This window comes from Komagataeibacter xylinus (assembly GCF_009834365.1).
GTDB lineage: Bacteria > Pseudomonadota > Alphaproteobacteria > Acetobacterales > Acetobacteraceae > Komagataeibacter > Komagataeibacter xylinus_D.
Window position 1 is genome coordinate 2794702 of record NZ_CP041348.1, and the last position, 57410, is coordinate 2852111.

50 protein-coding genes and 3 pseudogenes (2 of these 53 only partly in view) are annotated in these 57410 nt (G+C 59.8%); 17 read left to right on the forward strand and 36 right to left on the reverse strand.

Features of this window, described 5'->3' with window-relative positions; translation table 11 throughout:
* The 4 genes and pseudogenes from FMA36_RS13385 to FMA36_RS13400 all read right to left on the reverse strand — a co-directional run.
* Positions 1 to 351 (reverse strand): annotated as a pseudogene (locus FMA36_RS13385) (IS5 family transposase); its annotated part reaches 21 nt to the left of the window's first position; the annotation flags it as partial.
* Positions 328 to 456: a hypothetical protein gene (locus FMA36_RS19900; RefSeq protein ID WP_408885663.1), complete on the reverse strand. Its 129-nt coding sequence runs from the start codon at positions 454 to 456 to the stop codon at positions 328 to 330. The gene FMA36_RS19900 and the pseudogene FMA36_RS13385, both read right to left, overlap by 24 nt.
* Positions 457 to 810: 354 nt before the next feature.
* Complete coding sequence (locus FMA36_RS13395) at positions 811 to 1926, reverse strand: metallophosphoesterase (protein WP_159262833.1); 1116 nt, start codon at positions 1924 to 1926, stop codon at positions 811 to 813.
* Between the two features lie 127 nt (positions 1927 to 2053).
* The gene (locus FMA36_RS13400) at positions 2054 to 3034 is read right to left on the reverse strand and encodes an SDR family NAD(P)-dependent oxidoreductase (RefSeq protein ID WP_159262834.1); all 981 of its coding nucleotides are present in this window, start codon (positions 3032 to 3034) and stop codon (positions 2054 to 2056) included.
* Between the two features lie 121 nt (positions 3035 to 3155).
* On the opposite strand from FMA36_RS13400, the gene FMA36_RS13405 reads away from it, so the two are divergent.
* Together FMA36_RS13405 and FMA36_RS13410 are read left to right on the forward strand one after the other, a co-directional pair.
* Positions 3156 to 3737 carry a TetR/AcrR family transcriptional regulator gene (locus FMA36_RS13405; protein ID WP_159262835.1) on the forward strand — a complete coding sequence of 194 codons (582 nt, stop codon included), beginning with the start codon at positions 3156 to 3158 and terminating at the stop codon, positions 3735 to 3737.
* A gap of 233 nt (positions 3738 to 3970) precedes the next feature.
* Positions 3971 to 5086, forward strand: coding sequence for an FAD-dependent oxidoreductase (locus FMA36_RS13410; RefSeq protein ID WP_159262836.1), 1116 nt, complete (start codon positions 3971 to 3973; stop codon positions 5084 to 5086).
* Between the two features lie 83 nt (positions 5087 to 5169).
* On the opposite strand, the gene FMA36_RS13415 is transcribed toward FMA36_RS13410, so the two are convergent.
* Both FMA36_RS13415 and FMA36_RS13420 read right to left on the reverse strand, forming a co-directional pair.
* On the reverse strand, positions 5170 to 5388 hold the full coding sequence (locus FMA36_RS13415) for a ChaB family protein (protein WP_159263961.1): 219 nt from the start codon (positions 5386 to 5388) through the stop codon (positions 5170 to 5172).
* A 231-nt stretch (positions 5389 to 5619) separates the two neighbouring features.
* The gene (locus tag FMA36_RS13420; protein ID WP_159262837.1) at positions 5620 to 6177 is read right to left on the reverse strand and encodes a TetR/AcrR family transcriptional regulator; all 558 of its coding nucleotides are present in this window, start codon (positions 6175 to 6177) and stop codon (positions 5620 to 5622) included.
* 118 nt (positions 6178 to 6295) lie between these two features.
* On the opposite strand from FMA36_RS13420, the gene FMA36_RS13425 reads away from it, so the two are divergent.
* The 4 genes from FMA36_RS13425 (at position 6296) to FMA36_RS13445 (ending at position 9620) form a co-directional block, all read left to right on the forward strand.
* Positions 6296 to 6985, forward strand: a complete 690-nt coding sequence (locus FMA36_RS13425) for a glutathione S-transferase (RefSeq protein WP_240906363.1) — start codon at positions 6296 to 6298, stop codon at positions 6983 to 6985.
* Between the two features lie 312 nt (positions 6986 to 7297).
* The gene (locus tag FMA36_RS13435) at positions 7298 to 8041 is read left to right on the forward strand and encodes a DeoR/GlpR family DNA-binding transcription regulator (RefSeq protein ID WP_159262838.1); all 744 of its coding nucleotides are present in this window, start codon (positions 7298 to 7300) and stop codon (positions 8039 to 8041) included.
* Positions 8042 to 8055: 14 nt separating this feature from the next.
* Positions 8056 to 9126 carry an oxidoreductase gene (locus tag FMA36_RS13440; RefSeq protein WP_159262839.1) on the forward strand — a complete coding sequence of 357 codons (1071 nt, stop codon included), beginning with the start codon at positions 8056 to 8058 and terminating at the stop codon, positions 9124 to 9126.
* A complete protein-coding gene (locus FMA36_RS13445; protein WP_159262840.1) occupies positions 9117 to 9620 on the forward strand; it encodes a heme-degrading domain-containing protein in 504 nt (167 codons plus the stop codon). Before FMA36_RS13440 ends, FMA36_RS13445 begins: the two co-directional genes overlap by 10 nt.
* Positions 9621 to 9741: 121 nt before the next feature.
* On the opposite strand, the gene FMA36_RS13450 is transcribed toward FMA36_RS13445, so the two are convergent.
* Positions 9742 to 11085: a PQQ-dependent sugar dehydrogenase gene (locus tag FMA36_RS13450; protein WP_159262841.1), complete on the reverse strand. Its 1344-nt coding sequence runs from the start codon at positions 11083 to 11085 to the stop codon at positions 9742 to 9744.
* Positions 11086 to 11132: 47 nt separating this feature from the next.
* Entirely contained in the window at positions 11133 to 11744 is a 612-nt protein-coding gene (gene mdaB / locus FMA36_RS13455; RefSeq protein ID WP_159262842.1) for an NADPH:quinone oxidoreductase MdaB, read from the reverse strand.
* Between the two features lie 200 nt (positions 11745 to 11944).
* Here mdaB and FMA36_RS13460 point away from each other — a divergent pair, with 200 nt between their 5' ends.
* Complete coding sequence (locus tag FMA36_RS13460) at positions 11945 to 12847, forward strand: LysR family transcriptional regulator (RefSeq protein WP_159262843.1); 903 nt, start codon at positions 11945 to 11947, stop codon at positions 12845 to 12847.
* 197 nt (positions 12848 to 13044) lie between these two features.
* Positions 13045 to 13380 carry a hypothetical protein gene (locus tag FMA36_RS13465; RefSeq protein ID WP_159262844.1) on the forward strand — a complete coding sequence of 112 codons (336 nt, stop codon included), beginning with the start codon at positions 13045 to 13047 and terminating at the stop codon, positions 13378 to 13380.
* A 59-nt stretch (positions 13381 to 13439) separates the two neighbouring features.
* Here the strand turns inward: FMA36_RS13465 and FMA36_RS13470 are convergent, their stop codons facing one another.
* Positions 13440 to 14345 (reverse strand): LysR substrate-binding domain-containing protein, encoded by a 906-nt coding sequence (locus FMA36_RS13470; protein WP_206065325.1) that lies wholly within the window; start codon positions 14343 to 14345, stop codon positions 13440 to 13442.
* A gap of 81 nt (positions 14346 to 14426) precedes the next feature.
* Here FMA36_RS13470 and FMA36_RS13475 point away from each other — a divergent pair, with 81 nt between their 5' ends.
* Positions 14427 to 15368, forward strand: coding sequence for an AEC family transporter (locus FMA36_RS13475; RefSeq protein ID WP_159262845.1), 942 nt, complete (start codon positions 14427 to 14429; stop codon positions 15366 to 15368).
* On the opposite strand, the gene FMA36_RS13480 is transcribed toward FMA36_RS13475, so the two are convergent.
* A complete protein-coding gene (locus FMA36_RS13480) occupies positions 15344 to 16276 on the reverse strand; it encodes a LysR family transcriptional regulator (RefSeq protein ID WP_159262846.1) in 933 nt (310 codons plus the stop codon). The genes FMA36_RS13475 and FMA36_RS13480 overlap by 25 nt on opposite strands.
* Positions 16277 to 16377: 101 nt before the next feature.
* Here FMA36_RS13480 and FMA36_RS13485 point away from each other — a divergent pair, with 101 nt between their 5' ends.
* A complete protein-coding gene (locus FMA36_RS13485; RefSeq protein WP_159262847.1) occupies positions 16378 to 17139 on the forward strand; it encodes an SDR family NAD(P)-dependent oxidoreductase in 762 nt (253 codons plus the stop codon).
* A 38-nt stretch (positions 17140 to 17177) separates the two neighbouring features.
* On the opposite strand, the gene FMA36_RS13490 is transcribed toward FMA36_RS13485, so the two are convergent.
* The 15 genes and pseudogenes from FMA36_RS13490 to FMA36_RS13560 form a co-directional block, all read right to left on the reverse strand.
* A complete protein-coding gene (locus tag FMA36_RS13490; RefSeq protein ID WP_159262848.1) occupies positions 17178 to 18950 on the reverse strand; it encodes an AMP-binding protein in 1773 nt (590 codons plus the stop codon).
* A 15-nt stretch (positions 18951 to 18965) separates the two neighbouring features.
* A complete protein-coding gene (locus tag FMA36_RS13495; protein WP_159262849.1) occupies positions 18966 to 20213 on the reverse strand; it encodes an MSMEG_0569 family flavin-dependent oxidoreductase in 1248 nt (415 codons plus the stop codon).
* Between the two features lie 16 nt (positions 20214 to 20229).
* Positions 20230 to 20517 carry an MSMEG_0570 family nitrogen starvation response protein gene (locus FMA36_RS13500; RefSeq protein ID WP_159262850.1) on the reverse strand — a complete coding sequence of 96 codons (288 nt, stop codon included), beginning with the start codon at positions 20515 to 20517 and terminating at the stop codon, positions 20230 to 20232.
* The gene (locus FMA36_RS13505; RefSeq protein WP_159262851.1) at positions 20505 to 21683 is read right to left on the reverse strand and encodes an MSMEG_0565 family glycosyltransferase; all 1179 of its coding nucleotides are present in this window, start codon (positions 21681 to 21683) and stop codon (positions 20505 to 20507) included. Before FMA36_RS13505 ends, FMA36_RS13500 begins: the two co-directional genes overlap by 13 nt.
* Positions 21680 to 22654: a sll0787 family AIR synthase-like protein gene (locus FMA36_RS13510; protein ID WP_206065327.1), complete on the reverse strand. Its 975-nt coding sequence runs from the start codon at positions 22652 to 22654 to the stop codon at positions 21680 to 21682. Before FMA36_RS13510 ends, FMA36_RS13505 begins: the two co-directional genes overlap by 4 nt.
* On the reverse strand, positions 22651 to 23214 hold the full coding sequence (locus FMA36_RS13515) for an MSMEG_0567/Sll0786 family nitrogen starvation N-acetyltransferase (RefSeq protein ID WP_159262852.1): 564 nt from the start codon (positions 23212 to 23214) through the stop codon (positions 22651 to 22653). The genes FMA36_RS13510 and FMA36_RS13515 overlap by 4 nt, the downstream gene beginning before the upstream one ends.
* Complete coding sequence (locus tag FMA36_RS13520; RefSeq protein WP_159262853.1) at positions 23211 to 24320, reverse strand: MSMEG_0568 family radical SAM protein; 1110 nt, start codon at positions 24318 to 24320, stop codon at positions 23211 to 23213. The genes FMA36_RS13515 and FMA36_RS13520 overlap by 4 nt, the downstream gene beginning before the upstream one ends.
* On the reverse strand, positions 24317 to 25300 hold the full coding sequence (locus FMA36_RS13525; protein WP_159262854.1) for a Nit6803 family nitrilase: 984 nt from the start codon (positions 25298 to 25300) through the stop codon (positions 24317 to 24319). Before FMA36_RS13525 ends, FMA36_RS13520 begins: the two co-directional genes overlap by 4 nt.
* A 24-nt stretch (positions 25301 to 25324) precedes the next feature.
* A complete protein-coding gene (locus tag FMA36_RS13530; protein ID WP_141262606.1) occupies positions 25325 to 25807 on the reverse strand; it encodes an MSMEG_0572/Sll0783 family nitrogen starvation response protein in 483 nt (160 codons plus the stop codon).
* A 340-nt stretch (positions 25808 to 26147) separates the two neighbouring features.
* A complete protein-coding gene (locus FMA36_RS13535; RefSeq protein WP_159262855.1) occupies positions 26148 to 27551 on the reverse strand; it encodes an aminotransferase-like domain-containing protein in 1404 nt (467 codons plus the stop codon).
* Between the two features lie 195 nt (positions 27552 to 27746).
* A pseudogene (locus FMA36_RS13540) lies at positions 27747 to 28417 on the reverse strand (IS3 family transposase); the annotation flags it as partial.
* A 90-nt stretch (positions 28418 to 28507) separates the two neighbouring features.
* Positions 28508 to 29329 (reverse strand): 2OG-Fe(II) oxygenase, encoded by an 822-nt coding sequence (locus FMA36_RS13545; protein ID WP_159262856.1) that lies wholly within the window; start codon positions 29327 to 29329, stop codon positions 28508 to 28510.
* A 103-nt stretch (positions 29330 to 29432) separates the two neighbouring features.
* A complete protein-coding gene (locus FMA36_RS13550) occupies positions 29433 to 30047 on the reverse strand; it encodes a nuclease-related domain-containing protein (RefSeq protein ID WP_159262857.1) in 615 nt (204 codons plus the stop codon).
* 110 nt (positions 30048 to 30157) lie between these two features.
* Positions 30158 to 32761, reverse strand: a complete 2604-nt coding sequence (locus FMA36_RS13555; protein WP_159262858.1) for an EAL domain-containing protein — start codon at positions 32759 to 32761, stop codon at positions 30158 to 30160.
* Positions 32761 to 33447 (reverse strand): hypothetical protein, encoded by a 687-nt coding sequence (locus tag FMA36_RS13560; protein ID WP_159262859.1) that lies wholly within the window; start codon positions 33445 to 33447, stop codon positions 32761 to 32763. Before FMA36_RS13560 ends, FMA36_RS13555 begins: the two co-directional genes overlap by 1 nt.
* Before the next feature lie 260 nt (positions 33448 to 33707).
* Here FMA36_RS13560 and FMA36_RS13565 point away from each other — a divergent pair, with 260 nt between their 5' ends.
* Complete coding sequence (locus tag FMA36_RS13565; protein WP_159262860.1) at positions 33708 to 34268, forward strand: recombinase family protein; 561 nt, start codon at positions 33708 to 33710, stop codon at positions 34266 to 34268.
* Positions 34269 to 34425: 157 nt separating this feature from the next.
* Here FMA36_RS13565 and FMA36_RS13570 read toward each other — a convergent pair.
* Positions 34426 to 34663: pseudogene (locus tag FMA36_RS13570) on the reverse strand (DHA2 family efflux MFS transporter permease subunit); the annotation flags it as partial.
* A 65-nt stretch (positions 34664 to 34728) separates the two neighbouring features.
* Here FMA36_RS13570 and bdcA point away from each other — a divergent pair.
* The 4 genes from bdcA to FMA36_RS13590 all read left to right on the forward strand — a co-directional run bounded on the left by bdcA (position 34729) and on the right by FMA36_RS13590 (position 37516).
* A complete protein-coding gene (bdcA, locus tag FMA36_RS13575; protein WP_159262861.1) occupies positions 34729 to 35442 on the forward strand; it encodes an SDR family oxidoreductase in 714 nt (237 codons plus the stop codon).
* A gap of 63 nt (positions 35443 to 35505) precedes the next feature.
* Positions 35506 to 36138 (forward strand): TetR/AcrR family transcriptional regulator, encoded by a 633-nt coding sequence (locus tag FMA36_RS13580; RefSeq protein WP_159262862.1) that lies wholly within the window; start codon positions 35506 to 35508, stop codon positions 36136 to 36138.
* Between the two features lie 145 nt (positions 36139 to 36283).
* Positions 36284 to 37045, forward strand: a complete 762-nt coding sequence (locus tag FMA36_RS13585) for an SDR family NAD(P)-dependent oxidoreductase (protein WP_159262863.1) — start codon at positions 36284 to 36286, stop codon at positions 37043 to 37045.
* Positions 37046 to 37075: 30 nt separating this feature from the next.
* Positions 37076 to 37516 carry an SRPBCC family protein gene (locus tag FMA36_RS13590; protein ID WP_159262864.1) on the forward strand — a complete coding sequence of 147 codons (441 nt, stop codon included), beginning with the start codon at positions 37076 to 37078 and terminating at the stop codon, positions 37514 to 37516.
* Positions 37517 to 37605: 89 nt separating this feature from the next.
* On the opposite strand, the gene FMA36_RS13595 is transcribed toward FMA36_RS13590, so the two are convergent.
* On the reverse strand, positions 37606 to 38424 hold the full coding sequence (locus tag FMA36_RS13595; protein WP_159262865.1) for a class I SAM-dependent methyltransferase: 819 nt from the start codon (positions 38422 to 38424) through the stop codon (positions 37606 to 37608).
* Between the two features lie 449 nt (positions 38425 to 38873).
* Here FMA36_RS13595 and FMA36_RS13600 point away from each other — a divergent pair, with 449 nt between their 5' ends.
* A complete protein-coding gene (locus tag FMA36_RS13600) occupies positions 38874 to 40175 on the forward strand; it encodes a DEAD/DEAH box helicase (protein WP_159262866.1) in 1302 nt (433 codons plus the stop codon).
* A gap of 82 nt (positions 40176 to 40257) precedes the next feature.
* On the opposite strand, the gene FMA36_RS13605 is transcribed toward FMA36_RS13600, so the two are convergent.
* Both FMA36_RS13605 and FMA36_RS13610 read right to left on the reverse strand, forming a co-directional pair.
* Positions 40258 to 41859 carry a DUF4070 domain-containing protein gene (locus FMA36_RS13605; protein ID WP_475704526.1) on the reverse strand — a complete coding sequence of 534 codons (1602 nt, stop codon included), beginning with the start codon at positions 41857 to 41859 and terminating at the stop codon, positions 40258 to 40260.
* A gap of 234 nt (positions 41860 to 42093) precedes the next feature.
* Complete coding sequence (locus FMA36_RS13610; protein ID WP_159262867.1) at positions 42094 to 42567, reverse strand: hypothetical protein; 474 nt, start codon at positions 42565 to 42567, stop codon at positions 42094 to 42096.
* A gap of 24 nt (positions 42568 to 42591) precedes the next feature.
* On the opposite strand from FMA36_RS13610, the gene FMA36_RS13615 reads away from it, so the two are divergent.
* A complete protein-coding gene (locus FMA36_RS13615; RefSeq protein ID WP_159262868.1) occupies positions 42592 to 42747 on the forward strand; it encodes a hypothetical protein in 156 nt (51 codons plus the stop codon).
* A 28-nt stretch (positions 42748 to 42775) separates the two neighbouring features.
* Here FMA36_RS13615 and FMA36_RS13620 read toward each other — a convergent pair whose 3' ends face one another.
* The 7 genes from FMA36_RS13620 to bcsA form a co-directional block, all read right to left on the reverse strand.
* Positions 42776 to 43987 (reverse strand): DUF1501 domain-containing protein, encoded by a 1212-nt coding sequence (locus FMA36_RS13620; protein ID WP_159262869.1) that lies wholly within the window; start codon positions 43985 to 43987, stop codon positions 42776 to 42778.
* 4 nt (positions 43988 to 43991) lie between these two features.
* Positions 43992 to 45299 carry a DUF1800 domain-containing protein gene (locus tag FMA36_RS13625; RefSeq protein ID WP_159262870.1) on the reverse strand — a complete coding sequence of 436 codons (1308 nt, stop codon included), beginning with the start codon at positions 45297 to 45299 and terminating at the stop codon, positions 43992 to 43994.
* Between the two features lie 215 nt (positions 45300 to 45514).
* Positions 45515 to 47194 carry an SGNH/GDSL hydrolase family protein gene (locus FMA36_RS13630; RefSeq protein WP_159262871.1) on the reverse strand — a complete coding sequence of 560 codons (1680 nt, stop codon included), beginning with the start codon at positions 47192 to 47194 and terminating at the stop codon, positions 45515 to 45517.
* A gap of 57 nt (positions 47195 to 47251) precedes the next feature.
* Positions 47252 to 51112, reverse strand: coding sequence for a cellulose biosynthesis protein BcsC (locus FMA36_RS13635; RefSeq protein ID WP_240906365.1), 3861 nt, complete (start codon positions 51110 to 51112; stop codon positions 47252 to 47254).
* Positions 51113 to 51194: 82 nt separating this feature from the next.
* Positions 51195 to 52355: an acyltransferase family protein gene (locus FMA36_RS13640; protein WP_159262872.1), complete on the reverse strand. Its 1161-nt coding sequence runs from the start codon at positions 52353 to 52355 to the stop codon at positions 51195 to 51197.
* 86 nt (positions 52356 to 52441) lie between these two features.
* Positions 52442 to 53113, reverse strand: a complete 672-nt coding sequence (locus tag FMA36_RS13645; RefSeq protein ID WP_159262873.1) for an SGNH/GDSL hydrolase family protein — start codon at positions 53111 to 53113, stop codon at positions 52442 to 52444.
* A gap of 111 nt (positions 53114 to 53224) precedes the next feature.
* Positions 53225 to 57410, reverse strand: partial view of a UDP-forming cellulose synthase catalytic subunit gene (gene bcsA, locus FMA36_RS13650; RefSeq protein WP_240906366.1) — the 3' portion only. 347 nt of this gene lie beyond the right edge of the window; the window shows 4186 of its 4533 coding nt (coding positions 348–4533); its start codon lies off the right edge, out of view; the stop codon is at positions 53225 to 53227.

A 57410-nucleotide genomic window follows, 5' to 3' on the forward strand; every position in this document is an offset into this window, starting at 1 on the left:
GGAGACAAGTTGCACTGCTGCAAGGAAGGTTGATTTCAGCTTGTCATAGCGTGTTGCAATGCCTCTGAACTGCTTCAGTCTGGCGAAGAACCGTTCGATGATGTTTCGTTTTTTATAAATTGAAAAACGGGTTTTCCGTGGACAGATACAGTTTTTCCTTGGGGGGATAACCGGTGCGATCCCCCGCTCTTCGAGTTTTTCGATGAGGGGATCGGCGTCATAAGCCTTGTCGGCGATGAAGGCCTCGGGATCGATTTCATCGAGCAATGGCTCTGCTTCAGTGATGTCCGCCCTTTGCCCAGGTGTCAGGGAAAGCGCCACAGCCTTTCACGCAGTATCGACAATGGCATGGGGAATGGTGGCGGCCGGCGATTGCCATCCGAGGAAGGTGGCGCAGAATATTGTCAGGTTTGGGTCGCCGATTTGCTGCACGATGTTCAGAGCGGTCGTTGCCATGGGGATATCCGGGCGGCTGATGGATCCGTAGCACACGCTTATAGCGAAGACGCCGACTGTGCCTGTTCCACCACGCCCGGTGCCCTGACAAATTGCGGCGGATGAACCGGGTCTATCTTTCATTGCGGCTTCTGCCCTGCCGGAGGACAGAAGCGGTCCCGGTTTCCGGGGAGAACTGTTGATTTTATGGATAGTTATCGAACGGTTCGGGTCTGAGAACACCAGTCAGAGAAAGATCGATTTCTACCTGACGATGTTTTAGTAAGCAGATGTTGAAGCCGTCACTGGACGATGCTGCTGCGCTAAATATTGAATTTATATTGAAATTTGTCAGATCAGGATAAAGCTCCCCTCTTATCCCGCGCGCAGTTTGAAACGGGTGATTTCGGATGGCCTGCCCAGCCGGAGCGCAAAACCCGGCCAGAGTCCGGTGCCATTACTGACGTAAAGCACCATGCCGCCCACATCGTAGCGCCCTGAAACAAACCCGCTGTTGCCGCGCGCGACGAGACGGTCGAGGCCAACAATCATCCCGCCATGTGTATGCCCCGACAATTGCATGGCGACACCGCATGCGGCCGCTTCACGCGCATTACCGGGCTGATGATCAAGCAGCACGACCGGGGCGTTGGCAGGACGACCCGCAAGGGCCGCAGCCAGATCTGGGCCAGCCTGTCCATGCGCGGGTGCTGACCGGTCGGTAACCCCGGCAATGACCAGTCTGGCCCCTCCCCTTGTGATGACCGCATGGCGGTTTAAAAGCATGTGGAAGCCCAGTTCAGACAGGTGCTGCATCCAGTCGGCATAATCGAAGAAATATTCATGGTTTCCCGGGATCGCCAGAACACCGTCCGGCGCATGCAGTTGCGCAAGCGGTGCCACGTCAGCACGGCGCATGGCCACCGAGCCGTCAAGGAAATCGCCCGTTACGACAATCATGTCGGCATCGGTCACGTTGGTACGCTCCACGACCGCCCTCGCCCATCGGGCGGGAAACAGCCGACTGATATGCATGTCGGTCAACTGAACCAACTTATATCCATCAAACGCTGGCGACAGGCCGGGAATGGTCACAATCACGTCCCTGACCGGCGGCACCCGCAGCGCATTGGCGACGCCGATGGCGGCAAGCCCCCCGGCAATACCTCCCACGACCACCCGTGCTCCAACCGAAATATGCACCGGCTGCCACGTTACCAGCGCGACCAGTAATGTACCGATATCAAGCGCGATCTGAAGCAGTGTGAGAAACAGGATTGCACCGAATGCCCAGTTGAACACAATAACAAGCAGCCGGGGAAATTCCGGGGCAAAAACGGACCCCGAGGAAAGCCGGGACCAGTAATGGTAAAGTGCGGCTACGACTACCAGTGTGGCAGCAACCACCTTCAGGCCCAGAGGAAGCGGTAACGGCCATAACCAGTTCAGGATGACGACCAGAAGGGGCAGGCCAAAAACAACAAGGCGCATTCAATATCCTCGCACGAAAGCGCAGGGAGACATCTTCAATCCCCCTGCACCCGGACTATCCATATCGGTAAAATGTCTGTTGGACGTCAGTTCTGCCCATTATGCCAGAAATCAGGGCGCGGGTGGCTCAGGAAAATTTTTCCCCGACCATGTCCTCGCTTTTTGCCCACAGCGCCTCGGCATGCGCGGGATTGACCGCATAGGCCCGCACGCCCGCACTGACCAGACTGATCGCCTGATCATCGGGCACAACCGGGCTTACGTGGCAGTCTTCGCAGTAATGGCCGCCGACGACGTCCGCTTCCGCCACCGCGCCCGCCCAGACTGCCGTGGCCGCCCCCTGTGGAATGGTCTTGAACTGGAACGGCGGCTGGCCTGCCGCGGCAGCCTGTTCGTTGATCCTCGCTACCATCGCCTCAATGCCGCCTGCTGGCATATAACGCGTCAGTTCGGTCAGGATTCCACCGGGATGCACCGCCGCAGCGCGCACGCCGCGTGCACGGTGCCGTGCGTCAAACGCAACGGCAAACAGGATATTGGCGGTCTTGGAGCGCCCGTAGGCGATGAACGGGTCGTATGGCGTCTGTTCAAAATTCGGGTCTTTCAGATCAACATCCGCAAAGCGGTGTCCGGCCGAAGATACATTGACCAGCCGGGCGCCGGGGCGCATCAGCCCCGCAATCCGGTTGACGAGAACGAAATGCCCCAGATGGTTGGTGCCGAACTGCGTCTCGAACCCGTCCTTCGTATGGCCGAACGGCGTGGCCATCACGCCTGCATTGGCGATGACCAGATCGAAAGGCAGACCGGCTGCGTTCAGCTTATCGGCGCAGGTGCGGACACTGCCCAGATCCGCGAGGTCCAGGGCGACCAGTTCGAAACGCCCTCCCCCACGCGCCGCGTCCGCACGGACCTGCGTGGTGGCATGTTCTGCTTTTTCCAGATTGCGCGCAGCCCCCACCACATGGGCGCCATGGGCTGCAAGGGCGCGTGCGGTTTCAACGCCCAGACCCGCGGAAACGCCGGTTACAAGCATGCGTTTGCCCTTGAGCGATACGCCGGAGAGGACCTCTTCCGTTGTCGAGCCTGCGCCAAAAATCTGTGTCATGGGTGGAACTCCCTGAAAGAATGCATCCGTTTTTTGCCGAAATGGCATGCGGGATGTTATGTGGAGTGTAGCTCCGCTTGATATATGCGGAGGACATCTCCGTTTAACAAGAGGGAAACCGGTGACCGACGAAAAAAAGCCACGCCGCCGGCCGCGCAGCGATGGGCAGCGCAACAGGGAAAACCTGCTGAACGTGGCCAAGGCCGCGTTTACGGCGGGGGAAGTCGATATTCCCCTGGATGAGGTTGCCCGTCGTGCTGGCGTGGGCATCGGCACGCTTTACCGTCACTTCCCCAATCGTGATGCGCTGATCGAGGCGGTCTATCGCGCTGAACTCGACCGCCTTGCCGGTGCGGCCCCGGTCCTTGCCGCGAAACACCCGCCAGTGGAAGCACTGCGGGCATGGATGCGGCTGTTTGTTGACTATATTGCCGCCAAGCTGGTGATCGCCCCTGCCCTCAACGGGCTGGCAGGCGGCACGGGCACGCTCTACGCCCAGTCCGGCACCGTTTTGCAAAATGCGATCGACGGGCTTGTGGCAGCCGCCGTTGCCAGTGGCGACATCAGCGCGGATATCGAGCCGGTTGACCTGCTCCGTGCCCTGGCCGGGGTTTCGAACTATGCGGCCGGTCCCGGCTGGGAGACCAGTGCAAAGCGCCTTGTCGATATTCTCATCGCCGGATCACGGGTATCGGGATCGTAATCGGGCGCAATGAGCGTTGCCTTATGTGACGGATACAGTGCTGCCGCCATGCCTTGCAGGAACGCCTGGCCTACTGTAACGACCAGAACCCGCGAAAAACGACGGTCCATGCCCCGATTTCGGGCTAGGGGGTCGTCGCACATACGTCCTTCATGCCATGACATGATTGACCAGCGTCTCCGACAAATACGGCCCGCATTGGCAGATGCCGATGCGACACATGGAGCGCGACCATGCGACGGACCATTGCTATCATCGGGGCTGGCCCTGGCGGCCTGATCCTTGCCCGTATCCTGCACTTGCATGGGATCGAGGTCACGATCTATGAGGTCGAGACATCGCCAACTGCCAGAAAACAGGGCGGCCTGCTCGATATACACGAACATACCGGCCAGCTCGCGCTGAAGGCGGCGGGGCTGTATGATGTTTTCCGCCGCCTTGTCCGTCCGGGTGAGGATGCGAAGCGCGTTGTGGACAAGGACGGGACCATCCTGTTCGACAGGGCGGGACAGACTTCATCCGCGCGCCCGGAAGTTGATCGGGGCGAACTGCGCCGCATGCTGATCGGTTCTCTGCCCCCTGCCACGATCCGGTGGGGCCATAAGGTCACTTCTGTGTCGCCAGTCGCTGATGGCCGGTATGAGATTGTCTTTGCCAATGGAGCGAGAAGCACAATGGATCTGCTCGTCGGTGCAGATGGTGCCTGGTCGAAAATCCGGCCGCTTCTGACCCCTGCCCGCCCCGTCTATTCAGGCACATGCTTTATCGAGATTGCGTGCCCTGTTGCCAACGTGCACCGCGTGGTGATCGGCACAGGCACCCTGATGGCGGTGGCGCCGGGCAAGGGTATCATCATACATCGCAACGCCGACGGAAGTGTGACGGGATATGTGGCGCTGCACCGGCCGGAAACATGGGTCAGATCCATTGATTTCAGCAATGGCCGCGCGGGATTGGACGTAATCGCACGGCAGTTCGCGGGCTGGGCACCGCACCTGACACGCTGCATTACTGACAGCATTGCCGATCCAGCGATCCGCCTGATCCATGCCCTGCCGCCCGGACTGCGGTGGCAGCACCGACCCGGCGTGACCCTGATCGGCGATGCCGCACACCTCATGTCCCCGTTCGCGGGTGAAGGGGCCAATCTTGCCCTGTATGACGGCGCGGAACTCGCCCAATCGCTCATCACCCGCCTTGATGACATGAACGCGGCTGTGGCGGCCTATGAGGCGGCACTTTTTCCACGAAGCCACGAAGTGGCGCGTCGGTCCGCGCAGAATCTGGACCTGTTTTTTGGGCCGGATGCACCCGGTAGTGTGGTCGATCTGTTTGACCAGTTCGCGTGAGTGATACGTTCCTCCGGAGGATAAGCAGATACTTTCGAAAACAACTCTACAGGTCCGGCGGACATGACAACGGGTGACACGGATCAGGCATCGTTCCGTGCGACCCAGACCTGACCGTCCTTGACGTATTTACGCTTCACCGCAGCCCATGCCACGCGATTGGCCGCTTCCTCGGGGTTCTCACCTTTCGCACCATATTCGCTCCAGGCATTGTTGAATGCTGCACGGAAAATTTCCTGGGCATGGGTCGGCAGGTGCAAACGGACCCGATCTGGCAGATCGTCGATTGATGAGTAAGGCATCACGGCACTCCATTGGTCAGGATTTCATCTGTCGCGCGGAGACATATCGGAGAATTATTAGACCATGCCATGGCTGGTCGGCTGCCATACCTGTGCAGGATCAGGTCAATCCGGACCGTTTTCGCGGCCCACAGGCAGTTATGCCGAAAATGATCTATAGTGGAGGAAGTTGCCTATGCCCGGCGACGCCCCGCTCCCATCAACATGTCATGTGCGAAACCCACGCTGATATTATTCCAGAAGTCCGCTCTTGCAATAACTGTCAATAATCTCGTCAAACAGCGCAATATCCGCGCGGCTTCTGGCCATGAGCTGCGCACCGGACACGGCGGCAAAGATGGCACGGGCCCGATCCGTGCTGTGGGGGGATGCCTGATCGATCGCGGACAGCACCGTATCCAGCCATGCGATATTGATATCGGCAAAAATCTGGACCTCATGCCTGACGGCTTCCGGCAGGTCCGCATATTCCGCGCTCATGAAACTGCACAGGCACAGGCGGTTGCCGTTTGCGAGCGATCGGCGGAATATCTTGGGATAACGGCGCAAACATAGGCGGGGATCAGGAGTTTCTGCCCACATGGCGTCAAGGTCGGCCCTGATATCCTCCCAATAACGCCGCGCAACCGCAGCACCCAGATCGGTCTTGCTGGGGAAGTAATAATAGATACTGGCCGCCTTGATGCCGACTTCCTTTGCCAGGTCACGGAAATTCAGGCCGTTATAGCCATGCATCTGCGCAGCCCGCCTGGCGGCGGTCAGGATGGCCTCCCTGGAACTCGAACTCATCGTCATGCCTCATCATCTGCCTGTGACTGACCTACCAAATGATAGATAGACGTTGACGGTCGAAATTTGAAGTCATACTGTCATTTATCTACCATGTGGCAGGTAGATAAATGACACGATGCCGAAGATCCTCATTTCCGATGGCAACGAGGTTACGCTCATGAAAATCTACGACTGGCCTACAGGCCCCTATCCGGCCCGCGTGCGGATTGCCCTGGCGGAGAAAAATCTTCTGTCTGATGTCGAATTCGTACCGGTCAACCTGTGGAAAGGTGAACACAGGAAAGCTGACTTTCTGGCCAAAAATTATTCGGGAACCTTGCCGGTCCTTGAACTTGAGGATGGTACCTGTCTTGCTGAATGCACGGCCATTACGGTCTATCTCGATGCACTCGTGGGAGAACCCACGCTGACCGGTCGAACGCCGCTTGAAAAAGGCGTGATCCACATGATGACAAAACGCGCCGAGATCGAGATGCTGGATGCGATCAGCGTCTATTTTCATAACGCGACACCCGGTCTCGGCCCCGATGTGGAACGCGACCAGAACCGGGAATGGGGATTGCGCCAGCGGGACCGGGCGCTACGCGGGATGCATTATCTTGATGCGGTTTTAAGAAAGCAGCCGTTCATTGCAGGTGACGCTTTCTCGATGGCGGATATCGCCGTTATCGGGGGCTTCCTATTCGCCGCAGCCGTAAAATTGCCTGTTCCGCAGGAATGCGAGGCACTTCTCACCTGGTATGCCACGATGCAGGAGCGCCCGAGTGTGCGGAAGCAACTGGCCATTGTGCCGCCGCCTCACTGAATTACGCGCACACCAGCACCCGCGGGCCTGCAACATGCACGGCCGCCAGTGGACTCGACTCAGGGCTGCTCCTGACGCAGATCATCAAGATCCGGGGGGCAAGGTCATCGGTCGGGTGTCCTCGCAGGAGAAGGTCGGGATCGCGCGTCAGGCCGGTGCCGATCACGTCATTGTGGATGCTGGCAGCCTGATTCCCTGAAAAAGCAGGAAAGGCTGGATTATCCGGGACACGCAGCCGTGCAGCCCATAACCAACGTTTGCGGTTTTATGCATTATATTGCATGTTTGTGCGGTATTTGTTGGTGACCGCACATGAGCAAACTTTCACGGCAACATCGCCTGCTCGCCATGCTGACCGACACGGGCGAGCTGCTCGTGTCAGAAGCGGCGGCAGTTCTTGGCGTGTCGGATGATACCATCCGGCGCGACCTGTGCGCACTGGAAAAGCAGGGCTGCCTTCACAAGACACACGGCGGGGCCGTCTCGATTGATCTTGGCGGCATGGCGCGCACGACACGCTCCAGCCTGCTGCCCGTGCAGAAAAAACGGATTGGTGAAGCTGCGGCAGCGGCCGTTCCGGCCGGGTCCACGCTGTTCCTTGACGCTGGCAGCACAACGCTTGCAATGGCCGAAGCTCTGGCGGTACCGGCAACGGTCATCACCAATTCGCTCGACATTGCCAGCCGGATAGAGGGACGGCCAGCACTCCGGCTGATCCTGGCGGGTGGGGAATGGGATTCCCGGCAACGGCTGTTCTCCGGTGCGGCTGCCCGATCTGTTCTGGGTCTGTATCGCGCTGACATTGCCATCCTTGGGGCCTGCGCGGTCAGCACCCGAGGATCGGTGACAGCAGGCGAGGAACGCGACGCCGACATGAAACGGAGCATGATCGACGCCGCCAGCGAAGCCTGGCTGCTCGCCGATCATCTTAAATTCGGCCATGTCGAACCGCATCACGTAGCAGACCTGGTGCAATTCTGCCGTGTCTATTCGGACCGCGCCCAGGTCGGCCCTGACATGGAGCGGGCGGGACCGGAATTCATCATAGCATCCTGAAGGGGCATCAGATCATGAGCCAGTTTCCTCCCGTCATCCGCGTCGGCCTGATTGGCTACGGATTTGCGGGAAAGACCTTCCACAAACCCCTGCTGATGGCAGAACCGCGCATGCGGATTACCCGTGTCGCATCGAGCAACAGCGAGAAGGTGCATGCTGATCTGCCCAACATTACGGTTGACGCTGAGCCTGCAGCTCTCATGGCGAACGAGGATGTCGATCTTGTCGTTATCGCAACGCCGAATGAATACCATGCCCCACTGGCACGGCAGGCGCTACTTGCTGGCAAGAACGTCGTCGTGGACAAGCCCTTCACGCTGACTCTGGCGCAGGCGCGCGAGCTGGTGGCGCTGGCGGCGCAGCAGGACAGATTGCTGTCCGTCTTCCATAACCGGCGCTGGGACAGTGATTTCCTGAGCGTGAAGAATGCGCTTGCAAGCGGATTGATCGGCCGGGTGACGCATTTTGAATCCCATTTTGACCGCTTCCGGCCCGTGGTCCGCAAACGCTGGCGCGAAGGCAATGAGCCTGGGGCCGGGCTGTGGTTCGATCTTGGCCCGCATCTGATCGATCAGGCGCTGTGCCTGTTTGGCCTGCCTCTTGCCGTGCATGGCGACCTGATGAAGCAGCGTGACGGCGCCCTGTCGGACGATTGGGCGCATGTCGTGCTGGAATACGACCGGCATCGCGTGATCCTGCACGGCAGTATGCTGGTTGCAGGCGGGGTGCCGCGTTTCGTCGTGCACGGCGAGAAAGGCAGCATCCTCAAACGGAGGCCAGACACTCAGGAAGCCCAGCTCCTTGCAGGCATGACACCCGGCGCTGCTGGCTGGGGGCATGATCCTGACCCGCTTCTTGCCTATGACGGAAATGGATCGGAACAGGAGATTCCGGCACTCATCGGCGATCAGCGACGCTATTACGCCGGCATCGCGGATGCACTGACAGGTATTGACCCAAACCCTGTGCCCCCGATCCAGGCACTGGCCGTGATGGCCGTTATCGAAGCCGCAAACCGATCATCCTACGAGAAAGCATCCGTAGGGCTGGATCTCACCAAGGAGGAAATCGCCGCATGGCCATAGCAGATGACCTGCGCATGATCGCGCAGCAGGAGCGTGAACTCGCCTTTGCGAAATTCGACGAGGCCGATGCATGGCAACTGGGCCAGTTCTTACAGGAATGGGGACAGACGAACCGGGCACCGATCGCCATAGACGTCCGGACCTTCAACCGTCCCCTGTTTTTTGCTGCCCTGCCCGGATCGACGCCGGACAATACCGACTGGATCCGTCGCAAATGCAATATGGTCGATCGCTATCGGCGGAGCAGTTACGCGATCGGGCTTGAAATGAAAACCAAGGGCACGACGCTGGAGGAACGTTATGGCTTATCGCTCCGGGATTATGCCCCATATGGCGGCGCCTTCCCGATCGTGCTGGACAAAACCGGCGTGATTGGCTCCGTGACCGTCTCGGGACTGGATCAGCGCGAGGACCATATGCTGGTTGTCACGGCGCTCTGTAAGGCTCTCGGACGGGACGCGAAGAAATACACCCTCGAAGCCGTCACGACCTGAGATACTTATCATTCAGAATACGGGCATCCATGATGCCGGGTAACCTCTCCCTTGATGGCATCAGTCCATTCCGGATGGAACCAAAAGAAATGAGCCGGGTGCGACCGGTCTGCACCCTCATTCATTCGGCGGCGTTACCGGACACACGCCATACGACGCCGCCCACATCGTCTGCCACCAGCAATGCTCCCGAATTATCAAGCGTGAGGCCCACCGGTCGACCATGCACATGCGCTTCGTCCGGTGTCAGGAAACCCGTAAGCACACCAACCGGCGTGCCGGACGGCTTCCCGTCGGCGAACGGTACATAGATGACCCTGTAGCCACTCTTGGGTCGCCGGTTCCACGACCCATGCTGTGCAACGAACAGTCCATGACGCCAGGCGTCCGGAAGCTGGGTGGCATCCTGGGAGAAGGTGATGCCGAGGGAGGCCGTATGCGGGCCAAGCGCGTAATCCGGCGCAATCGCCTGCGCGACGAGATCCGGTCGCTGCGGCGAGACCCGTGCATCAACATGCTGGCCGTAATAGCTGTAAGGCCAGCCATAGAATGCGCCTTCCTTGACCGAGGTAATGTAGTCGGGGACGAGATCACTGCCAATTTCATCGCGCTCATTGACCGCCACCCACAGGGCACCGCTCTCCGGCTCAAAAGCCAGGCCGTTCGGGTTGCGCAGCCCGGTTGCATAGGGCGTCAGCTTTTCCGTGGCCAGATCGAGCCGGTCGATCCGGGCCCGCCCCTCTTCGACTTCCATCCCGTTATCGGCAACATTGCTGTTTGATCCGACGGTCACGTACAGGAAGCGCCCGTCCGGGCTGGCGAGCAGGTTTTTCGTCCAGTGATGGTTGTAGCCCGCTGGCAGATCCGTGACCTTGGTTCCCGGCGCATCAATCCGCGTGTCGCCGTCATGATAGGGAAAACGAAGGATTGCGTTGGCATTGGCGACGTAGAGATCATTACCCACCAGCGCCATGCCGAAAGGCGAATAGAGATGATCGAGAAACACCGTGCGGGTGTCCGCCGACCCATCGCCCTTGGTGTCGCGGAGCAGGATAATCCGGTTCGGGCTGGCCTCCCCCGCGCCAACCTTGCCCATCACAAAGCCCGCAATGCGGTTTTTGAGTGTCTGGACATCCGTTTTGGGCGAATTGCTCTCGGCCACCAGAATATCGCCATTGGGTAACCGATAAAGCCATCGGGGATGGTCGAGACCCTTTGCATAGGGTGTAACCGCCAGCCCCTGAGCCGCTGTGGGCACCTGCCCCTGCGCCCAGCCCACGGGTGTCGCTACATTGATAGTCGGAAACACGGTATGGTCGGGCTGCGGCAGATCAGGGCGCGGGCCTGTTCCCGCGGTTACGGGAAGGGATGCGACTTCGGGGCGCAGGACGAGCTTCCATGTCGCTGCACCGAGCACTGCCAGACCGATCACTCCGGCACTGCCCCAACGTATCCATGTCTTCATGCTATTCTCTCGGCTCCATGTTGCCCGGAAAAATCCTGCGATCCGTGCTATGCTTCAGCACCGCCCTCTGGCAGGGCAAAGCCAAGAACGTCTGCCAGATGGGCACGGTAGCGCGCGACGGTCCGATCAACCGCCGGTTCCTTCATAACGTTTGACGCAAGATACGTTGCAAACGGCGCCATGCCCAGAAACTGGTTAGCCTTGTGGAAGGGAAAATAGACCGCATCAATCCCCTTCCCTTCAAAGAACTGCGCCGGATCGACAAAGGCTTCTTCCGGGGCGTTCCATGTCAGGGAAAGCATGTAATGCTTCCCCTGCAGCAGGCCGCCTGACCCATATTTGCGCTCAGGCTGCGACCGGCTGCGCCCATCATTGGCGTAAAGTGTGCCATGACCGGCGGTGAACACTTCATCGACATATTTCTTGACGGTCCATGGCGCGCCCATCCACCAACCCGGCATCTGGTAGATGACCAGATCCGCCCACAGCATATTCTCGACTTCGGCCTGAATATCGTAGCCAGCATCGATCTTTGTCTGCCGCGTGTTGAAACCTGCGTTTGACAGGACCGCAAGGGCGACGTCATGCAGCGTATCGTTCAGACGACCATGAGAATGGGCGAAAGCCTTTCCGCCGTTCAGAAGGAGAATGTTTTTCATCGCAATAATGTCCTGCAAAAAGCATCCCGGATACGCCTGACCAGAATTCAGAGCCATTGCGCGGAAGCATTTTCAATATGACGGCGTCTTGGCGGTGAGCGCGGTATCTGTTCCCTATGGAACATGATGAACTTGACAAGCTTTGATAATCCGTCGTTTCTCCACAGCACTTGTGAACCTGTTTCATCAAAGAGGCGTTGATGGATAACCGGATTGGCGAAATGCAGATGTTTCTGCGTGTCGTGGAAAGTGGCAGTTTTTCCGAGGCGGCCCGCCTGTCGATGACAACGCCCTCGACGATAAGCAAACTGATCGCCCGCGTTGAAACACGCCTTGGCGTACGCCTGCTCGAACGCTCGACACGCCGTCTTTCCGTCACGCCGGAAGGACAGCTTTACTACGAGCGTGCTCAGGCGCTGATCGCCGAACTTGACGATATGGAACATGCGCTCACAACAGGATCGGTCCGGCCTGGCGGCATTGTGCGCATCAATGCCTCGGTGGCCTTCGGAGCGCTGGTTCTTGAACCCCTCCTGCCCGAATTCTGGGAGGCTTATCCGGATATCGTCGTTGATCTGTCGCTCTCCGATGAACTGACGGATCTTTATCTTGATCGCACGGATGTCGCCTTCCGGGTTGGACCGATGCAGGATTCAAATCTGACAGTCCGGCATATCGGCACGGCACGGCGTAAAATCGTTGGATCACCGGATTATCTGAAACGGTCTGGCACACCACAGAGCATTGATGATCTGGACCGCCACAAATGCCTCGGCTTCAATTTCCGGCGTGCCGCCCCTGTCTGGCCGCTGCAGGAGAAAGGGCGCATCGCGGATCGTATCGTCCGAGGCCCCCTGCTTGCCAATAACGGCGAAACGGTAAGACGCCTGACGCTACGGGGCGCAGGGCTGGCGCGGCTTGGCGACTACCATGTGCGCGATGACATCAAGGCCGGCCGTCTCGTGGAAGTTCTGGCCCATGCGGACGTGCAGGACGAAGAAGAGATCCATGCGCTGTATCTCGGTAGCAAACAGACACCCCAACGCGTGAGAGTATTTCTCGACTTTGTCATCCCGCGCCTTCAGGCATATCTGCGTGGCTGAATGGTGTGCATTCTGTCAGATCAGAGCGGAAGGATTGATCTCCGGACGATGCTTTCACGCACGCGCCAATATAATCGGCAGCAGCCCGCCTCGTTCCCATCATCCCCGCGTCGCAGGGATGGCGATCCGGAGCATAATTGGAGAGCATGAAACGCCGTGGGACCGTGTGGATTGTCTTCTAAAGCGACGCGTATTCGATGAATTTACATACACTTCTTGCCTTCTGGACAATCTCCATCTTCCTTGCCGCAACCCCTGATGCTGACCGGGCGTATGTCATTTCCGCCGGAATACGTGATCATGCCGCAGTCTTTCCCGCTGTATTCGGCCTGTTCCTGGGTATTTCCCTGTTGCGTCATCCTTCCCTGCCGAAAGAAGGACATGAACGGGAAACTGATGCGCGGTGCTCAATATTAAGCAGCTGCCCCGGAGCGTCCATCGTGACGGGCTATATATCTGGAGCGATCATGATTATGCTTGGTCTGGGTCTGGGTCTGGCGTCGGAAGACATCATGAAATTACTTCATTCATGACGATGGAATACGGAAAGTAAAGATATTGGAAAACCGGCTCTCTGCACAGGTTCCATGAATTAGAGTGAAGCCTGCTGGATCGATTTCCCGATTTCCATGAATGTCGAGACTGCGGGGTTTTTCGTAGTGATCGGCGCTCGAAGGACAACGTCAAGTCGGGGAGCGTCTGTCAAAGCCCGTGATATCAGCCCTGCCCCCAGTTCGGTACACAGCGATGCGGGGATAAGGGCTACGCCCAGCCCTTTTGCAACAAGCTGAATGATCGTGTGCTGCAACCGTGGTTCAAGCACGACATGCGGGACAATTCCCCTGGCCGAAAAATAGCTGTTGATCGCGGATCGCAGAGCCGGCGCTGTCGTAGCGGGTGCTGCGATGATCTTCTCCTCGCGGAGTTCCTCAGGACCGATCTGCGCGACCGTGGCAAGCGGATGGTCCTTTCGCATGATGATACGCAACCGTTCCCTGGCCAGCAGCACGGTCTGCAGGTGTGGCGCATATCCGCAGTCAAATGTTACGGCAGCATCCAGTGTTCCCGCCACCAGCATCTCATCGATCTCTGCTGGTGTGCGTTCATCAAGGATAAAGCGGACATCCGGCCTTGCCTCCGCATAAAGCTGCACGAGTTGCGGCACGACGCTGTGGGCGGCATGCATCATGAATCCAAACCGCATCTCGCCCTTCATGCCGCTGGCGACCAGCCTGACATCCCGGCATGCCTCTTCAAACTGCCCCAGCACGTTTCGGCAGTCTTTCATGAAGTGTTTCCCGGCCGGGGTCAGCGCCACGTTGCGCGAGTTTCGTTCAAACAGCTTCACGCCCAACGTGTGTTCGATCATGGCAATCTGGCGACTGAACGGCGGCTGGCTCATGTTCATCCGCTCGGCGGCCCGACCGAAATGAAGCGTCTCCGCCAGGGCCATGAAATACCGCATATGCCGCGTGTCCATCTGATACCTTGAAAGCATTGATCGTGAACCATATAAGCATTGGATTATATCAATAGCGTTCAGTAGCGTCACGCTTTTGCTGACCTCCCGAGATTTTTGATGCTGAACAATCTGCTGATCGTCCTGCCTATCTTTGCCCTCATCCTTACCGGATGGATCGCACGCAAATCGGGTGCGCTCGGCCCCAATGCCACGCGCGAAGTCAATCGGCTGGTGGTCTATCTCGCACTGCCCGCGGTGCTGTTCGACATCGTGGCAAATGCAAAAATGACCGATCTGTGGGAGCCGGGATTCATTACAGCGTTCACGCTTGGCTGTTTTATCGTGTTTGCCGGGACGCTGTGGTGGCGGGTCTCAACAGGACATCATCTTGCCGATGCCGCCATTGACGGACTGAACGCAAGCTACGCCAATACGGGGTTTGTCGGTTTCCCGCTCGTCCTGTCGCTCGTCGGCGATACCGGCATGGCGCCGACCCTCATCGCCACGATCGTGACGGTCTGTGTGCTGTTTGTCATAGCGATCGTTTTGATCGAGGCCGGACTGCAGACCGAAGCACGGCCGCGCGACATTGTCGCGAAAACGCTCTTCTCGCTGGTGAAAAATCCATTGCTGGTGGCGCCAGCACTTGGTGGCCTGGTCATGGTATCCGGTGGGCATCTGCCGGAACCCGTTCATGCCTTCCTGAAGCTTCTCGGCGGGGCTGCATCCCCCTGCGCCCTGATCGCCCTCGGTCTGTTCCTTGCCGGAAATTCCGCCGGTGCCGCATCTGCACGCCTGTCGACCGCTGCCATTCTTGTCAGCCTGAAGCTGATCGCCCAACCTCTGGTTACGTGGATCATTGCAGCACCCGTGCTCCACCTCCCTCCGGCGATGACAAACATTGCGGTGCTTCTTGCCGCACTGCCCACGGGAACCGGCTCGTTCATGCTGGCAGAATTCTATGACCGGGAGGCAGCCCTTACCGGGCGTGTCGTTCTGGCCTCCACCGTGCTCTCGATTGCAACGATCTCGCTCTATCTCGCTTTTGCGCCCATGTAGGGACGCTCACTCGCATTGTGGTGAAGTCGCGGGCCAATAATCTCCACCAGCCAGTCCACGAACACACGCACGCGCGGAGAAAGCTGCCTGTTGCTTGGATAAAGCACAGAAACCGGCGTGGGCGCGGGTGGAAAATCAGGGAGGACTTCGATCAGCGTGCCATTTGCAAGGTCATCCTCACAGCCATAGCGCGGTACCTGCACGAGGCCAAAGCCAAGCCTGGCCGCTTCGGCATAGGTATCAACACCTCCGACCAACAGGCGCGCCGGAAGCGAAATCTCGATCACCTCCTCTCCGCGCGTAAACTCCAGTGGCAGGGTCTGGCCGGTGCGTGAGGACACGAAGCCAATCATCTGATGGCCCTCAAGATCAGCGGGAGAGGCAGGCATTCCGTGCCGCGCCAGATAGGTCGGGCTCGCAACCGTCATCTCCTTCATAACGCCAAGGGGGCGGACAATCATTTCGCTATCCGGCAGGCTCCCGGTCCGGACCACGCAGTCCACCCCTTCGCGCACCAGATCGACAAACCGCTCGCCCTCGCCAAGATGAACGGTCAGCGCCGGATGACGGGCCAGGAAGTCCGGCAATGCTGGCAGCAGGGTCATACGCGCCAGACGCCCAATGACGTCAGCGCGCAGCAGGCCGGCCACAGCACCACTCGCACCACGATCGGCATCTTCAAGGTCCGCCAGGATCGCCACACACCGGCGATAATAGGCAGCGCCTTCCTCCGTTGGCCGAACGTGGCGGGTGGAACGGTGCAGCAGTCGGGTGCCGAGCCTTTGCTCCAGCGCCTTGATCGCGGCGGTGGCAACCGGGCGGGAGATGCCGCAATCGGCTGCGGCGGCGCTAAAGCTGCTGCGGTCAACAATGCGGACGAAGAGGTCGAGTGTGGCAAGCCTGTCCATGGGATTATTCCATGGCGCAAAACAATGCTGACGGAAAGAGCGCTCTTATCGAACGGCCAACGTTGTGACCAGAATTGCCCCCTCACCCGTTGGAGATTTCTATGCCTGAAGCAGACATCATTGCCATTGTCACCGGCGGCAGCCGTGGACTGGGCCGCGCAACCGTTGAAGCCCTCGCCCGACGCGGCGTCTCATCAATCCTGACCTATCACACCAACAGATCCGCAGCCGATGAGGTGGTCGATAGTGTCGAACAGAGCGGCGCCCGCGCAGTGGCCCTGCAACTCGACACCGGCGACACGCACTCCTTTCCCGCCTTCGCCGACGAAGTCCGCAGCGTGCTGCGCGAATGGGGTGCGGAGCATTTCAATTATCTGGTCAACATGGCCGGTACGTCCCATAGCGGGCTGTTTGGCGAGGTGACGGAAGAGGATTTTGATGCCGCCTATCGCGTGCACGCCAAAGGTCCGTTTTTCCTGACGCAGACGCTACTGCCACTGATCGCGGATGGTGGCCGGATCGTGAACATCTCATCCGGTCTGACGCGCTTTGCTTATCCCGGCCGGATTGCCTATGCCGCCATGAAGGGCGCGGTAGAAGTCATGACGCACTACATGGCCAAGGAACTCGGGGCCCGTCGCATTGCCGTCAACACAGTGGCGCCGGGTGCGATCCAGACGGATTTCTCGGGAGGTATGGTGCGGGACAATCCGGACATTGCCCGGCATATTGCAGAAGTAACCGCACTCGGACGTCCCGGCCTTCCTGACGACATCGGCCCGATGATCGCCTCCCTGCTGTCCGAAGACAATCGCTGGGTGAACGCGCAGCGGATCGAAGTCTCCGGTGGCCAGGCCATCTGAACGGGCCGTTCCACAAATGGCATGCCACACTGCTACCATCAGGATACCAGCAGACGTTTGCGTGTAATCTTGCCAGATACGGTGGTCGGCAGGTGACTGACGAAGCGGACTTCTTTCAGACCAATCCAGCGCCCGAGGACTTCATTGACCCGTGCTACGATTTCCTCGGCAGAAGGTGCGCATTCCACCTCGGGATCAGGAACCACGTAGGCGACAGGTCGCTGCCCCCGCAGTTCATCCGGGGTTGCGACCACGGCGCAGGCATGAACGGCAGGGTTAGAAGCGATGATCTTTTCGATCTGCACGCCCGAAATCCGCCGGCCTGCGACCTTTATGACGTCGTCAGAACGCCCGAGCATATGAACGGCGCGGTTGGCCTCGATCATGCCTTCGTCGAAGGTGCGATAATACCTGCGTGTTTCATCAAGATACGCTGCAGGAGCACGGATCGCCCTGTCCTTCCAGACACCCGCCAGACAGCCAGGGGGCAACGGCAGGGAGAGAACAATCTCGCCGCACCGTTCCTCCGGTATGGACGGCACTATGGCCGGACGGAATCCCGGTGCAGGCCGCCCGATGTCATTCATGAGCGCCACCGGTTCACGCTCGGCCAGGCCGAAGAAATGCGCGGTGATGCTCCACCCGGTTTCGGTCTGCCACCAGTGATTGACCACGGGTTTGCGAAAATACGACCGCGCCCAGTCGAGCAAGGTAGGATCCGCATATTCCCCGGCTACGAAGATGCAGGCGAGTGCTGGCAGGATCGCTCCTGACAGATGACGGCTCTCCTGTCGCGTAAGTCGCATCTGGGTAGGCGTGGTGAACAGGCATTTTACCTCGTGCTCATGGCAGAGCGCGCGGATCGCGGAAGCCGATGCGCTCCCCTCCACGATCATACTCGTGCAGCCGCTGATCAGCGGCGCATAGACACCATAGGAATGACCGACGACCCAGCCGAGATCGGACGTAGTAAAGAAAGTATCGCCGGGTTCGCAGCCATAGATCAGTTCCATGGACAGCGCGAGCGCCACGGCATGGCCGCCATTGTCACGCACAATGCCCTTCGCATTCCCTGTCGTTCCAGATGTATGAAGAATATATAATGGATCTTCTGATTGCAGCGTGACCGGATCAACTGGGGCAGATTGTTCCAGCGTATGGAAATCATGATCCCGCATCGGCAGAAGCGAAGCTGAACAGGCCGCTCGTTGTGCGATTATGCATGCATGCGGCCTATGCGTCGCTTCGGCCAGCGCCTCATGCAGGGTGGGCGCAGACGGGATGGACGTCTGCCCATGAAAGCTGCAACTGGCGATGATAATGACTTTCGGGGCCACATCATCAATCCTGCGCGCCAGTTCCGGCCCCGCATAACCGGCAAAAACCACCACATGCACGGCTCCGATCCGCGCACAGGCCAGCATGGCGATGGCTGTTTCGATCATGGTCGGCATGGCAATCAGGACACGGTCGCCCTTCCCTACCCCCAGCGAGCGCAGCCCACCGGCAAACCCGGCCACCCTGCCCTGTAGTTCCCGGTAGGTTACCATCTGCCGTTCTTTTGTGGCGCAGGAATGCCAGATCAGCGCCGCCTGCCCGCAGCGTCCATCCTGCACATGCCGGTCCACGGCATTGTAGCAGGTGTTGAGCGTGGCGTCGGGAAACCAGTCATGCCAGCCATCCGCCCGCGTTCTGCATGCGATTCCAGGTGCCTGCTTCCATGTGATGCGCCGTGCGGCATCCAGCCAGAATGCCTCTGGCTGGTTCAGGGCTGCGTCATACATCGCTTCATATGTTGTCCATGCAAGCATGGCGCTGTCCTCCGCTCAGGCTACGGGCACGTGTTTGCCGGTGATCTGGCTGGCCAGCCATGCAGCATCGCGCGAAACACCGGAGAACCGTCCCGATCCCCATGTGTGCAGCCACGGCAGGCCGAGGAAGTAGAATCCCGGCGCGTCGGTCACGCCGCGATGCCAGACCGGCTTGCCCGCCCCACTGAAAACCGGCACGTCGATCCAGCGATAGTTCGGGCGGAAGCCGATGCACCAGACGATCGAGGTGATGCCTGCGGCCTTCAGGTCCAGCGGCGCATTGCTACGATCGGGCTCCCAGATGGGTACATAGGGCGCTTCGGTGGGGGCACTAATCCCTTCGCGGGCGATATAGGCGTCAATGGACTGCTTGATATCGGCATTGGTCCTGTCCGCATCATCAAGGTTTTCCGCAAGATCCGGCGCGAAGTGTGCGATTTCGTCACGGATGGTCTCAAGCGTGCCATGCAGGCCCACGCCCTCCATGGCAAAGAGGCGCAGGTCAAGATCATGGCCGCCATTCCGGCCCGTGACATAATGATTGGTCTTGTCGCGTGCGCCGTCACGCAGGGGGTGATTATCTACCGTCAGGTCATAGAAGTGCATGTCCGCAAGCCAGTCCACAACGTCGCGGCCACGATAGAAGCGCGAGACACGCGGGGCGGAACCGACACACAGATGAACCTTGCGTTTTTCAAGGAACAGGTCCTCGACAATCTGCGCGCCGGACTGGCCGCTGCCCACGACCAGAACCGCGCCGTCCGGAAGCTGGGCGGCATTGCGGTAATCCTGCGAGTGGACCTGATGGATGGCGGGGTCGATCGCGCTGGCATAGCCGGGGATGACCGCGTCCTGATAGGCACCTGACGCGATGACAACATGTTTCGCGTGCCACGCCTCACCACCTGCTACCACGTGGTAGCCACCACTTTCATGGCGCGTGATGGAGGTGACAGCCGTGTGTTCACGCAGCGGTGGATTGAAGGACACAACAAAGCCTTTGGCGTAGTCGATAATTTCCTGCTTCACCATGAAGCCGTGAGGATCGCTCCCTTTGTAGGGATGCCCTGGGAGTGCGCACTGCCAGTTTGGCGTGACCAGGCAAAAATTGTCCCAGCGTTCGTCATCCCACGAATGGCAGGCCGTCTTTGCCTCAAAGACAATGTGCTCCACCTTCTCGCGGCAGAGATACCAGCTCATCGAGAGCCCGGCCTGTCCGCCACCCACGATGATGACGGGGATGCTTTTTTCGTTCTGTGACATGGTCATTCTTTTCGTCTCAATAACTGAAAGACAGGACGCGCACCTGCGCATCGGGTCGATTGAGGAAGGGCGTACTGGCCTGTCGAATGGCATGCAGCTGGCCAAGGGCGCGGCTGCACGGAAAGCCGTAGCGCGCACGAACCCGCTCGCTGGCTTCCGTCAGGGCCGTATCCGCCTTTTCAAGAAACTCCCGGACCGGATAGTCCTGACCGGGCATGAAATGGTCTCTTATGACCAGTGATGGGGAGTAACAGTCGGTCTCCTTCCCATCGGGCCAGCACACGCGAAAGGTCATTTCGGGCATGGTGACGAAACTCCTGAAGCATGGACGCCAGCGTGCTGCAGCGCCGCGAGACGCCGGTATGCGGGGATGTGCCGGCCAGCGACGTTGCGCCAGTCGAAACGATGGGCGGTTGCGGGACCGCTGATCCGGAAATGGTCACGACTTTTGATGCTCAGCGCGTCACGCAAGGCCACCAGCAGGGTTTCGGGGCGCGCCAGGTCACACCACAGCGCATCCGCTTGCGAGAGGTGCCCGGTAAAGGGCGCGATTTCTGGCACAATGGCAGGCGTGCCGCAGGCCAGTGCTTCCAGCGGGCACAGGCCGAACCCTTCTGTTATGGACGGATAGGCCAGCACATCCGCCTGCCGGTAGAATGAAGGCATGTCTTCATCCGCAACCGGTCCGGTTATGGTCACGTGATCCGCTGCACCGCTTTCGTGCAGACGTGCCGCGAACAGCGTCCGGTAGGCAGAATGATCCAGCAATGAAGCCCCGCCCGCCACAACCAGATGCACATCAGGCTGTTCGCGGCGAAGGGCCAGAAACGCGTCGAGCAGTTGCAGGGTATTCTTGCGCCGCTCGATCCCGCCCACGGACAGGATCAGGCGACGGTCAGTCGGCAGACGATACCGTGCCCGCAGCGAGGCATCGTGCGTGGTTGGTGCGGGCGAAAAGCGCACGGGATCGACCCCGTTGCCGACGACGGGGGCCTCGCGACCATGTTCGTCACGCAGGATGCCTGCCCACAGGGGACTGACGGTAAAGAGTTCGGTCGCCGCCATGAAGCCCCGCTCCTGTCGCGCGGCAAGGACGGGGTGGGAGAAACGGTCGAGATGGTGGACCGTGCGGGCAAAGCCCGGTATCCGCCCCTTTTCCACCAGATCGGCCAGCGCATTGGCGCTGATGGGGTCCTGCGCATGCAGCACGTCAAAATGCTGCCCATGCAGTGCGTCCCTGATTTCACCAATGCGGCGCTCCACCAGCGTTGACAGATCGCTCTCCGGCACAGCCGGAATACAGTATATGGCGCAGCGGGGCGTGCGGAAGAAACCGGCTCCTGTTACGTCCGGCGCGATGAGCGTTGCGTCATGGCGCGCGTCACACAGGGCTTCCGCCAGCGCCATGCCGTGCACCACACCGCCGCGCGGATTGGTCGAATGGGTCAGGATGCCAATGGACAGACTCATGGCGTAAACCCCATGAGCGGCGTCCGGGCCAGATCCCAGAAGGTTTCCTTCTCATCCGTCCATGTGACATCCACACGCCGCGTCTCATTGCACTGGCCGATGGCAGAAGCTGCAATGCCCCGCCCATGAAAGCGGGCGATGACCGCATCCGCATCTTCGGGATGCACCGTGAGCAGATAGCCATAGCTGGGGAATGCGGACAGCCAGCGTTCCATAGGCGCGGCATCGGGGCGTGGAATATCATCAAGCGTGATCGTCATGCCCACGCCTGAACATTCAGCCAGCATAAGGGCGGTGCCCAGCAGTCCGGCCATGCTGATGTCCTTGGCGGCACGGCTCAGCCCATCCTCGGCTATGCACGGAAGAAGTTCGAGATCCCCCCGCAGACGTGCCGCCCCGTCGGTGCCGCACAGGGCTGAGCTTGCATCCCAGAACGGGTGCGGGTCATGCCAGCGGCCACGCAGGTCGATGGCGGCGATCAGCACCTCGCCCGGTCGGGCATCGAAGCTGGTCAGCAGATGACGGGCACGGCCAAGGATCGCCACCGACAGCGAGTTGTGAGTGCTGCGCATGTTGGTATGGCCGCCGACCACAGGCACGTCATAGGTGCGTGCTCCATCATGCAGACCCGTCAGGATGGACGCGGCCGCCTCGGACGTATCGCTCCACAACGTATCCACCACGGCCACGGGACGGCCTCCCATGGCCGCGATATCGCTGACATTGACCATCACGCCGCAATACCCGGCAAACCACGGCATTGAGCGGACAAAGCTGTCCTGAAATCCCTCACTGGCCAGCAGAAGATAGCCGTTACCGTCCGGAATTGCAGCGCAGTCATCGCCAAGGCGGATGGCATCAGGATTTGCAGGCTTCAGGATCGCAGCCGCTTCAGCAATATCCTGTTTGCCCGCAAGGGCGCGACCATGGCGGAGCGTGCGCAGCAGTGTGGCAAGTTGATGTGCCATCACGCCACCTGCCGGTTGCGCGGCTGCGGACGTAGCAGCCAAGTCTGATCCTGACCGTGTGCCGGATAGCGCGCAAGGTCGGCCTGCATGTCGTGATGTGGCAGGCCGTGCAAGGTTATGGTGCCAAGGCTTTTCCAGTGCAGGCGGCGGAAAAACAGCACGTTCTGCTCCTGCACCTGCGCCAGAAACTGCGTGGCCCCAAACCCGTGCGCCGTGCTGACTGCCATGCGGATGAGTTCCGCCCCGATCCGGCCCAGTTTGCGGTGACCTTCATGCACGGCCAGACGGGAACCGCGCCACACACCGGGCTCGGCTTCATGGATGCGCACTGCTCCTACCACCCGGTCCGGCATGCCCGCCATGCAGCACGCCGCGATGATGGGAATGGCAACTGCGTCAGTTGCATCCCGATCGTCGTCCGCAAACACCTGCTGTTCGGTGCAGAACACTTCGCGGCGCAGCGCGTGATAGCCAGCCCTTTCCCACGGCGTGCGGGCAAGACGCACAACATATTCCGTGGGAATGAACGGCCGGTCTTCCACGCCTTCGAGCATCTCACTCATTGTTCGTACGCCGACAGCGAGGAACAGGCGCCACACCGGCCACACCCCGCCCGGATGTCGGTGGATTTCATGTTTGCCTCGCGTAGCATCCGGCCCAGCGGCGCCAGCACGGATTTCATGAACTCGGCCGAAGGCGGCGCGTGATTTTCCAGCGGTGTGCCGGAAATGGGCACGAACGGCACGACGAAGGGATAGACCCCGAGCGCAATCAGGCGTTCGGCCAAAGCCAGAATGTGTTCGGCGCTGTCGCCAAGACCGGCCAGAATGTAGGTATTGACCTGCCCGCGCCCGAAGACCGGCACGGCGGACGCAAAAGCATCCATGTAGCGATCGACGCTGACCGTGGCCTTGCCGGGCATGATCTTCTCGCGCACGGCCTGTGTTGCGGCTTCGAGGTGCATGCCCAGACTGTCGGCCCCCGCCTCGCGCAGGCGCTGGAACCAGCCGTGATCGCGCGGCGGCTCGCACTGCACCTGAAGCGGCAGATCCACCGCCGCCTTGATGGCACGGGCTGATTCCGCCAGCACGGCAGCGCCCCGATCAACCACGTTGGGTGTCCCGGTTGTCAGCACCATATCGCGCACGCCGTCCAGCTCCACGGCGGCTTTTGCAACTTCGGCCAGTTGCGCGGGCGTCTTGTAGGCAATGGTGCGGTCGGCTTCGAGCGACTGGCCGATGGCGCAGAACTGGCACGACGTGCGCCGGTCGGCATAGCGGATGCAGGTCTGGTGCACCGTGGTGGCCAGCGTGTCGCGGCCATGCAGAAGGGCGATCTTCCAGTAAGGAATGCCGTCCGCCGTGCTCAGGCCATAAAAGCGCGGAGCCCTCGGAAAATGGATTGTGCCCAGCGTCTGGCCATCACGCAGCAGCGTGCTTGTCCCACTCTGGTCAGGCGGACTGGCCTGAAACGGAGACCGTCGTGCACCAGATGTATAAACCGGGACCATGACTGTCTGACCCGCGATGGTGATCGTCTTGTGGTCGGAAGGGCCGGCCCCACCCTTGCGGGCGATACCCCCGGTCTGCTCACCGATCTGAAGCCCGAAGGATTGCAGGTCAGTGACGAGCCTGCGGCCGGAAAGCGTGCCGAGTGTCGGAACAGTCATGACGCAACCTCGTCATTGGAGGGACCAACCGGCCCAGTTGCTCCATGCTCACCAACATAGTGCACCGTGCGTGCGGGCCGCCGGTCCTGCAGCAGGCTGAGCAATTCCGGGCGTGCATAATGCCCCACGGAATCCATCATCCGCTTGCGCTTGGTGATTAGGCCGAAGTCGAGATCGGCAATCACCATCCCCTCGCCTTCCGTCAGGGGTGTGCCCAACAGCTTGCCTTCAGGTGAGACGATGGCGGTGAAGCATCCACCTCGCAACGGCCCTTCCAATGCAGGGTCGTCGGCTATTTCCTTGATCTGCTCTTCCGTCAGCCAACCCGTGGCGTTCACCACAAAGCAGCCTGATTCCAGCGCGTGGTGGCGGATGGTGACTTCCATCTGGTCGGCGAAGATCTGGCCTACCAGCGAGCCGGGGAACTGCGCGCAGTGGATTTCCTCGTGCTGGGTCATCAGCGCGTAGCGGGCGAGCGGGTTGTAATGCTCCCAGCACGCCAGCGCCCCGATGCGCCCGGCCGCACTTTCCACCACTTTCAGCCCCGAACCATCCCCCTGCCCCCAGACCATGCGCTCATGGTAAGTGGGCGTGATCTTGCGGCGCTTGAGCAGGATTTCACCTGTGGCGTCGAAGATGATCTGCGTGTTGTAAAGCGTACCGAAATCCCGCTCGTTCACGCCCAGCACCACGACCATGCCGGTGTCGCGGGCGGCTTCAGCCACCATGTCGGTTACCGGACCGGGGATGACGACAGCGCGTTCGTAGAGCTCCAGATGCTCGCCGCCGAAGCGGAAAGCGGGCTGGATGAACGAGAAATAGGGATAATAGGGCACGAAGGTTTCGGGAAAGACCGCCAGCGCAACGCCTTTTTCGGCGGCATCGCGGATGGCCTGGCAGACTTTCCGGGCAGTCCCCAGACCATCATCACCAAGGACGGGGCTGATCTGGATGGCTGCGGCGCGAACGATACGGGGCATGGCGTGCGGTCCTCCCTTCGGCCTTCAGAGAGTCCAGGTGTTCAGGATGAAAGCGTTGTCGCGGCGGGCCAGCAGGATGATGTCGAGCACGTCCTGCGGATTGATCGGCGTAATGCCGGGGATCAGGTTCTGCTCGCCGTAGCCATAAAGGGCCTGAAGCGCGAAGCGGCAGGCATAGACCTTGCCGCCCTCTTCAAGGATTTTTGCGATCTGTCTGTTGCAGTTCATGTGCCCCGGAAAGGCCTCATCGCCCAGGCGGGGAAAGCCGCGCTGCACGCCAAGGGTCACACCCGGACCATACAGCAGCACCGACGTCTCGAATCCCTTGCGGATCAGGCGGGTAGCCTGCAGCAGGTTGACGAACCCGACGGAGCCTTCATTGGCGACGGTGTGGAAGGTGATGAGGGCTTTTTCGCCGGGTCTGGCTTTGACGTCCTCAAAGACCTTGTTTTCATAATTGACGAAGCAGTCGCCATCTTTATGCGGAGCGTGTTCGACTTTCGGCATGGTATCTCTCCCGTGTGCTGCGGTCTACGGCGGGGAGCCGGGACTGACCGCGTTGCCGAGGCGAACGTGGCACGGGATGGCGGAGAGCCAAAATATTGTATGCCTTAAAATTAAGGTACAAACGGATCAAATTAAATTGCATGCCGTTCTCCCACCAGGATAGGAGCATACAAAAAATATACGCAAGCCATACAATATCGGGATGTGATTATAAGTGACTGTTTTGAAAGGATCTTATAATCACGCAGTCGTGAATGAAGTGCCTTTTTGTTTTTCCATGTGCCTGCATGGCATGCCCCGGAATCTGGTGCCTCCATCGATTCCGGGCATTGCGGTCAGGTCACACAATATCGGCAAAACCGGGGGAACGTTTGTGCCGCAGCACTGACAGCACCCCGTGCAGGGATTCCTCAAGGCTTGTGGCATCCGGCGCGCTGCCCAGTGCAATCCGCGCCCGCTGCGGGGGTTCCCCACTGATGGTGAAAACGGTACTGGGCACCAGCGCCAGACCCCGCCTGCGGGCATAAGCCACAAAATCCGCACTGCCCCACCAGTCCGGCAATTTCAGCCAGACATGTGGCCCGTCGGGGTTCATGCAGTGCCCTTCTCCCAGTACCTTGCGGGCAATGGACTGGCGCAGGCGCAGTTCCTTGCGGATGGCATGCAGGATTGTATGCGCCTGCTCTGTCTGCATCCATCGCGCCGTGAGTGCGCTGAGCAGACCGGCATTGGTCAGGGCTATGGCCCGGATGGCCGCCGTAACCCGTCGGGTCATTTCCGCATTGGGCAGGGCCACATAGGCAGTGCGCAGGCCCGGGCTGAGCGTCTTGGCGAGGGTAGCTACATAACTGACACGGCTATGATCAAGGGCCGCCAGCGCCGGGAGCGGATTGTCCATCAGCAGGCTGTAAGGGTCGTCTTCAGTAATATGCAGATGATGGCGTTGGGCGACCTTCAGGATGTCCTTGCGCCTTTGCAGCGACATCGTGGCCGTGGTGGGATTGTGAATGGTGGGGATGCAGTAGAGCAGCCGGGGATGATGTTCGGCGCAGACCCGGTCAAGCTGGTCCGGCATCATGCCTTCCATGTCGCTGTCCACGCCGACCAGAATAAGGTCGAACTGCGCCGCTATGGTGCGAATGCCAGGGTAGGCAATGCGATCAGTTACGATAACATCACCTGGCTGCGTGTGCGTGCTGACAATTGCCGCAAGTGCACTCTGGGCACCCGGTGAGACAAGGATTTCGTCCGTTCGCCTCTGACCGATCGCGGGCGCAATCCATTTTGCGCCAAGCTGGCGCTCCTCCAATGTGCCGCCCGTTACCCGGTAGGACATCAGGCTGTTCAGATCCTGCTGTTTCAGGATGGCTGCAATGTCGCTCTGGATAATGCGTTGAAGCGGCGGTTCCTGCGGAATTGGCGGCAGGTTCATGGTCAGGTCAACTACAGCCGGTCCCGTATGGCGCCAGTGGCTTTCTCCGGCGCCAACACGGATAAAGGTGCCACGGCCGACAGTCGCGTCAATCAGGCCACGCCGCCGGGCCTCGGCAAACGAACGGGTCACGGTAGTCAGATTTGTGCCAAGATAGTCCGCGATCGTGCGCTGTGGTGGCAGCCTGTCCCCTTCCCTCAGCTCACCCTTGCGGATGGAAAGCGCCAGGGCATCGGCCAACGTCATGTAAATCGCGTTCGGACTCCGGCTGATCTCTTCTTTCCAGTGGGCCAGATAGGGGTATGCGGACATGAGATGGAATTTCCATACATTCGATGAGATTCCATTCGACCATATACCATACAATCCGTGCAATAATGGTCGATACAGATTAGGGTTGGGTGTCCCCTACCGGTAATCCACGCCAATCCATAGCGATAATGTCCTGTCCGAAGATTTGGACTGACGAAGCGATGATTTTTGACGTGCCTCCTTTTTTGTATCTACTCAAAAGGAGAGTTCCCGTTTTTTATGGCTTGAGGTTGATGGAATGACAGGGGTCTCGGAAGCATGCCCCCGAGACCCTTGTCTGGCGATCTGATCCGGTGTCCTGCCATCCAGTTGGGAATGTGGGCGCACCGAATTGTAGCATTCCCGCCAGTCAGCCAGAATCTGGCGGGCATGCGTCAGGGACGTGAACAGCGTTTCGTTGAGACATTCATCCCTGAACCGACCATTGAAGCTTTCGACAAAACCGTTCTGCTGCGGCTTCCTTGGGGCGATATAATGCCATTCGATCTGCATCTCGTCGGCCCGTTTCAGGATGGCATGGGGCGTGAACACCGTTCCGTTGTCGCTGACAATCATGAGGGGTTTGCCATATCGCTCCACCAGAGCCGTCAGTTCTCGCGCCACACGTCTGCCTGACAGCGATGTATCGGCAACCAATGCCAAGTTCTTGCGACTGAAATCGTCGATAACAGCCAGAATGCGGAACCGGCGACCACAGATCAGGGTATCCGAGACAAAATCCAGGCTCCAGCGCTGCCCGGGTTCTTGAAGATGGTCATGGGAGAACGCGTCCCCAGTGCGCGCTTTCGGCCTCTCCGATGACGGGCTTTCAGGCCCTCTTCCTGATAAAGGCGGAACAGCTTCTTGTGATTGGATATGAGGCCTTCCAGCGCCTTCAGCCGTTTGGCTGCGGACACCTCAAGACCACAGGCTTAACGATAATTTGTAAGATATGGCTCTCAAGAAAAATTGGAATCTTATTTGAAGTTTTGCTTATGTTTTCTATGTCGTACCCATCTTGCCGTATCAATAATAAAATGCGGCATTATGTTTCGTATGAATATTTCTGCTATCTGCATGGTCGATTGTCTGTTGTTCGATAAGTAAGTTGTGTTTTGTGCGGCTCTACTGGTTTTTATTTTTGGTGCCGTGTAAAAATATGTAATGAGCGTGCGCCGCACGTGCCCTGCTTGCGTGGCCTGAGGATGTCCATGCCATGAATCAGGTGACTGGAGCATGAGCACACTGCGCCCGAACCGGGGAACAATTTTCCTGACAGGCTGGGGTGGATTTTTTTGCCACAGTTCCAGCAGGCCGCCATATTCCGGCTTCCAGTCATGATTGAGATAAGTCAGTAAAACCAGTCGATTTTCCAGATATGTATGGGGGTGATGACGAAAATCGGTATGGACCTGAAAATGTCCCTCCCCCGCGACTTCGTGCATGCCGCCCCCATAAAAATACGGATCAGGAAGCAGATTCGTGATTCCTGTCAGTCTGGTCAGTAGCCGCAGGAATGGCGCGCTATTCACGATATCAAAATACTGTTGTATTGCTGCAGGCATGACGGATTTTGTGCTGGTCGAACGCTTTGACTGAAGCTGATTCTGGAACACATTTATATTATTTACATGATCAAGATTAAAGGCCTGCAACGCTTCGTTCAGCAGGGCATGACTGAACATTCCATCTATGACCAGATGCGGAAATGGCCTGGCCGTCGTAAACTCCTGTGCAAGTTTACTTAGAAGGGAGGTATCGGACCGGTGCATTTCTTTTAACAAGGGTACGTACGACATCTGCTATCCTAACGATATTCTTTCTGGCATTGCAGGGCGACGGGCATATCTTGCGAGGTGCCGCAATGTTTATAAGAAACTGCTCTGTCAAAGTCCTAAACAATCATGCAGGACCTTGCTGTTGTATCTGTAAGGATACGGTCCTGTGTCTATGATGAGTGGTTGCAATATGGCACCATGCTTCACCGTATCTGGATGGAATGGCTCCTTTATTGGATAGGGTGTGCAATATGCTTTCCAGATCCTGGATGAGAAGGACATGATTTCTCAGGGGAGCCACTAGCGGCACCTTGTAAGGGAGCAGGAAGTGGCCTGTTACGGGAACGGGTTTCTCCTCTTTTTTTAATGATGGGTCATTTATCGTGGTGCTGACAGTTTCTGCCAGTTTCAAGAAACTGCGCAGGAAGTCATCATTACAGGCAAAATTTCCCGCCCCGCCCTGCGATCGGATTTCTTTTTCGGAAGAAGGCGCATTGATCCACGCGATGTAATGCTTCGTATGTAAGGTATGTAACCCGTCCGCGCTGGCAAATATGTGATCAATCTCCACACATTCATCTGTTCCATGTGGCAGGGTAATGCCATGGAGTACGGGCAGGCCACTTGCCACAAGCATCTGCGTAACGGGATCATCCGCGGCAGGCTGTCTGCACAGTTGCTGCCACAGGGCAGCATCTTCGCCTGCAGGGAAATTTTGATTGCGGTGCGCACGTGTCATGTCCGGTCCTGCAACAGATAAAGCTCCAAATCCGATAAGAAGGCTTTTATTGTAAAGAACTGTTAATCTGGGGGCATCTCCCCTTCGTCACGCCGCTATTCATGTCCCTCTCATGCAGCATCATGCTGGCTGTCGGGCCGTGAGCACCCGGTATCGGGGCGCGCATTCAGCCATGCTTCAAGATCCTGCACATCCAGGGGCCTGGAAAAGAAATATCCCTGTATCACGTCGCAGTTGATCTGACGGAGCAGGTCAAGCTGCGCCTGCGTTTCCACCCCTTCCGCCACTACGGTCATGCCCAGGCTCCGCCCGATACGGATGATGGCCGTGATCACAGAGTGAACCTTGCCCGTCGGTTCAAAGCCATCCATGAAGCTGCGGTCAATCTTGAGTTCGTTAAGCGGCAGGTTTGCAAGGTTCGACAGGCTGGAAAAACCGGTTCCGAAGTCATCCATGGAGAGCCCGATGCCCATCGCCCGGATCGCCTGCGTGGCGATGAGGGTCTGCTCGTGATCTTCCATCATCGCACTTTCCGTAAGTTCGATGGTCAGGCGCTGGGGCGGAATACCGCTTTCACGCAGGATCCCGTCAATCAGGCGTGGCAGATCGGGATTCCTGAAATGCAGCGCGGATATGTTAACCGACACAACCGGAACCTCCACCCCTGCCTGCATCCATAGGGCCATCTGCCGACAGGCCGCCCGCAGCGACCACAGCCCGATTGCCTCGATCTGCCCGGTTTCTTCCGCCAGAGGGATGAAACGGCCCGGTGAGATTATGCCCAGGACCGGATCGGTCCATCGGGCTAGGGCTTCCACCCCTTCCAGCCTGCCGGTCGTAGCATGGATCTGCGGTTGGTAGACCTGATGGAGTTGGTCAGTCCTGATCGCCTCCTTCAGCGCGTTGGTCAGCAGGATCTGGTCTTCTGCCTGCCGGTTCATTTCCTCGCTGAAAAAACGGTAGCAGTTGCGGCCCGTATTTTTTGCCTGAGACAGGGCCGTTTCGGCCTGTTGCATAAGCATTTCCGCCTCCGGCAGGCCACCATTATTATCCGCGATGCCGATACTGGTTGTTATGGTAACCGGAACATCGTCAATCACGACCGGCTCCGCCACGGTTTTCATGATGGCATCGGCCAGTCTCGTGGCCCGTTCCACACCACCGGTCGTGACCAGGGTGAATTCGTCCGCCCCGCTGCGGGCCAGCCGGTCATCACTGGAAATGAGACCGGATAGCCGCCTGGCCAGCGTCGCCAGCAGCCTATCACCCGCCGGGCGCCCCAACCCGTTATTGATGGTCCGGAACCGATCAAGGTTGATGATCAGGGCCAGCAGGTTTTCATGCCGTGCGCGTGCCATCCTCTGTCTGATACCGTGCCACAGCCCGGTCCGGTTGGGGAGGCCCGTCAGTGTGTCATACTGCGTAAGCCGCGCGATATCCTCACGCGCACGCTGTTGTTCGATGGCAAGCGCGCACAGGTGCAGGCAGGCATCGGCAATCCGCCGGTGCCATCTGCCCGGTGCGCGCTTGGCACGGAAATAAAAAGCCAGACTGCCCGCTACCCGGCCATCCCGCAGCAGGATCGGCACCGACCAGCAAGCCATGAGGCCATGCGGGACGACAACCTGCCAGAAACCCTTCCATTTCGGATCGGCTTCAATGTCTGGCGTAACCACTTCCCTGCCGGTGAACAGCGCCGTGCCGCATGACCCGACCTCGGGGCCTATCCGCAGGTCTGCACAAGCTTCGGCAATCTGTGCGGGCAGCCGTGCGCGCGCTACGGGGTGCATGCGCTGTTCATCATCCACAACCACGATCTGTGTTGCGACATCGGGGGCGATACGTTCAATCTGGCGGCACATTAAGGCGAGGATTTCGTTGAAGGACAGGTTGCTGGTCAGTGCCCCCATCATATCCTTCTGCAGCGTCTTTATCTGCTCGCTGCCCGTAATGTCATTGAGCACCACGATCACTTCATGCAGTTCCTCATAAGGGCTGCATATGGGCGTTACGGTTGCCAGAAGCCAGATGTCCTGGCCCGTGTCGGTGCGGGAATGGATTTCCAGTTCAAAGGGTCGACAGCGCTGCAGGCGACGGCGGAACGCCTGCAATGTTGCAAGATCACCCTGCTGCCCGGACAGAAAAGCCGAGAAGTCAGTCCCTTCCATACCTTCGGCATCGATGCCCGAAAACCGGGCTGCCGCCGCATTGGCGTAGGTAATACGGCACTGGCTGTCCAGTATCAGGATACCGCATGCATTGCGCTGCACGATGCTGGCGTACTGCAGGTCCTGTTCACGTCGGGACAGTTCCCGTGTCACGTCGCGCAGGGAAATGACAAACACCTGTTGCCCTGCTCCCTCGATCCGTGCCACGGACATCTCGGCAAAAAACGCCGTGCCGTCATGTCGTAGCAGGGTCAGATGGGGATGGTTTTCCGTAGTGGAACGACAGACCCTGCCCCCGGACACGCCGGATGGACACAGCGCGGCATGTGTCAGGTTTTCGCCAAAGGTACAGGGCAGGATGTCTGTTCCGGTCGGAAAGAGAATATCGAGTTTCCGGCCAGACAGTTCCGTCGTGGAGCCACCCCAGATATGAGCCGCGTTATCATTGGCGAAGATGATTGTATTATCATTGCTGACAAGCAGGATACCCGCATCAATGCTTTCCAGCAGTTTGTCCGGAATGGGATAGGTCTGTCGTTCGCCCATTAGTCTGGTCTGCCTGTCTGTTGTGTTCTGGTGGGTAAATGAATAACGACGCCGTTTTCAGGGGTCTGTGTCCGGTAGCGTTTGAGAAAAAGCGGGGACTTGCTTGCCCCTTCTCCCTGCTGCCAGTTTTCAGGACGGGACAGCCCATAGGGGTCTCCATCACAGCGCACGACCGCCCATGCCGCGCAGTTCTGTTCCGCTCCACATCCCGCAAGCAGTCCGATCAGCGTGATCCGGGTATCGGAATCATAGGATGCCGTCAGGGTCTCGTTGCCACGGAATATCAGGCTGAATGGCGCGGCGCGGTCCGGGCTGCCAAATGTGATGTCGATCAGGATAAGGCCGGCTTCGGAATGCTTGGGTCCGAAAATGACTTCTCCCCCCGCCGGATCAATAATCAGGTGCAGCCACAGAACCTGAAAGGGGCCAAAGCTGTCGATTTCCAGCGTTCCCCCCTGCAGAACGTATTCCCAACTGCTCCACCGGGCCAGATCGATCAGGTTCGTGCGGACCCAGGCCTGTGTCCCTATGACGAAGCGGTAGGAAGACAGATCCGACCTGCGTGAAAGGGGAAGTGATCTGTTTACAACCTCGATCACGTTGTTCCAGTTGAAAAAGCCGTTCCTGACCGAGGTCTCATCCGTACGGACCACAAGAGAGCAGCCATTGTCCGTTGCCATCTTCATATGTATCGCCTGTCTCAAAAATACTCGCACCAGCAAGAAAGTTTCGGGTTTTCTGACCGCTGGCTATTGGGCCAAAATATGAAATATTTGTGGCGTGGCCGTTCTGCTTGATGTGAAACCGCATGATGGTGAAAGTGATGAGGACGTAACGGAATTTATTGTTGCATAAGACCCGTCATTTGGAAACAAAAAAAATGCTGGCTATGCGTTCGCGCAATCGTCTATAAAATAAGACTGATGTGCCAATATAAACGAATAATATGATGCTGATCGGGTACGCGCGCGAAAATACGGAAGAAGCGATGCTTCTCAATCAGGTAGAAGCGCTCCGAAAGGCGGGTTGTAAAAAAATATATGAGGAAAAAGTTCCTACAATGAGCCGGGACTGGCCCATTCTGGCCGATGTCCTGACGGAACTTTCTTCTGACGATACTTTGGTGGTCTATTCTCTGGACCGTCTCGCCTGGTCAACGCCCCACCTGCTGGAGGTGGCTGATCGACTGCGTGAAAAAGGGGCAGGGCTGCGTTCCCTTTGTGAACCCTGGGCCGATACCACCGTTCCCTATGGGAAAATGATTCTTGGTGTTTTTGCCGGTATTGCTGAATTTGAACGCGCATTGAGCCGGAACCTCACGGAAACGGGTAGGAAACGGGCCAAGGAACGGGGTGTCCATCTTGGGCGGCCAGCCAAGCTTAGTGCTGAACAGGTTGCGACCATACAGAAACTTGTCCGGGACGAGAACCTCTCCATTTCAGAAGTTGCAGCCCGTTTTGGCGTGCATAAAGCTACCATCTATCGGGCGGTTACCAATAACAAGTAAGAACTGGTTACAAGGTTAATTGGACCGGATGTTTCCATAAAGGCTTGCAACAGGGAATACGCGATCAGCCCGTATGGTGCTGATACGGAGCGGATGCGCCTCACTTACGCGCGTTGAGACGACAGTGTTTTTCCCGATAGCGCCAATGGAAGCCGCAGCGGTCGGTCAGGCGCCCCATGAGGGGGAAGGTGCACATCATGCCCAGCCCCAGCGGGAGCATAAACAGTCCGTGCGGTCAGGCGGCGCGCCGCAGGCATGAATGAGCCAGACCAGCACAGGAACATGGTCATGGCGGATGCCGAAAAGGCGGGTACGCGAAACAGCCGCAGATTGATCAGCGCACGGTCGCCCTTGCGTCGCGCGGAGCGGAAATACGCGATGAACTTCGATACGGAATTCGCTTGCATGGTGATGCCCTCCCGTTCTGTAGTGATCGATACAGAAAAGGGAGGAATATGATATGGCGGTTTTTTCAGGAAAAAAGGCCCTCATCATCGGCGGTAGCCGGGGGATCGGGGCTGCCATCGTCAAACGTCTGGCGAGCGAAGGCGCATCGGTGCGGTTCACATGGGCCGGTTCCCGCGCGAAGGCTGAAGACCTTGCCCGGGTAAGTGGCGCGGAAGCCATTCGGGCTGATGCAACCGACCGCTCTGCAATCCTTGCCGCCACGCGCGATGCTGGGCCGATCGACATTTTTGTCTTCAATGCCGGGATCTGCATTGTCGGAGATCCGCTGACGCTTAACCCTGATGACATTGATCGCATGATCGATATCAATATCCGCGCTGCCTATCACTGCGCGGTTGAAGCGGCCCGCTCCATGCCCGATGGGGGCCGGATCATCCTGATCGGCTCCACAAATGCCAATCGGGTGCCCTTTAAGGGACTGGCGGCCTACAGCATGACAAAATCCGCCCTGCAGAGCATGGTGCGGGGGTTGGCGCGAGATTTTGGGGATCGCCACATCACGGTCAATGTCATTCAGCCTGGGCCGACGGATACGGATATGAATCCGGCCAATGGCCCGCAGGCCGATCTCATGCACAGTGTCATGGCCATCAAGGAACATGGTTCGGCAGAGGACGTTGCGGCCTATGTCTCGTTCCTTGCCGGTTCCACGGCGCGCGGCATTACCGGGGCCATGCAGACCATTGATGGTGGCTTTAGTGCATGATGCTGGCTTTCTACTTCCGGACTGATTAGTATGGAATCTTATCCATGCGGAGGAAGACACGATATGGCCCGGACAGGACGGCCCCGCGCATTTGATCGGGACAAGGCGCTCGATGCCGCGCTGACGCTGTTCTGGGCGCAGGGTTATGAACCGACTTCGCTGAACCAGCTCAAGGCCTGCATGGGCAATATCTCGCCTGCAAGCTTCTACGCGGCATTCGGGTCGAAGGAAGCGCTGTTCCGCGAAGTCGTGCAGCGTTATCTGGAAACTTACGGTCAGGTCATGGCGCCGCTATGGGATGAAACGCTCGCCCCGCGTGATGCCATTGAACAGACCCTGCGCCGTTCCGCCCGCATGCAGACGACCAGCGCGCACCCCACCGGCTGCCTGATCGTGCTCGGCGCGAGCAACTGCTCGCCTGAAAACCAGCCCGTGCAGGCCCTCCTCGCTACCGAGCGGGCGCGCAGCCGCGAGGGTATCATGGCCTGCGTGGAGCGGGCCGTGGCGGAGGGCGGACTGATCCCCTCACCCGTGACCGAGACCCTGCCTGCCCTGTTTGCAACCTTTCTGCACGGCATGGCCTGTGAAGCCAGGGATGGCGACGGAGCAGACAGACTTGATGCGGCGATCACGACGCTCATGCAGGTCTGGGACAGTCTTGCGCCAAAGCCCGGTCGCGGTGCTTACCATCAATAAACGGCTCTGCCGATTTATCTGTATCAATTGATCCATAAATAATTGACGTGCCGCTCTGCCCTATTTATGTATCGATTGATCTTTAAGTACGGCCAGATCATTCCACAAGCCCGCTTCATGCAGGCGCGATCAAAGGACACCGGTCATGAACCAGAAATACGCAGCCCTTGTCACGGGTGCCAATCGCGGGATCGGGCATAGTATTGCAAAATACCTGATTGCAGCGGGCATTGATGTGATCGGCACCTATCACACCAATGCAGCCGAGGCGCAGGCAGCACAGACAGAACTCAGCACCGACAGCGCAAGGCTGCGCATGCTGCAACTCAATATTGCAGACCATACCACGTTCGCGGCATTTACGGCGCAGGTCAGAAAGCTTCTGGATGGAGAGTTTGCCGGGTCTGCGTTGAAATACATTGTGCAGAATGCAGGCAACATCATTCACACTCGTTTTGATGCGGCAACACCCGAACAGCTCGACAATCAGTACAACATTCATTTCAAGGGGCCGTATCTGCTGACCGTGGCACTTCTGCCGCTGATTCATGATGGCGGTCGTATTCTTAACATCACCTCGGCAGCCACGCGCTTTTACCTTCCGGACCATGGTCCCTATTCGGCCATGAAGGGGGCTACCGAGGTGATTTCCCTCTACATGGCAAAGGAACTTGGCGCACGCCGCATTACCGTCAATGCGGTGGCCCCCGGCGCCATTGCCTCCGATTTTGGTGGCGGGCTGGTGCGTGACAACGCCGGGGTGAACGCGAGCCTGGCCGAGATCACGCCGCTTGGGCGTGTCGGGCAGCCTGATGACATCGGTGCCGCCGTCGCATCCCTTCTGTCCGACAGCATGCATTGGGTGAACGGCCAGCGGATTGAAGTGACTGGCGGCCAGTCGCTTTAATGCACGTTTGCAGCGATCAGGGAGAATACGATGATAGACGTCATGGCCAGCGCTGTTCTTGATGCACCCATTGCAGCCGTATGGCCGTTTGTCCGGGATTTCGGGGCCATCGGGCGATGGCTGCCCGGCGTGAAAAGCTGCCAGATCGAAGGAGGTGATCCGGGCGATCGTGTCGGTGCCATCCGGCGGCTCGAGATGGGCGATGTCGGTCTGATCCGCGAACAGTTGCTCGCCCTGTCCGATACGGATCATGCGGTGACATTTTCGATCATTGAGTCGGCACTGCCGATCTGGAACTATCAGTCCACCATCATGCTGTTGCCTGTAACAGACGGCGACCGCACGTTCATCCGCTGGAAAGGACGGTTTGAGGCCAATCCGGATCACGCCGCCGCCATGCAGGCGCGCATGCCGACCCTGATCTATCAACCGGCATTTGACACTCTGGCAGGCAGGCTTTCTGGCAGATAATAGGTATGGCAGCGCCAAGTTTTTTGGTGCAGCTTTTTTTAAAAAAGGCAGCACTCAAAAACTTCTGTCAACGTGTTGCAGCCGTATTGTTAATCGACTTTCTGGAACTTCAACTCAAAATTATCGCCCTCGCCAATCGCCTGATATTTGGCATGATCGACAGCACCGAGCGCGTAAGTGGGGGGCAGCGTCCACACGCCCTTAGGCCAGTCGGTCGTATCCCTGGGGTTGGCCGCGACTTCTGACGTGCCAACGAGTTTGAACCCTGCCCGTTCAATGAGCGCAATCGCGTAATCCTGGCGCACGTAGCCACTTCTGGCCGCTGGGTCCTGCGGGCTGGTCGGGCGGGCGCGATGATCTTCCACGCCAAAGATGCCGCCGGGCCTGAGCGCCTTGTGCACCGCCGCGAGCATCGCGGGCGCATCGTTATCCTTCATCCAGTTATGCACATTACGGAAAGTCAGGATCACATCCGCGCTGCCTGCCGGTGCGAGGTCAGGGTGATCGTGCCCGAACTGGGTGTAATGGATCTGGTCATAAAGCGCTGGATGCGCGTCGATCTTCGCCTGCATGGCGGCTGGCCAATGCGCGTATTCACGTTCAACCTTCGTGCCATCAGCAACGCCCATGGCGGCGTAATAGGTGCCATGGGCGCGCAGCAGCGGGGCGAGGATTTCGGTCCAGTAGCCACTGCCAGGCCAGATCTCGACAACCGTGGCCTGTGGCGTGACGCCGTAAAAGGACAGCAGTTCGTAAGGGTGGCGGGCGCTATCACGCCTGACCAGATCGGGGTCGCGGGTGGCGGCTGTCACCGCATCGTGCAGGGGCTGGTCAACGGGGGGCGCCGCCATGGCTGGCGCGGCGAGAGTCAGGCAGGCGATGGCATAAAATGCGTTGCGCATGGACATGTTTCCCGATCCTTGCAGGCGTGGCGTGACAGCTTTGAGCCTACCACATCCTGCGCCTTGCAGGCCAGCAGCACCAGTCCCTGCCCGTCAGGCCATGAAGCTGCCTTCACGCCGTAATGGGCATGACCCGGTTCGGGCCGGGACTGAAGCCTCAATGGGGCCACCATATCCATTTATCGCCACGCAGGTCGATCATGGTGGCCGCCAGCCTCGACCCGGCAGGCTGGTTTTACGGGGGAGCCGTTTTTACGCTTGTCAAATATATCCTGAAAATTGGGGGCGATCGGCGTCGTCAGGCCCTTCTCACCGCATGCAGCCTGTGGCGCACGGACAAGGCCTGCCGCGCTGCGTTGACGTGGCACGGTGCCCCCCGTAATAGTCCGCCCTCCCGCACCAGCGAAGCCCGAACAGGCGTAGCCTTTACAAAGCGCCGGAGGCGCTGCTTGACCATGTCCATGACTTTTGCCGATCTTGCCCTGGCGCCAGAACTCCTGAGCGCACTGGCCGAGGAAGGCTACGCCACCCCTACCCCGATTCAGGCCGGCTCCATCCCGATGCTGCTCGCAGGCCGCGACCTGCTGGGCATGGCCCAGACCGGCACGGGCAAGACGGCCTCGTTTGCGCTGCCGCTGCTCCATCGTCTGGCCCGGAACCCCCGCCCGGCCCCCAAGGGTGGCGCGCGCGTGCTGGTGCTGGCCCCCACGCGTGAACTGGTGTCGCAGATCGCCGATGGCTTCACGGGTTTCGGGCGGTATCTCAAGCCCGGCATCACAACAATTTTCGGCGGTGTCAGCCCGTTTCACCAGATCAATGCGCTCAAGGAGGGGGTGGACATTATCGTAGCCACGCCAGGGCGGTTGCTGGACCTGATTACGCAGGGCGCGTGCGACCTGTCGCAGCTTGAGGCCCTGGTGCTTGATGAGGCCGACCAGATGCTCGACATGGGCTTTGCCAAGCCCATCGAGCGTATTGTCGCGACCCTGCCCGCAGCCCGGCAGACCGTGCTGTTTTCGGCCACCATGCCCAAATCCATTACGGCACTGGCCGAGAGCCTGCTGCGCGATCCGGCACGGGTCGAGATTACGCCGCCCTCCACCACCGTGGAGCGGATCGAGCAGTCGGTCATGTTTGTCGATGCGGCTGACAAGAAGACAGCCCTGCTCGAACTGCTGCGCACGCCGGGCATGGGGCAGGCCGTGGTCTTTACCCTGCAGAAGAACATCGCCAACGAAGTCTGCGCCTTCATTACCGAGGCGGGCATTACGGCCGAGGCCCTGCACGGCAACAAGTCACAGGGGCAGCGCGAGCGCGCGCTCGAGGCCTTCCGGTGTGGCAAGTCGCAGGTTCTGGTGGCAACCGATATTGCGGCGCGCGGCATTGATGTCGATACGGTCACCCATGTGTTCAACCATGACCTGCCCAGCCTGCCCGAGAGCTATGTCCACCGCATTGGCCGCACCGGGCGCGCGGGGCGCACGGGCTTTGCCATAACGCTGTGCGATGCCGAGCAGCGCGCCTGGCTGCATGATGTGGAGCGCGAAATTGGCCGCCCGCTTGATGTGCAGGCCGACCACCCGTGGCATTCGGAGGCCGCGCGCAACTCCACCATGCGCGCTCCCGTGCTTGGGGGCGGCCCGGTCAAGAAGGTCAAGCCGCCGAAGGTACAGCGCGAGCGCAAGGTCTGGACCGAGGAAGAGAAGAACGCGGCCCGGGCTGCAGCCGCGGCGGCCAAGGCTGCTGCCAAAGCCTGATCCGGCTGCCTGATGGTACATTGGCGCGGCTGGCGGTTCTGCCCGCTACCGCGCCAGTTTCCAAAAGCTTCGTGTGTCCTGCTCAGGCAGGCACAAGTGCAGCCGGAATGGGCTTGAGCACCGGCGGCGCCTGCCAGCTTCCCGTGTCAACATTCTCGATCTCTCCATCGATCTCGCTGACAACCTGCCGCGCAAACGGGCCAAGATGCAGGTAGAGCGCACTGGTCATGACCACATAGGGCAGTGCCCTGGGGTTATGCAGCGCGCAGTCGAGCATCATCCGCCAGAATGGCCCGGTCGTGCCGGGTCCCGCGCGGTGAATGCGCAGCACAAGCCGCATGAAGCTGCGCAGGTCGCCCTTGATCATCCGATGGCTGCGCTTGCGCCCGAGCATGCGCCCAAGCCTGCGCACGCGGCCAAAATAGGCGATCGGATCATAAATCGTTTTGAGCACCGTCCTGTAATCGCTCAGCACGTCGCGGCGTGGCCGTTTGGTCTCGAAATTGAGGCCTGCGGTGCACTGATCGCCCGACTGGGTCTGTTCACTGCCCGAAAACAGTCGCCCTTCGGCCAGCAGGCGGCGCGTCAACTGCGTTGTGGGCAGCGCGTAAAGCAGGCCGACCATGCAGACCGGGATCGAGGTATCCTCGATACATTCGATCATGCCCGGGGCGACGCTCCCCTTCTCGCTATCAAACCCTACAATGAAGCCTGCATTGACGAAAATCCCGGCCTTATGGATCGTGTCGATGCTTTGTTGCAGGCTGCGCCGTGTGTTCTGCTTTTTCTGCATCAGCACCAGCGAGTCCGTATCCGGGCTTTCGATGCCCACGAACACGGCGAAGAAATTCGTATCCGCCAGGCTGCGCAGCAGGTCGGCGTCATCAGCGAGGTTTATGGAGGCCTCGGTTGAAAATTCGAAGGGAAATTTCTTTTCCTCCTGCCAGCGTTTCAGGTCGGGCAGAAATTTCTTGAGCGCCTTTTTATTGCCAATCAGGTTGTCATCAACAAAATCGACATGCCCCCGGTAGCCAAGGGCGTAAAGGGCATCAAGTTCAGCCGTGACCTGTTCGTTGGTCTTGGTGCGCGGCACCCGGCCATAGAGTTCGATAATATCACAGAACTCGCAACTGAACGGACACCCGCGTGAAAACTGGATGCCCACATGCAGGTACTGGTCAAGCTTGAGCAGATCAAAGCGCGGTAGCGGACTTTTGGTAACATCCGTCTTGCCCATTGGCGCTTCAAACACGCCCTGCCGCGCACCGCTGCGCCAGGCCGCGACGAAATCGTTCATGATCTCCTCGGCCTCGCCCAGAACCTGAAAATTGGCGGCGCTGTAAAGCGGTGGGCTTGAGGTGACATCGGGGCCGCCAACCACCACCGGCTTGCCGCGTGCACGGCAGGTCTCGATAATGTGCAGCGCGTCATTGCGCTGCGGCAGCATGCCGCCGGTCATGACCATGTCGGCCCAATCCAGATCGGCATCGGTCAGGTTTTCGGTATTACGGTTGACCAGCCGTATTTCCCAGTTTTGAGGCAGCAGGGCCGCGACCGTGACCAGGCCGAGTGGGGCCGCCGGATAGCGCGCGCCCGCGAGATCGCAGGCTTCCTTGTAGTTCCAGAATGAATTGGCATTGAAAAGCGGGAAGATCATCAGGACCTTGCAGGTATCGGCCATCATGATGAAATCCTTTGGCGTGCCTCCTTCGCATGATCACGGCGGCCTCCCCGATTGGGGGTGGAGCGCATGGGAACGGGAGGATCCTGCTGTGGTGAAATGGCGATAGTCCGGCACACGGTCGTCATAGAAATCTTCCATCAGGATGAAGGCCTGTTTCTACACCCCCTGCCCTGCAATAGCGAGACAAGAGCATTTGCAATGCGGAATATGCCCTTTTCAAAGTGTAACAGCGCTTTATGAGGGCCTGAAAACGCCCTTCAGGCGGATCGGTCGCGCATGTCGTGTTAGCTTGCGTATATGCACGGAATAAAGATGAATTGCGATGAAGGTATTCGATCCGTTGAATGGCGACTGGTCCGAACCTGACGAACTGTATTTTATCAAGATATGAATTTTTCTAGAATATTGAATGAAGTTAAAATGAAATAAACTGGTGTTGTGTATAAAGCGCATAAGGAAATCGATCCGGCCATGGGGGCGGCCCATCGGGCCTGACTGGCCTGCCTGTGCAGCACCCCGGCGCAACGTGGCGCCATCGCCCGCGCTGTGGCGGCATAGTTCTGTCATGTCAACCACGCCGAACCGTATCTTGATGCAGGCGTGCGGTCCTGGCTGGCAACGGGCAAAACCGATCCATGCCTCGACAGGGATGTCATAGGATCCGTTATCGAATTTCTGGATAATGCCTGCTTCGACGCGCAGGAGCATGCTGATGGCTACGATACACAGGCCATGGCATGGTTCAGCAAAGCCCGGTCAGTCAACGCCGTGCTGTATGCGCTCGATGGCGAGCTTCCGGTGGCTTTTTACGATACAGTGTACGAAGCCCATGCCGCGATGGGGGATTGCAGCCAGATCGAGGCCATCTGGGCGCGGCATGAAGCGTGAGCGCTCAACATAAGAAATTTCCCGCTTTTCATGCCTGACGGATCAACCCCTGCATCGGGCTTGCCGCCGCACCGGGGAAGACCGTGGCCATGGCCGCAGGCTTCAGCCGCAGGTGATCGCACAGCAGTCCTGCCGCAACACAGCGCAGGTCGGTTGTGGGAGCAAGATCACGATTTTCAAACAACTGGCCAGGGCGCAGGCCCGGCCATGTGCCAGCCACCCGTCCCCCTGCCACAGGGCCGCCTGCAACAAAGGCGACCGTGCCCGTGCCATGATCCGTGCCGCCAGTGCCGTTGATCCGCACCGTGCGGCCGAATTCGGTCAGGGCCAGTACTACCGTGCGCGACCAGGCTGGGCCAAGGCCATCGCGCAGGGCGGCGACCCCCCGGTCGAGTTGCGTCAATGGCCGGCCCAGGCGGTCAATCTGCCGTGCATGGGTATCCCACCCGCCAATTTCGAGGGCTGCGATGCGCGGGCCGCGGCGGCTGGCCAGCATGCGGCCTGCTGCGGTTGAAAGGGTCACGAACGCATCGGGCCGACTGCCCTTGCGCGGGGAAGATACCGCAGCCCTGCTGCTTTCCATTACAGTATCGGAGAAGCCACGCGCCTGCAGGGCATTGCGCAGGGCAGGCCCGGTGACCGGATCATCCGCGTTAAGGGCTGCGATCTGGCGGTACAGATCCGGGTCGGGGTGATGGCTGGCTGCAGGCGCGTAGCTACCCACACGGGCCGGGCCACGCAGTAGCAGCGGCACGGTCAGCCCCATCGCCAGGCCATAGCCATCCGGCCCCGCATCGCGCTGGGACATAAGCGATACGGCGCGGTTGAGCCAGCCGCTATCCATGCGGGCATCCGCGCCACTTTCAAGGCAATCCTGTGCCTCGAAGTGCGAACGGCTGCGATAATTGCCCGCTACCGCGTGCACCGGCAGCAACTGACCAGCCGCATAAAGCGCATGCATGTTCTGCAGTGCCGGATGCAGTCCGTAGAAACCACCCATATCGAGCATGCCTCCAGCAGTTCCCGGCTCGGGCAGGATGAGCGCGCGGCGATGGGCGGCAAGGCTTGGGTCGCCATAGGGGGTGACGGCGGACATGCCATCAAGCGCCCCGCGCATGATAATGACAACAAGGCGTGGGTCCTCTTCATGGCTCGACGGGGCTGCCACGGCCAGCGAGGCACGCCCCAGCGCCCAGCTTGTGGCAAGACCCATCAGGGCCGCACGACGACGGATCAACATGATTTTAACGCCTCTGGAATTCGGGTGAGGAAAACAGGAGTGTCAGAGCATCCTGCCTTGAGCCTGCATGCTGCATTGCCGTCACTGTCTGCGCCCGCAGTGCCGGGCCAAGCACGGCATGGGCAATATCCAGCGGGTCGCCCTTGCGCATCTGCCCCGCAATCTGCCACGCCCAGTCGCTGCGGGCCAGCATGTCGGCGGGGGCAGCCCAGTCGGCGGCGCGGTCGCTCCAACCATTGGGGAGTGGCGCGGTCCATAGCGGCTGGCCCAGCGCGGCAAAGGCTGCAAGCAGCGTATGCGCGGACGAGTGGGGGTCATCCGGCTGGCTCGGCGTGCCGCCCATCGACAGGGCACGCATCACCGCCGTGGCATAATCCATGGGCGAGCGGAATTTGCCGCCCGCCGCAGTCGTATCCACCAGCGTGGGCAGCATCAGGGCGGCAGCGGCCAGGTTGCCCTCCGTCTGCTGCAATACCCGGCTGACCTGTGTCACATCGTGCTCATCAGGCGTGTCGGTTATGAAATGGGTGACCATCCGGGTGGCGATATGGTGGTAAGTGGCCGGGTGAGTGCCCAGAAAATGCAGTGCCTGCAGGCCGCCCTCCTCTCCTTCCCCAAAGCGGTGGCCCATCATGGTCCTGATGCCGGGCTCATGCGCCTTTTCACGGAAGACAAAGCCGGGCTGATCCGCTTTGAGGTCCACGCCCCATCCGGTCAGGATGGCGGCAAAGGCCGTGACATCAGCCTGGGTGTAGCCCCCCTGTGGCGAGAGGGTATGCAGTTCGAGGCATTCGCGCGCCAGGTTTTCGTTCAGGCCGCGATGCCCCTTGCGCCCTGCCGGGCTGTCCGGCCCGATGGATGAGGCGTTATCAAGATACATCAGCATGGCCGGGTGGCGCATGACGGCAACCAGCATGTCCACGAACCGGCCTGTTACATGCGGCCGTATGGCTTCGCGCATGTAGGCGCCAATGATCGCGCGCGTGCCGCCCTGCCGCAGGCTGACAGTAAAATGGTTGAACCAGAACCACGCCAGCCGCTCACGAAAAGGCTGGCGGGTCAGCAGCAGGTTGTCGAGCTGGGTTGCGACCTCAGCCTGAAAGATCGGTTTGACGAGCGGGTCGCCCTGCATCCTGTTCATACGCTGCGTACGCAGCGCAATCAGCCCGTCCGCCGTGGTGCCCACGCCGGTAAAGCGGGCGGCATCAGGTTCACGCAGTTGACGTGCCAGCCAGTCGCGCGGCCTGTCAGATACTGTTTCCGTGCCCCGTATTCCCCAGCCAAACCTGTTCATCGTTTCCAAAGACTGCATTGAATTCCTGTCCTGAAAAGCAGGCGTGCGGGTAGAAGGTGCCCTTATGGGTTCGGTGGGAATATTACTCACGGCAAGCCATTTTATGGAACATTCGTGAAATTACAGCATGCCGCCCTGTTGGAAAGCGGGCGCTTCAGGCCGCTTAAAAAAATGCCGCCTTTTACAAAAAAGGCGGCATCGGAAAAACTGTTCCTTACAGGCGTATGGTGTTCTTATTTACCAAGAAAACCGACTATATTCTGCCACACATTGCGTGCCATGATGTCATGCCCGGCCTGGTTGGGGTGGGTGGTATCGGCAAGCCATTTTGTCTGGTCAAGCACATCGAAAAGAGGCTCGCCGGATGAAAAAAGATCGAGTTCGATATCAGCAGGGATCTTTCCCGCCTCTACCGCGCTGGCCAGTGCCTTGCGCGGTGCGCCCTGCGTCAGGGCCTCATCAAGGAAGGCAACGCGATAGCCGGCCTTTTTCAGGCGGCTGGTAATCTGCCCGAGGTTATGGACCGTCTCGCCGGTGCTGATCTGGTGCAGGTGGTCATTGAAGCCACCAAACACGATCGCAACCTTGTGGCCGGGATGACCCGCCAGCGCTTCGGCCGCAGGTACCATGTCCAGCATCTGCTTGGTCGTGGCACCTGATACGGCAAAATTGTAGCTCCTGTAGCGGGCATAACGCTGCATGATATAGGGCCAGTTCGTGCCATCGCTCAGGCCGTAGCCTTCCGTCCGGCTATCGCCAATGGCAACGACAGCATCACGCAACTGCGGCATGTGATCGCCCGCCACTGCGGCAGCAGCTTCAAAGTCCTGCTCCTGCTCGGCCGTGGCAGCCTGGTCGGCGATGACGATACCGGTCCACTGCCCGGTATTGCGCCCCTGTTCAAACCAGGGGCCGCCATCGGCATTATACCCGATATACCCGCCAGCAAACGATCCCTCCGGGAGCGCCCCGCCGAGCACGACATGGTTATTGCCATTTTCAAGCCGGTAGCCACCTGGTGTTGCGCTGAGGCCAAAAGCGGCGGGGTCGTTGCTGATGATCATGTCCGTGCGCAGGTCCGGGCTGCGCATGTCGGCCACATGCACAAAGCCATCGAGCGTGTAGCTGCCCATGAAAACCTTGAATTCCTGCCCTTTCTGCCCGAGCATGAGCGGCACGGGAAAAGCCGAATAGCCGGAATTGGATGAGGCATACGTGCCCGTGGTGCCAAAAAAGAAGCTGTTGGCGGGCACCTTGAGGGTCTGCGGCAATACAAATCCGCCCGGCCCGTTATTTTCACCCCATGACAGGGTCTCCTGCCCCGAAACCTGCACCGCGCCGATATGCACGACATGGTGCCCCGGCGTAGCCACGAGGTGGTTGCCATGGCCGGTCTGGTCATACACGCGGGTCACTGTGGCGAAGGTGCCCGCATCACGTGCGGCCAGAGCGCGAGTGAGGGTCGCGGTATCGAGCATGCCATCAGGGCGTATGGCGAGCGTGGTGGCAACGGTCTGGCCGCCTGAAATCGTCTCGATATCCACGGCGGGGCCGGAATAGGCGCTGACCATCCGCGTAGGCCCACCGGCAAAAAGGGCATGTGGGCCAAAGGTGTCGGCGGGGGCATTCGAGGTGCGTACGGCAGCCCACTGCGCGGCCCCCGGCGTGAGCGCGGTTGCGCGCCACACATGCCCGCCTGCCTGCCACAGATCGCCTGGCGCGTAACCCTTGCTCACGTCATCATTCGTGCCGGGGGAGCGGTTCAGCCCTTTATTCATGGCGCTATTGGCCGGAATGCAGGTTTCTGCGCCCTTATGGTCATCTGCCGGGCATTGTGCCGCTAGCCCAAGGGCGGGCAGGCCAAGGGCGGCCATGGCCGTGATGCAGGCCAGAACTCTTCCGCGCGTTTCCATGTAATGCTGTTCCCGGATATTAGGTGCAGGGCATGAACCTGCCCCGGATTGATTGTATTACTGACCATCAAATGTGTAATGCGTCATCAACATGCCACTGGTTTCCGACCAGTTGCCTGCCCGGCTGTAGCCGCCTTCCATGCCCACCCGCAACCGATGGGTAAACTGATAGACAAGGCGCCCGCGCACATTGCCCGCAAGGCCGCTCGCCCCACTGCCTGAATACTCGTCAGGCTGGTTCGAGGCCGCAAGCTGCTGCAGGCTGGCACTCGTTGGGTAATAAGGTGCTGCATTGCTGTGATAATGCTGGAACCCTGCTTCCCCGCGCAGGAACCATGTCCATCGCTGATTGTGCCCAGACCATTCAACCGGCACCATCGCACCATAATACTGCTGTGGTGAGAAGTAGCCGCCCTGCCCCCATGTAAAGAAGTAACTGTCACGCTTGTAACCAAAATACATGAGGTCAAGTCCCACGCGCAACCACTGCCGGTCGTGGGTCTGCCATACAGTGGCGGTGCCGCCGGCACCTGCCTCCACCTCGGTATTGCTCTGCACATGCGTGCCATCCAGATAGGCAAAGCCGCCACCGGCATAGATGTTCCACCCCGGCGCGGACCATTCCAGCGCGCCGTGGCCGAACATGCGCGTCACACCGCCCCACACCCGGTTCGTGCCGGGGTCATGCATGCCCGCGTAGGACAGTTCGCTATCCGTGACCATGCGGCGACCCCCGCTTATGCGCAGGCCAAGGTTACGGGTCAGGCGCGGGGCGAATTCCACGCCCCCCACCACGTTGGTGATGGGGAAGCCCAGCGGCGAAGACCCCACATCGGCCGAGAACCAGTGGTTGACGTAGTTCAGGCTCAGCCCCACGCCCTGCGTATAGTAATGGTGGTATGCCCCCGGCAGGGCCCCATTGATGGCATAGGTGCCGAACTGGTGGGCTGAATAGGCATTGTTCAGTGCATCGCCCGTAAACAGCAGCGTGGGCGTGACCGAGAAGGACAGCCGGTGCTCCCATGATTCAAACGGCAGCGTGCCGGTGATGGGCACGGCGAATTCCGTCAGTTGCCCCAGCCCCGCAACACCCGTGCGGCTGCGCACGAAGCTGTTGGCGTCGATCTGTGGTGATACGGAATCGCGCAGGTAGACAATCTGCCGGTCCATCGCCTCACCGCCGTCATCCTCGGGGATGTAATGATAGGTTGCAGGCAGTGTTGCCCCCTGCAGGTCGATATAATTGCTGTCAATGAACGGCCAGCGATAGTCAGGCAGGAAGCTCTCATGGCCTTCATACGCGGCTTCGCCATCAAGCGTGCGCTGGGCGCGGCGGGCATGTTCCACATCGGCCAGTTGCGCGCGCGTGTTACCGGCCACGCGATCGATATCGGAGCGCACTTCCCAGCTCATCGGGCCATCGGGGTCTTCATGCGCCAGCCGGTCGGCATAACTCCGCGCCAGATTCATATTGCTTGCGCCGCCCGCATCACGCGCGGCGGCGGCGAGGCCATAGATATTGTGCGGCTTGAGGCGCAGGGCAATCTGGTCCTCCTCCAGCGCGCGCTGGGGCATGTTGCGTGTCTGGTAGATCCGGCCCATGGCCAGATGGGCCTCGGCTGATTCAGGGTGGGCGCGCAGCACGGGGGCCATCACCTGATAGGCCTGCGTGGTATGGCCATAACGGTCAAAGCCATCGGCGGTTATAATGGCAAGGCCTATGGCAATATCGTTTCTTATCCGTAATTGGTCTGCAGTGGCATAGCCCGGAAAGTCGCGTGCCATTGCATCAAAGGTGCTGAGGCAGCGCGTGGTGTCGAACGTGGCATGCAGGCGCAGGTATAGTCCGGCATAGGCCAACATCTGCGCAGCCTTGGGCGGCTGGGTCAGGCGCTCTTCTTCAGCGAGCACCTGCTGCGCCTCACGCGTGGCATGCCGGTCAATCAGGGCGCCAGCAATCTGCACGCCCCGGTCGCCCGTGGGGTCGGGCTGATTGGCCAGCGCCACGAGGGCGGCATTATCCGCGCGCGGCGCGCGGTTGAGCGCCTGTATGTGGCGGGCCAGCTCGATCTGGCTGGCAATGCTGGCCATGCCCGCACTCCGCCCGCCTGCAGGCAGGCGCGCCATCAGGCGCTCGGCGGTGGTCAGGTCATGTTGGCCCATGGCGTAGATGATCCCGGCCTGCAGGTCATCTGGCGTGACGGATTTTGCGTCTGTCAGATCATCCATCAGGCTCTGCGCCTGAAAATGGCCGCCTGCATCATCAAGCGCGTGGGCAAGCTTGAGGCGTATCCACGGGTCCGTGGGCTCAATGGCCACGGCCTGGCGCAGCAGGGCAACGCGTTCATCCGCATCACGCATCTGGTCGGCGCGGGCAGAAAGATCGGCGGCCTGCAGGTGTGCCGCCAGCGCCGGGCGCAGCGGTTTGAGGCGGGCAATGATATCCTGCGCTTCCGCCCCGCGCCCGGTCTGGATCAGGATGCCGCCCAGATTGAACAGCGCATCGGCATTGCCCGGTGCCTGGCTCAGGATTTCACGATAGATGCGCTCGGCTTGCGCATCATGCCCCTGCCTGCGCTCAAGCATGCCTTCGAGCGACAGGAAAGTCAGCCTGCTGCCTGGCCGGCGGCCCAGAGCCGCGAGGTCCGTGCGTGCCGTATCATAGTGGCCGTCATTGATGGCCTGTAATATCCGCACAACAAGCGGGTCCACGCCTCCGCCGCCTGCGCCGGACTGCAGTGCCCTGATGGCTGCCCGCCAGTGGGGGGCTGCGTCCGCGTCCGCCTGTATCGCCTGCAGGAAATACTGCATGGCCTGGACAGGCTGCTGCCGGGCCTGCGCCACCAGCCCCAGCCCGCCCAGTGCATCGGCATCATGGACATTGAGTGCAAGGGCATGGTGGAATCGTTCTGACGCCCCTTCCAGGTTATGACGGGCCAGCAGGGCATAGCCTTCCTGATGGGCGGTCGCGGCATCGATGGCGCTCTGTGTTTCCTGCGCCTTGTGCAGCAGTTCGGTCACTTCCGCATCATCAGGGTGCTGGCCGAGCCATTCATTATAGAGCGGAATGGTGGGGCCGGTGATCGGCTCCCACAACAGCGCCTCGCGCCATGCGGCAACCGCCGCGTCCCGGATTGGTGCGGGCGCGTTGGAGCGGGCGAGTGTGCGCAGGCCGTCCATCCCTTCGGGCCGGGACGTGACACGGTAGGTCAGGATCCGGTACAGCAGCAGCCGGGCATCGAGATCGCGCGGGTTGCGCTGCACCCAGGCGGTCAGCTTGGTCTGGGCCTCCTGGCGGCCAAGAATGGTGGCCCCCAGCACGCGGTAATATTCCAGCGCCAGATCGGGTGGCGGGTCGCCGTTCTTGAAGAGCGCCTTGTATTTGAACATGGCCGGCATCATCTTGCCTGCCGCTGCAAGGGCGCGGGCCTCGGCCAGGCCTTTGGGGTCTACGGGGCCAGCCTGTATCTGCGCCTTGAGGTCGGCAACCAGCCCCGGTGCCGTGCCATTGCGTTCCAGCCGGGCCAGTGTGGTCGAAGCCTGGGCAGTGTTGCCCTGCGCCATCTGCAGGCGACCCTGCAGATAGAGCGCTTCAGTATTATTGGGTTCGATCGAAATCGCGCGGTCTATCGTTTCATGCGCTTTATTCAGATTATGCTGGCCCAGCCAGTAATAACCCTGGTTGAGCAGCAGTTCCAGCACGGCTGCCGCATGCGCCATGTGCGCGCGTTCCGCATCCTGGTCCTGCGTGGGCGTGACCGTGATGGTTGTGCCCTCAGTGGCAGTCGGGCTGTTCTGGATGGCCAGGGCAGGATCCGCCTGCGCCTGAGCCATCTCGCCCGACAGGATGACCCCCGCCACCATGCCGCAAATGAGCTTCAGCGTGCTTCGTGCCGGGCGCATGGGCTGAGACACCATGACCCAGGCTGCGGGCGCACGCCGCCACCCACGCCCCGCAGGCAGCGTGCTGGCGGTGTGGTATCGTCCTTTTATGTCGTGTTTAATGAACACGGGACACATAAGAGATATAGAACAGGATTGCGGCCAGCGTCATGCACGCGCCAACAAGCAGGGCGGCGCCACGGTTGCGGACACTCACTGCAACCCGGTCCTCATAATCAAGCCCGGTCCGCTCCACGAATACGTAGCTCAGCACGCTGATGACAAGAACGATGGCCAGAACGGCAGCCATCATCAGCCCATGTACCTGGAAGAAGAACAGGTAATTCGCCACCACGATGCCCGGCCAGTGCCACAGATAGACCGAATACGAAATGACCCCGAGCGGCGAAATGGGCACAAGGCACAGCCTGCCCACCTGTGTTTCGGGCAGCATGATGATGGTGGCCACCGCAAGGCAGGGGAAGATGGTCATGTAGGACGGGCAGGCAAACTGAAGGGTATAGAACAGCCCTGCCCCCACAATCACCGCCAGCGCTATGGTATAGACAATATTTGCCACAACCGGGGAAAGGCGTGGGCGGGGAAATATCCAGATCATGGTGCCAAGTGAAAACTGCCACAGGCGATCGAATATGTTGTAATAAGCCTGCGTATCGCCCTTGACGTAGCTCCATGCACAATAGGCCAGTGACACGGTAAAAATGCCCGAGAGCACCAGCTTGCGGTGTCTGGTCAGCGGCAGCAGCAGCGCCATCAGGAAGATGATGGTATAGAACTGCATTTCCAGCGAGAGCGACCATGTATGCAGGAACGGGTAGGCAATGCTCTGCCCCTGAAAATACCCGACATGCCCCGACGCCCATATGTTGGACAGGTACACCAGGGCATAGGCCCCGTTGATGGCAATATCAGCCCGGTCACTTTGCAGGACCCACCATAGCATGCCAGCCGAGACCAGGCCAATCATGCAGACCAGCGCGGGCAGCAAACGGTAGAGCCTGCGGCAGACAAACCGCAGGGGCTGGAACGGATGCTGCATGAGCGCCGAGCGCCCCATGAAATAGCCCGAGATCACCACAAAAATATCGACACCGATAAAGCCGCCCTGCAGCCAGCCTGCGTGGAACAGGACCACAAGGGCAATGGCAAGGCCACGCAGCCCATCGATGTCGCGCCGACGGTTGAGGGGGAAAAAATCTTTCTCAAGTATTTCACGCCACCTGCTCGTGGTAGGGGCAGGTTCATTCAGATGCAGCATCAACAGATTTCCACGTCTTGTGCCCGTCATGGGCAGATACGGAAGCACGCCGCGCGGTGTCGGCCGTGCTTCCGTAAAGGGCGACCTTACTGGCCGGTGGCAGGCGGAGCGTCTTTCAGCTTTTCCAGTTCAGGCAGCGTCGCCTGCACGATCGCGTTGCCCCATACCTTGTAGCTTTCAGGTGTTGCATGAATGCCATCGATGGTGTTCACGCTGCCCTGCTTGAGCAGCGCCGTGCCATCGACATAGGTGCAGGGCGTCACTTCCCCCTTGAGGAAGGTTGCCATTTCGGTTGCGCGCTGGTCAGTCTTGCCATAGCGCGGGCTGAACTGGCCCCAGGTCGGCCCCACCCAGATGCACGCGGTCTTGCCAATGGCATAGGTCAGGGTCTTGACCTGCTCGTCCACCCAGTCTTTCGATACGGAGGCCTGACCATAGGCTGCCATAGTATCGCCAAGAATCACCATTACGACATTGGGATGCCACTTGGCTACGAGGTCGCTGATGGGCGGGGGCGATGCAGGCTTCATGTTGGGCGCGCCAATCGGGGCATCGCCAATGCGCTCGGCAGCGCCGCAGCCATTGTTGGGGTTGGGTACGACCCAGTCGGCCGCGGTGGAGGAACAGACCCCGTAGGTAACCACTTTCGCGCCCTGACGGCTGAATTCGTCCGGCAGCACGGACAGCAGGGAGTCCTTGAACGTGACGTGACTGTCGCCGATGATCAGCAGCGTGAGGCCAGCAAGAAGTGCACTCATGAATTACTTCTCCGTATAAGAATTTATTTATGGGCCGGAGTGGCGCGATGGGGATTCCCGTTCAGGCAGGCCGCACCTTGTGGGTACAGCCAGCATGTGGGGTACTGTGCCTTATGCACCACTGCCCGTGTCATCATCCAGCACGCGCCTGCGTGATTTGGCGCGCAGCCAGCTCCACGCCCCGAAGGCGGTCAACCCCGCCCCTGATAGACCGGCCAGATAAAGAATGAAAGGATGATAACTCAGATACCGGTCCAGTTGCAGCCACAGGGGTAATGAGCCCACTTTGTAGGTCGGCGCCGTGCGGTAACTGGTAAACTGTTCGGCGTTCTTGAGCACCAGATCCCCCTGGATGGAGGACAGATCCTTGGTGTTGCGCAGGCTGAGCACCAGATCATGGACACGCTGCGGCGTATCGCCCACAAAGGCAATGACCGAGCGCTGGCTGTCATAGGGCGACTGCGCACCGATCATGACCCCGGCCTCGGCAATCGGCGCATTGAGGTGGGCAGTCACGCCGTTGAGGAGGCCTGCATGATCGTGGTCCTGAAACAGGTACCAGATGCCCTGCAGCCCCAGACTCTGTCCTACCCGCACGTGCCCGTCCCTGATCACGTAAGGCGAGCGTGACAGCAGGGTGGCCGCTGATGAATCCAGCCGGTCGGCGGTGGAGAGCAGGATGATATCGCCCTGGGGCGTGGTATTTTTCATCTGGTCCGCCGTCATGATGTGCACGCCTGCGGCGGGGTACCATGTTGTCGCACCGAAAAAGCCCATGAGGTCAAGGAACGAGCCTGCCGTGCCCGCATCCGGGCTTTGCGGCAGGATGATCGTCGTCTCGGACAGATCGGCCATGCGGGAGAACGGAAAGGCGGCCTCGGCGAAATAGGACAGGTTGGGCAGTTCGGCGTAATGGTAGCCCCGGCGGAAATCGAGTGTGGAATCTGAATCCACGCTCATGCGGATATCGCCCGGCGTGCGGCGGCACGCGCCCCGGTCAATGGGGCGGGCGTCAAAATTGAACTGCAACTGGTTCTGGCCAAACAGCAGCCACGGCGGCAGGGCGGTCATGTGACCCGTGGCCCCCGCATGCTGGTTGACCAGCCTTTCCGACCATTTCTGCCACACGCCGGGTGGCGAAAGCGAGTAGCTTTGCAAATAGTTGTTGTTGAGGCTGACATCGACGCGTGAGGTCTCGAGGTCCACCACGGGGCCGCCCGGTGCGCGCACCCACATGTTCATGAGGTAAGGCCGCCCCCGCCAGGTATAGAGATCGGGCGGCAGGTGGAAGGGCAGCGTCATGCCCGCGGGTGTATAGCCCCCACCCTGCAGGTCGGCCGCCCCCACGAGTTCACCAAAGCGCACGGGCCGGTCGGTTGGCACGAAGGCAGGCGCATCATAAGCCTGGCGGGGGTCGAGGGTGACGTCTTCCACCACTTTCGATGCGACGCCGCCAAGCGTATCGTGTGAAAAGGCCAGATTGCGCGCAGCTGCCTCGACTTCCTGCGCGGTGCGCCCGGTCACGATCAGGATGATGCCCCAAGGGTCATTGGGGTTGGCGACCTCGGCCAGGGTCGGGCCGGTGGGCAGCGTGCCATTGGCATCAAGGGGAATGTTGCGGCCCACTTCAACCGCGTTGCCCGATGCAGGCACGGTCGTGGAAACGGGAAAGGACAGCGCGCGGAAATCGGCAATCTTGCCAAACCATGAGGCAATCACGCCCGCAGCCTTCAGGTCATCCCGGTTTTCGGGGGAAGGCATGACGAATGGCACCCGCAGCGCTGCACGCAGGTTGGGATCAAAAAAGGGCGCGGGCAGGCGTGAAAGCTTGCGCTCGGGCGCGATCCGCACTGTGGTCAGGGTGATGCGCGAACTGTCGGAAATGCGCGCCCACAGGATCTCGTTGAAGAGATCATTGCAATCACGCCTGTATTCACCGGCAAAACGGAAATTGAGCTTGTTGTCTCCGGTAAAATATAGCGGATCGACATCGAATGTGACGGGGCCGAATTCGGGATGGTCGGGGTTGACCTTGATCGTGCCGATATACTGCTCGTTCAGCGTGACCGTGACAGCACTCGCCTCTGGCAGAAGCGAGGGCGAAAGCGCGCCAGACAGGGTGAGTTGCGCATGTGTGACTACCCGGTTGGCGGGCACGACCACATCAAGCCCCTGTAGCGGGGAGTAGCCGCGCAATGTCAGCGGCCCGGTCGTAGCACCCAGGTCACGGAACGACAGGGTGCGCGTCACCTCCGTATCGCTGATCCGGGCTGCGGCCATCTGGTCGATCGGCGGCGCCACATCGGGCACGATGCCTGTATTGCTGTCACCGAACGGGGTCTGGGCGCTGATTCCGGTCTGGTCTGCCGTGGCGGTTGCAGGCGCAGGCGGCAGCCCCTGGGCCAGTGCGGCCGGAGCCAGGGCCGTGAAGGCTACGAGGAGAGTGGCGGATAGGGCAGCCCCATTGCGGGCGCTGCGTTGGGCAGGTTTCAGCACGAGGCTCTGTTTCTCCAGTTTTTCTTCCACCATGGGCACGGTGTTTTCTTCTGCATCCGCAATGGGGCGGGGTTTTTCAGGCTTGCGCCATTTAAAGAGGTCACCAATGCTCCTGAACACCATGGCGATGCTGCGGAGCGGGCGGTCAGGGGGGAAATCGGCCCAATTGGCCCAGGCATCGTTGCGCCCGAACACCATGTCGACCACCTGGCGTTCATCGCCCAAGCCCCGGCGCACCCATTGCAGGCGCAGGTTGCCCGGGTGCATGGCCATGACCTCGGCGGGCACATGGGTATGAATGCCGTCACGCTCGTTGTCGTAACTGACCATCACGGTCTGTGGCGTTTCGACATTGTGCGGCCAGTCCATATCGACCGACAGGCCGCCTAGCGATAGGTCATGCGTATGGGCATGGAACGCCCTGCCCTGCTCATCGGTAATGGTTACAGGCAGGCGCACGCTGATGCGCGGCGCACTGCGGGTCTGGCGCGTTTCGCGACCCACGGCGATGGCGGCCAGCACGATAATGAGGCTGATGACCACCCACAGGGTATTGAGCACGAAGGACTGAAGGGCCAGGCGGTCGTGATATTGCCAGACGATGCCAAATATGCCGCGCGCAAGGGCTGCAAACAGGATCAGCGCCAGGATGATATTGGGGTAGACCGCGCTGAAATCAAAATAGCTGCGCTCCAGCAGGCCGCCCTTGTCAGTTACGTTGAACTTGCCCTTGTGGGGCTGGAGCAGGGTTACGATGGTAATGCGCACCAGGAACAGTGCGAGCGAGGTTTCGTAAATTTCGCTCCAGAAAGAATAGCGCCACCGTCCTTCAACACGTGAAAGGGTCATGATGGAATGGAAAATGTGCGGCAGCGCGTAGGCGCTGATGGCCAGCGGTGATGCCGCGATGATGTTTTCACCAAGGAAAAGATAGGCCAGAGGCGAGACCAGAAAGGTCACGCGCGGAATGGCGAACAGAAAGTGCGACATGGCTGAAAGATAGCAAAGCCGCTGCTCCCACCGCAGACCGGGGCCGAGCATGGGGTTGTCGACCCGCATGATCTGGAGCATGCCGCGCGCCCAGCGCACGCGCTGGCCGATATGCAGGATCAGCCGCTCGGTAGCCAGCCCGCCTGCCAGCGGTTCGCGCAGATACCCGGTGCCCCAGCCCTTGCGCTGCATCTTGAGCGCGGTATGGGCATCTTCGGTTACGGTTTCGGTGGCAAAGCCGCCAATGCCCATAACGGCGGAGCGGCGGATGACGGCGCACGAGCCGCAGAAGAACGTTGCATCCCAGAAATCATTTCCATCCTGCACCAGACCATAGAACATGTTGCCTTCAGGCGGCACATGCCTGCCTGCCGCCAGATTGCGCTGGAACGGGTCGGGCGCGTAAAAATGGTGCGGGGTCTGCAGAAGGGCGAGGTTGGGGTCGGCAATCATCCAGCCGATGGTTCTTTTGAGAAAGCCGCGGGTGGGAACATGATCGCAGTCAAAGATGACGGCGAATTTCCCGTCAGTTACTTTCAGGGCATGGTTGAGGTTGCCGGCCTTGGCATGGTTGTTTTCCGAGCGGATGATATAGCCCGCGCCTGCCTCGAGCGCGAAATCACGGAAAGCCGCCCGCCTGCCATCATCAAGAATATAGACATTCAGCTTGTCTTCCGGCCAGTCAAGCTCCAGCGCGCCAAGAACCGTCGAGCGCACGAGGGACAGTTCCTCATTATAGGATGGCACATACACATCCACGCTCGGCCAGTCGGCCGGGTTCTCTGGCAGGGCATGCTCCCTGCGCCCCAGC

Bases quoted from the DNA above. Each gene is read 5' to 3' on its own strand.
- FMA36_RS19900 (WP_408885663.1), bottom strand. From the start codon at position 456: ATGGCAACGACCGCTCTGAACATCGTGCAGCAAATCGGCGACCCAAAC.
- FMA36_RS13395 (WP_159262833.1), bottom strand. From the start codon at position 1,926: ATGCGCCTTGTTGTTTTTGGCCTGCCCCTTCTGGTCGTCATCCTGAAC.
- FMA36_RS13400 (WP_159262834.1), bottom strand. From the start codon at position 3,034: ATGACACAGATTTTTGGCGCAGGCTCGACAACGGAAGAGGTCCTCTCC.
- FMA36_RS13410 (WP_159262836.1), top strand. From the start codon at position 3,971: ATGCGACGGACCATTGCTATCATCGGGGCTGGCCCTGGCGGCCTGATC.
- FMA36_RS13415 (WP_159263961.1), bottom strand. From the start codon at position 5,388: ATGCCTTACTCATCAATCGACGATCTGCCAGATCGGGTCCGTTTGCAC.
- FMA36_RS13420 (WP_159262837.1), bottom strand. From the start codon at position 6,177: ATGAGTTCGAGTTCCAGGGAGGCCATCCTGACCGCCGCCAGGCGGGCT.
- FMA36_RS13425 (WP_240906363.1), top strand. From the start codon at position 6,296: ATGCCGAAGATCCTCATTTCCGATGGCAACGAGGTTACGCTCATGAAA.
- FMA36_RS13435 (WP_159262838.1), top strand. From the start codon at position 7,298: ATGAGCAAACTTTCACGGCAACATCGCCTGCTCGCCATGCTGACCGAC.
- FMA36_RS13440 (WP_159262839.1), top strand. From the start codon at position 8,056: ATGAGCCAGTTTCCTCCCGTCATCCGCGTCGGCCTGATTGGCTACGGA.
- FMA36_RS13445 (WP_159262840.1), top strand. From the start codon at position 9,117: ATGGCCATAGCAGATGACCTGCGCATGATCGCGCAGCAGGAGCGTGAA.
- FMA36_RS13450 (WP_159262841.1), bottom strand. From the start codon at position 11,085: ATGAAGACATGGATACGTTGGGGCAGTGCCGGAGTGATCGGTCTGGCA.
- mdaB (WP_159262842.1), bottom strand. From the start codon at position 11,744: ATGAAAAACATTCTCCTTCTGAACGGCGGAAAGGCTTTCGCCCATTCT.
- FMA36_RS13460 (WP_159262843.1), top strand. From the start codon at position 11,945: ATGGATAACCGGATTGGCGAAATGCAGATGTTTCTGCGTGTCGTGGAA.
- FMA36_RS13465 (WP_159262844.1), top strand. From the start codon at position 13,045: ATGAATTTACATACACTTCTTGCCTTCTGGACAATCTCCATCTTCCTT.
- FMA36_RS13470 (WP_206065325.1), bottom strand. From the start codon at position 14,345: ATGCTTTCAAGGTATCAGATGGACACGCGGCATATGCGGTATTTCATG.
- FMA36_RS13475 (WP_159262845.1), top strand. From the start codon at position 14,427: ATGCTGAACAATCTGCTGATCGTCCTGCCTATCTTTGCCCTCATCCTT.
- FMA36_RS13480 (WP_159262846.1), bottom strand. From the start codon at position 16,276: ATGGACAGGCTTGCCACACTCGACCTCTTCGTCCGCATTGTTGACCGC.
- FMA36_RS13485 (WP_159262847.1), top strand. From the start codon at position 16,378: ATGCCTGAAGCAGACATCATTGCCATTGTCACCGGCGGCAGCCGTGGA.
- FMA36_RS13490 (WP_159262848.1), bottom strand. From the start codon at position 18,950: ATGCTTGCATGGACAACATATGAAGCGATGTATGACGCAGCCCTGAAC.
- FMA36_RS13495 (WP_159262849.1), bottom strand. From the start codon at position 20,213: ATGTCACAGAACGAAAAAAGCATCCCCGTCATCATCGTGGGTGGCGGA.
- FMA36_RS13500 (WP_159262850.1), bottom strand. From the start codon at position 20,517: ATGCCCGAAATGACCTTTCGCGTGTGCTGGCCCGATGGGAAGGAGACC.
- FMA36_RS13505 (WP_159262851.1), bottom strand. From the start codon at position 21,683: ATGAGTCTGTCCATTGGCATCCTGACCCATTCGACCAATCCGCGCGGC.
- FMA36_RS13515 (WP_159262852.1), bottom strand. From the start codon at position 23,214: ATGAGTGAGATGCTCGAAGGCGTGGAAGACCGGCCGTTCATTCCCACG.
- FMA36_RS13520 (WP_159262853.1), bottom strand. From the start codon at position 24,320: ATGACTGTTCCGACACTCGGCACGCTTTCCGGCCGCAGGCTCGTCACT.
- FMA36_RS13525 (WP_159262854.1), bottom strand. From the start codon at position 25,300: ATGCCCCGTATCGTTCGCGCCGCAGCCATCCAGATCAGCCCCGTCCTT.
- FMA36_RS13530 (WP_141262606.1), bottom strand. From the start codon at position 25,807: ATGCCGAAAGTCGAACACGCTCCGCATAAAGATGGCGACTGCTTCGTC.
- FMA36_RS13535 (WP_159262855.1), bottom strand. From the start codon at position 27,551: ATGTCCGCATACCCCTATCTGGCCCACTGGAAAGAAGAGATCAGCCGG.
- FMA36_RS13545 (WP_159262856.1), bottom strand. From the start codon at position 29,329: ATGTCGTACGTACCCTTGTTAAAAGAAATGCACCGGTCCGATACCTCC.
- FMA36_RS13550 (WP_159262857.1), bottom strand. From the start codon at position 30,047: ATGACACGTGCGCACCGCAATCAAAATTTCCCTGCAGGCGAAGATGCT.
- FMA36_RS13555 (WP_159262858.1), bottom strand. From the start codon at position 32,761: ATGGGCGAACGACAGACCTATCCCATTCCGGACAAACTGCTGGAAAGC.
- FMA36_RS13560 (WP_159262859.1), bottom strand. From the start codon at position 33,447: ATGAAGATGGCAACGGACAATGGCTGCTCTCTTGTGGTCCGTACGGAT.
- FMA36_RS13565 (WP_159262860.1), top strand. From the start codon at position 33,708: ATGATGCTGATCGGGTACGCGCGCGAAAATACGGAAGAAGCGATGCTT.
- bdcA (WP_159262861.1), top strand. From the start codon at position 34,729: ATGGCGGTTTTTTCAGGAAAAAAGGCCCTCATCATCGGCGGTAGCCGG.
- FMA36_RS13580 (WP_159262862.1), top strand. From the start codon at position 35,506: ATGGCCCGGACAGGACGGCCCCGCGCATTTGATCGGGACAAGGCGCTC.
- FMA36_RS13585 (WP_159262863.1), top strand. From the start codon at position 36,284: ATGAACCAGAAATACGCAGCCCTTGTCACGGGTGCCAATCGCGGGATC.
- FMA36_RS13590 (WP_159262864.1), top strand. From the start codon at position 37,076: ATGATAGACGTCATGGCCAGCGCTGTTCTTGATGCACCCATTGCAGCC.
- FMA36_RS13595 (WP_159262865.1), bottom strand. From the start codon at position 38,424: ATGTCCATGCGCAACGCATTTTATGCCATCGCCTGCCTGACTCTCGCC.
- FMA36_RS13600 (WP_159262866.1), top strand. From the start codon at position 38,874: ATGTCCATGACTTTTGCCGATCTTGCCCTGGCGCCAGAACTCCTGAGC.
- FMA36_RS13605 (WP_475704526.1), bottom strand. From the start codon at position 41,859: ATGATGGCCGATACCTGCAAGGTCCTGATGATCTTCCCGCTTTTCAAT.
- FMA36_RS13610 (WP_159262867.1), bottom strand. From the start codon at position 42,567: ATGCTCCTGCGCGTCGAAGCAGGCATTATCCAGAAATTCGATAACGGA.
- FMA36_RS13615 (WP_159262868.1), top strand. From the start codon at position 42,592: ATGGCATGGTTCAGCAAAGCCCGGTCAGTCAACGCCGTGCTGTATGCG.
- FMA36_RS13620 (WP_159262869.1), bottom strand. From the start codon at position 43,987: ATGTTGATCCGTCGTCGTGCGGCCCTGATGGGTCTTGCCACAAGCTGG.
- FMA36_RS13625 (WP_159262870.1), bottom strand. From the start codon at position 45,299: ATGCAGTCTTTGGAAACGATGAACAGGTTTGGCTGGGGAATACGGGGC.
- FMA36_RS13630 (WP_159262871.1), bottom strand. From the start codon at position 47,194: ATGGAAACGCGCGGAAGAGTTCTGGCCTGCATCACGGCCATGGCCGCC.
- FMA36_RS13635 (WP_240906365.1), bottom strand. From the start codon at position 51,112: ATGGTGTCTCAGCCCATGCGCCCGGCACGAAGCACGCTGAAGCTCATT.
- FMA36_RS13640 (WP_159262872.1), bottom strand. From the start codon at position 52,355: ATGCTGCATCTGAATGAACCTGCCCCTACCACGAGCAGGTGGCGTGAA.
- FMA36_RS13645 (WP_159262873.1), bottom strand. From the start codon at position 53,113: ATGAGTGCACTTCTTGCTGGCCTCACGCTGCTGATCATCGGCGACAGT.